Below are 57,449 nucleotides of genomic sequence, written 5' to 3'. Positions count from 1 at the left end.
AGCTCACGCCCGTCCGCATCGGTTACCTTCAGGTCGGCGACCGCCACGGCAGGGCCGCAGCTTTCGGGGCGCTGCAAATAATCCTCACCCGAATGGGTCGTCACCGTCGCGGTCGTTTCGGTCATGCCCCAGCCGTTGCCGGGCGCCGACTTCAGCTCGCCGGCGATCTTGCGCACCAGCTCGGGCGCGGACGGCGCGCCGCCATAGCCGATCGTCTCCAGGCTGGAGAGGTCGTAGCGGTGCCGCTCGGGATGCTCGAGCAACTGCCAGGCGATGGTCGGGACGCCGCCGGTCGAATTCACCCTCTCGCGCTCGATGATCTCCATCGCGCGGATCGGCTCGAACTTGCGCATGTAGATGATCGTATGGCCGGCGGCCACCGCTCCCATCAGTCCGGATGACAGCGCAGTCGCGTGGAACAGCGGTATAACCGTCAACGCCACCTTGGGGGTCGGTTCTGGCAGCGGATCGCCGCGTCGCAGGACCGTGCGCGCCATCGCATAGCCGGTCGACAGAATGTTGGTCATGAAGTTGCGGTGCGTGCCCAGCGCGCCCTTGGGCTTCCCCGTCGTGCCGCTGGTGTAGAGGATGGTCGCCTCATCCTCGGGTACCAAGCCGGCATCGGGCAGATCACCCGCCGGCAGCGCCGCCCAGTCATGCGGCGTACCGATGATGTCCTCCAGCCGCTCGGCCCCCTCCAGCGGCTGGGCCGCGCGGCTGACCAGGATGCGCGTAACGCCGGGATAATCTGCGCGCAGGTCCGCCACACGTTCCCAGCGCTCGTCGTCGGCGATCAGCACCTTGGCGCCCGAGTCCGTCAGGCCATAGACCAGTTCCTCGCCCGTCCACCACGCGTTGAGCGGCACCGCTATCGCGCCCAGCACCGTGGTTGCGAAAAAGGCCACGATCCATTCGGGCAGGTTGCGCATTGCGATCGCCACCCGGTCGCCCTTGCGCACCCCGCCCGCCGCCAGATCGGCGGCCAGCGCGACGATGGCGCGGTGCTGCGCATCATAGCTGACGCACTCATCCTCGTAGATCGTTGCCAGCCGCTCGCCATGCCCGCGCGATACCGCCACCAGCGCGGCCATGTGGGGCGGCGCATTCTTCCACACCCGCGTCGGAATGCCGTGGATCGTGACGGTTTCCATCTCGAACTTCGCGCCCGGCGCGGTCAGCAACGCCTCTGCCTCTTTGATCGAGACGGCGGGCCAGGATGCGGCCAGAGGTTGCGTTGCCACGACAAATTTCTCCCACGGTAAAATTCGCTTCGGTATTGCGCGACGTTAGGATTGATTCCCGCCCTGCTCAAGCGATAGGGAGAGGAGAATTAGAAACAGGGGTATGGAGGGGCCATGAAGATCGCGTCACCCGAGAAGCATGGCTTCGACAGCCAGCGGCTGGGCATGATCGATACCTTCCTGAAGGAACGGTACCTCGATTCGGGTGAGTTCCCGAACACCCAGCTGCTCGTGTCGCGCGATGGCGAAATCGTGCATTTCTCGTCGCAGGGGGCAGCGCGAGAGGGTGGCGCGAAGCAGATCGACGAAGGCAGCCTGTTCCGTATTGCCTCGATGACGAAACCGATCACCTCGGTCGCGTTCATGATGCTGGTGGAGGAGTGCAAGGTCGCACTCGACACGCCGGTCCATCACGTCCTGCCCGAATTCAAGAAGCTGGGCGTCTATGCCGGTGGTGGCGCCGGTGTCCCCTTTATGACCCGCCCCACCGAAGAACCGATGCGGATGGTCGATCTGCTCCGGCACACCTCCGGTCTCACCTACGGCTTCCAGAACCGCTCCAACATCGATGCCGCGCATCGCGAGCTGAAGCTGGAGAATTGGCACGGCAATTACGATCTCGACGGCTTTGTTGCTGAACTCGGCAAGCTGCCGCTCGAATTCTCGCCCGGCACCAGCTGGAACTATTCCGTCTCCACCGACGTGCTCGGCGCGGTGGTGCAGCGCGTGTCGGGCATGTCGCTGCCGCAATTCTTCGAACAGCGCATCTTCAAGCCGCTGGGCATGAACGACACGGGCTTCACCGTTCCTTCGGAGAAACTCGACCGGCTGGTCGATTGCTACACGCTGGCGCCCGGCAAGGGCCGCGTCATGTTCGACCGTGCCGAGGAAAGCATGTGGTCGAAACCGTTCACGCTGGTGTCCGGCGGTGGCGGTCTGGTCTCGACCGCGCTCGATTACCAACGCTTCTGCCAGATGTGCCTCAACGGCGGCACGCTCGACGGGGTGCGCATCCTGGGTCGCAAGACGATCGACCTGATGACGCAGAACCATCTGCCCAATGGCGCGGACCTGTCGTCCATGTCGCGCTCGCTGTTCAGCGAGACGCAGAACGCCGGCACCGGCTTTGGCCTCGGCTTCGCAGTCACGATCGACACCGCGCGCTCGATGATGCCGGGCAGCGTCGGCGAATATTATTGGGGTGGCATGTTCTCCACCGCCTTCTTCATCGATCCGGTCGAGCGGCTGACCATGGTCTTCATGACCCAGCTGTCGCCCAGCATGATCTATCCCATCCGGCGCGAGCTCAAGACGATGATCTACTCGGCGCTCAAGTAACAAACCCTTCCGGCCGGTCCGCCGGCCGAACGACCATCCTGTTTTTGGAGACCAACGCACAATGACCTCGCCCGTCCGCTTCGAACGCCACGACGACGTTCTCGTCATCATCTCCGATTCGCCGCCCGTGAATGCGCTCGGCGCCGGTGTGCGCGACGGGCTGAAGGAGGGTGTCAGCCAGGGGATCAACGATCCCGCGGTCAAGGCGATGGTGATCCGCTGCGACGGCAAGACCTTCTTCGCCGGCGCCGACATCACCGAATTCGGCAAGCCGCCCAAGGGCGCGTCGCTCCACGAAGTCATCGACATGATGGATTCGAGCGAGAAGCCGATCGTCGCCGCGATCCACGGCACTGCGCTCGGCGGCGGCTGCGAAGTCGCGCTCGCCTGCCACTATCGCGTGGCCGTCCCCTCGGCGGTGATGGGCCTTCCTGAGGTGAAGCTCGGGCTGCTCCCCGGCGCGGGCGGCACGCAGCGCCTGCCGCGCATCGTCGGCGTGAAGGCCGCGCTTGAGATGGTCGCGATCGGCGATCCGATCCCGGCCAAGAATGCTGCCGAGGTCGGCCTGGTCGACCGCGTCGTCGGTGAGGACTCGCTGGAAGCGGACGCGATCGCCTTCGCCCGCGAGATCGCCGACAAGAAACCGATCCCGCGCGTCCGCGACAAGACGGTCGCCCCCGATCCCGAAGCGGTCGAGGAATTCAAGAAGAAGCACGGCCGCCGCATGCGCGGCTTCGATGCGCCGGCCGCCAACATCGCCTGCGTCGTCGCCGCCAGCGAGCTTCCCTTCGATGAGGGCATGAAGTTCGAGCGCGAACAGTTCATGAAGCTGATGACCGGCACCCAGTCCGCCGCCCAGCGCCACCTGTTCTTCGCCGAGCGTCAGGCCGCCAAGATCGACGACGTCGATCCCAAGACCCCGCTTCGCCCGATCAACAAGGTCGGCGTGATCGGCGCCGGCACGATGGGCGGCGGCATTTCGATGAACTTCCTGTCGGCCGGCATCCCGGTCACCATCGTCGAGATGCAGCAGGAAGCGCTCGACCGCGGCACCGGCGTGATGCGCAAGAATTACGAGGCGTCGGCTGCCAAGGGCCGGATCAAGCCCGATGCGCCCGAAAAGGCGATGGGGCTCCTAACCCCGACGCTGAAGCTCGAGGATCTCGCCGACTGCGATCTCATTATCGAGGCGGTGTATGAGAATATGGACGTCAAGAAGGAGCTGTTCACCAAGCTCGACGCCATCGCCAAGCCGGGCGCGATCCTCGCCACCAACACCAGCTACCTCAACGTCGACGAGATCGCCGCGGTGACGAAGCGTCCGGAAGACGTCGTCGGCATGCACTTCTTCTCGCCGGCCAACGTCATGCGCCTGCTCGAAGTGGTGCGCGGCGAAAAGACGGCGAAGGACGTGCTCGCCACCGTCATGGCGCTGGCCAAGAAAATCAAGAAGGTCGCCGTCGTCGCCGGCGTCTGCCACGGCTTCATCGGCAACCGCATGCTCAGCCCGCGTCAGATCGAGGCGAACAAGCTCCTCATGGAAGGCGCGACGCCGCAGCAGATCGACAAGGTCCATGTCGAATTCGGCATGCCGATGGGCCCGTTCCAGATGGCCGATCTCGCCGGCGTCGACATCGGCTGGCATCGCGATCCGAGCCGGATCGAAAGCATCCGCGACGCGCTCGCCGCCGAGGGTCGCTGGGGCCAGAAGAAGGGCGCCGGCTATTACGATTACGACGAGAAGCGTAACGCCACGCCCAGCCCGCGCGCGCTCGAGATCATCGAGGAGTTCCGCGCCAAGTCGAACCTGCCCAAGCGCGAGATCACCGATCAGGAGATCGTCGAGCGCACGCTCTACACGATGGTCAACGAAGGCGCGCTGATCCTCGAAGAGGGCAAGGCGCAGCGCGCGAGCGACGTGGATGTGGTCTGGATCATGGGCTATGGCTGGCCGGTCTATCGCGGCGGCCCGATGTTCTGGGCGCAGAATGAAGTCGGCCTGAAGAAGATCGTCGAAGGCCTTGAAAAGCATGGCTTCAAGGTCGCCGAGAGCCTCAAGACCGCAGCCGAGACGGGCGCTGCGCTGAAGTGACCGAAACGTGCCCCGCCCTGCCCGTCGCGCCGTGGTGCCGCCGCTCCCCTTCCGGGGTCGGCGTTGCCACGCGTGCCGGGCAGGCGGGCACAGGAGCACGGGCCGATGACTGAACGCACCGCTTTGCAAACCGCCGCCGCGGTCCGCTCCGGCGCCACCACGGCGCTGGCCGAAACCGAGGCGGCGATCGCCCGCATCGAGGAACGCGACGGCGCGCTCAACGCCGTCGTGGTGCGTGACTTCGATCGCGCCCGCGCCGCCGCGGCCGAGCTCGACGCGCGCATCGCGCAAGGCTTCGACGGCCCGCTCCTCGGCGTGCCGATGACGATCAAGGAAAGCTATGACGTCGCCGGCCTGCCGACGACCTTCGGCTTTGCCGAGCATCGCGATTTCACCGCCGCCGAAGACGCCGTCACCGTCCGCCGGCTGAAGGCGGCCGGCGCGATCATCCTGGGCAAGACCAACGTGCCCCCCGCCCTGTCGGATCTACAGTCCGACAATCCCGTTTATGGCCGCACCAACAATGCCGTGAACCCGGCTCGGGTCGCGGGTGGCTCCTCCGGCGGGTCGGCCGTCGCGCTCGCGGCGGGCATGGTCCCGCTCGAATTCGGCTCCGACATCGGCGGCTCGATCCGCGTGCCGGCCGCCTTCAACGGCGTGTGGGGCCACAAGACCACCTGGGGCGTCATCCCGACCGAGGGCCATTACATGCCCGGCACGGACGGCGCGCGCACCGTACTGTCGGTGCTCGGCCCGATGGCGCGCGATGCCGACGATCTCGAGACCGCGCTCGGCATCGTCGCCGATCACCCGCTCGCCCCTGCCCGCCGCCACGGTGACACATGGCGCTTCCTGCTCCTCCCCAACCATCCGATGGCAAAGGTGCAGTGGTCGATCGTCGACGCGCTCGAACGAGTGGCGGAGGCGCTGCGGGAAAGCGGCGCCACCGTCGACACCAGCAGCGACCTCCTCCCCGATCTCGAACGCCAGCACGCCGGCTATTGGCAGATGCTCAACATCGCCATGTCGCGCCGCGCCCCGCGTCCCGAGGGGCAGGCCGCGCCCGAGCTCGAACCCTGGCTCCACCTCCATGACGAACAGGCCCGCAACCAGCGCCAGTGGCGCCGCCTGTTCGAAAGCTATGATGCGGTGATCGCGCCCACCGTGGGCATGACGGCCTTCCCGCATGATCCGACGCCGCTCGCTACCCGCCGCCTCACGATCGACGGCGAGGACACGCAATTCTTCCACCAGTTCGTCTTCCCCGGCCTCGCCACATTCCCGATGCTGCCCGCCACCAGCGTGCCGATCGGCGAGGATGCGGACGGGCTGCCGATCGGCGTCCAGGTGATCGCGGACCTCTACGCCGACCGTACCGCCATCGCCGCGGCGCGCGACATCCACGATGCGGCGGGGGCCGCATAATGACCGTCGGCCGCATCCTCTTCACCAAGTTCGTCGTGCAGGATCTGCCGCGCGCGCTCGCCTTCTACGCGCAAGCGTTCGGCTTCACGGAGCGCAATCGCATCGCGCTTCCGGGGATGGAAGAGGTGCTGATCGGCCTCCCGGACGATCCCTTCACCCTCGTCCTCTATCATCACACCGACGGCCGCGCGCTGGTGCGCGGGGACAATCACGGGCCGCTCGGCCTGTCGACCCGCGACATCCAGGCCGCCTGGGATCGCGCGATCGCCGCCGGTGCCACTGCCGTTCGCCCGCCGGAGGATCTCCCCGGCATGCGCATCGCCTTCCTCGATGATCCGGAAGGCCACACCATCGAACTCATCCAATATCTGCGCGAGAAGACCCGCGAAGGAGCAAGCGAATGACCGATCTTGATCAGTTCCGCGCCGAGACGCGCGCGTGGCTCGAGGCGAATTGCCCGCCCGAGATGCGCGAGCCGATCCGCAGCGAGAAAGACAGCGTCTGGGGTGGCCGCGACCAAAGCGCCATGACCCCGGCGCAGAAGCAATGGATGGACGCCATGGGCGCCAAGGGCTGGACCGTGCCCGATTGGCCCAAGGAATATGGCGGCGGCGGCCTCTCGGCGGCCGAAACCAAGATCCTGCGCGAGGAAATGGCCCGCATCCGTGCGCGCAACCCGCTGTCCTCCTTCGGCATTTCGATGCTCGGGCCGGCGCTGCTGAAATACGGCACCGAGGAGCAGAAGAAGGAGCATCTGCCCAAGATCGCGCGCGGCGAGATCCGCTGGTGCCAGGGCTATTCGGAGCCGAACGCCGGGTCCGACCTCGCCAGCCTCGCCACCTCGGCGGAGGACAAGGGCGATCACTTCCTCATCAACGGCCAGAAGATCTGGACCAGCTACGCGAATTACGCGGACTGGATCTTCTGCCTCGTGCGCACCGACAAGACGAACAAGCACAAGGGCATCAGCTTCGTCCTGTTCGACATGCAGACGCCCGGCGTCTCGACCAAGCCGATCCTCTTGATCAGCGGCTATTCGCCCTTCTGCGAAACCTTCTTCGACAATGTGAAGGTGCCGAAGGAGAACCTCGTCGGAGAGCTCAACAAGGGCTGGGACGTCGCGAAATACCTGCTCGGCCATGAGCGTGAGATGATCTCGAACATGGGCCTCGGCGGCGGTGGCAGGAACCCGCTGATCGAGGGCGCGATCGCCACCATCGGCCTCGATCATGACGGTCGCCTCGCTGATCCGCTGCTGCGCGCCAAGATCGCCGAGTTCGAGGTCCGCTCCAAGGCGTTCGCCGCCCAGTCCGAACGCTTCATTGACGAGCTAAAGGCCGGTCGCGCGCACCCCGCCCAGCCGTCGATGATGAAATATTACGGCACGGAGCTGAACAAGGCGCGCCACGAACTGCTGATGGCCTCGGGCGGCTCGGACAATCTGGAATGGGAAAGCGAGCGGTCGCGCGGCGGTGCGCCGGCACGCGACTGGCTGCGCACCAAGGCGAACTCGATCGAGGGCGGCACCAGCGAGGTGCAGCTCAACATCATCTCGAAGCGCATCCTGGAGCTGCCGGGCGCGTGATCGGGTCGCCCTTCCCCTCGCGGGAAGGGCGCGCTCGCCAGACCATCTACGGGAAGCGGGTGGCGCGGCCACGGGCCTGCCGCCGCTTCCCACCTCCTCCGGCGCTCATGCGCGCCGGGGCGTAATAGGGACGAACGATGCCTCTTTTCCTGAACGAAGATCAGACCATGCTGCGCGACACCGCGCGCGATTTCGTGGCCGATTCCGCCCCCGTCAGCCACATGCGCAAGCTGCGCGACGACAATGACCAGACCGGCTTCTCGCGCGACTTGTGGAAGCAGTTCGCCGACATGGGCTTCACCGGCATCCTCATCGACGAGGCACAGGGCGGCCTTGGCCTCGGCCATGTCGAGGCGGGCGTCGTGCTCGAAGAAATCGGTCGCAACCTGTCGCCCTCGCCCTTCCTGCAGACCGCCGTCGCCGCGGTCGAGGCGATGAAGGGCACGCCGCACGCCGATCGCTGGTTCCCCGGCATCCTCGCCGGTGAGACCGTTGCCGCACTCGCGATCGACGAAGGCGCCAAGCACCGCTCCTCGGTTGCCATGAAGGCGGAGCGCGCCGGCAACGGCTTCAAGCTCACCGGCGCCAAGCAGTTCGTCCACCACGGCCATGTTGCTGACGTGGTGATCGTCGCCGCGCGCACCGCCGGCTCGGCCGATGATCAGGACGGCGTCACGCTGTTCGCCGTGCCCAAGGATGCCGCCGGCATGACCGCCAAGGCCGAGCGTCTGACCGACGCCAGCCTCGCCGCGCGGATCGAGTTCGACGGTGTCGAGGTCGATGCCGACGCCGTGATCGGCGAGGTTGACGCCGGCCGCACGCCGCTCGATCGCCTGCTGCGCGCGGGCCGTGCGGCTGCCGCTGCCGAAATGCTCGGTGTCGGCGCTGGCGCGATGGACATGACGGTGAACTACCTCAAGGAGCGCAAGCAGTTCGGCGTGCTGATCGGCAGCTTCCAGGCGCTGCAGCACCGCGCATCGCATCTCTACAGCGAGATGGAAGTGGCCCGCGCCGCCGTGCTGAAGGCACAGCAGCTGCTCGACGCCGGTGATGAGAAGGCGGACGCTGCCGTCTCGGTCGCCAAGGCGATGACCGGCCTCGCCACGATGCTCAGCGTGCAGGAGGGCATTCAGATGCACGGCGGCATCGGCATGACCGATGAATATGACATCGGCTTCTACATGAAGCGCCAGCGCGTCCTGGCCGAACTGTTCGGCGACGCGAACTTCCACGCCGATCGCCTCGCGCGCGCGGCCGGCTATTGACGCTTTTCCCCTCCTTCCAGCAGGAGGGAGGGGAACGACATCCGGGGGGCAAGGCAATCGGCGACGCATGGTGGCACTTCCACGTGGCGCGACCGTCCTTGGCCCTGTCGTTTCAGGCCCAGGGATTGGAATAGATGAGCGACACCTCCGACAGCACGCCTCCCCCTACCGATACCCGGCCCACTCCTACGCCTGAATCGCTCGCCGCCGATCTCGTCGACCTGCTCGACGTCGAGGAGATCGATACCGATCTCTACCGTGGCCGCCGGTCCAAGGGCGGCGTGGGCCGCGTCTTCGGTGGTCAGGTAATAGCGCAGGCGCTCCAGGCCGCGCAGCGCTCGACCGATGCGCCCAAGATCGCCCATTCGCTCCACGCCTATTTCATGCGGCCGGGCGACGAAAATTTCCCTATCGTCTACCGCGTCGTGCGCGACTTCGAAGGTCGCAGCTTCGCCACCCGTCGCGTCATCGCGATGCAGCGTGGCGCCCCGATCCTCAACCTTGCCTGCTCGCTTCAGGTGCCGGAGGAAGGCTTCCATCATCAGGATGCGATGCCCGACGTGCCGCCGCCGGAATCGTTGCCGACCGAGGCGGAGCTTCGCGCCCGCGACGCCGTGCACCTCCCCGAAAAGCAGCGGCGCATGGTCACCCGCCCGCGCCCGATCGAGATGCGGCCGGTGTTTCCGCGCAAATGGTTCAATCCCACCCCCAGCGAACCGATCCAGCACAGTTGGTTCCGGGTCATCGCGCCAATCGGGGATGATCCCGCGATGCACCGAGCGGTGCTGTCCTATGCGTCGGATATGGCGCTGCTCGGCACCTGCATGCTGCCGCACGGCGTCAACTGGACGACCCCCGGGTTCCAGAGCGCCAGTCTCGATCACTCGATCTGGCTGCACGAGGATTTTCGCGCCGACGAATGGCTGCTCTACGCCACCGACAGCCCCTGGGCTGGCCACGCGCGCGGCATGAACCGCGGGCAGGTCTTCACCCAGGATGGCCGCCTCGTCGCAACGGTGGCGCAGGAAGGGCTGATCCGCCAGCGCACGCCCCGCGCCGAATAGCGGCCGATGGCCGCTTCCTGCTTCTGCTCCCGCCCGCATGCTGGTTGAGGGGCACACCCTCCTGTCCTCCAGGATCCATCCATGACCATCGATCGCCGCGATTTTCTCACCGGCACCGCCGCGCTTGCCGCGAGCACCGCCCTCGTCCCCCCGGCGCTCGCGCAGGCCCCGGAGGCGGGCGCTGACGCGGCCGCCCTCGCGCTGCTCGATCAGCAGGCCGACGCACTTCTCACCGCCTATCCCGACGGCGCGGCGTATCTCGGGCTCGACCAGGGCAAGCGGCTGGCGCTGAAGGCCAGGCTCACTGATCGCAGCGCCGATGCGGAAGCCGCGCGCCGCAGCGACGCCGCACAGCGGCTCGCCCGCCTGCAGCGGATCGATCGCAGCGCCCTGACGCCGGCCGTCGCAACCCATGTCGAAACCGTGATCGCGGCGCATGAGATCGCGCTCGACGGCTGGCAGCGGATGCCAGTCGGCGACATGGCCTTTCTGTCGAACAACAACTATCGTTCGACTCCCTATGTGGTGACTCAGGGCAATGGCGCGTTCGTCGACACGCCGGATTTGCTCGAGAACAAGCATCAGGTCGCAAGTCGCACGGATGCCGAGGCATACCTTGCGCGGCTGGAGGCCTATGCCGGTCAGCTCGAGGCCGAAACGCGCCGGATACAGGCCGATGCGGGCCAGAACGTTCTGCTGCCGGCCCCCTTCAACGACATTACGGCCGCGCAATTGCGCGCCGGCGCCGCGCAGCCTGCGGCCGAACAGGGGATGATCCGCACCTTCGCCGACAAGGTCGCCAAGGCGGGCCTGACCGGCGACTGGACCACCCGCGCCACCGCCATCGTCGACCGCCGGATCGCGCCCGCCCTCGTACAGCAGGCCGACACGCTGGCTTCCCTGCGTGCGCGCGCACCGGAGGATGGCGGCATGTGGCGGATGCCCGACGCGGAGGATCGCTACGCATGGCTCGCCGAGGCCGCCACTACGACGAAGCGCACGCCGGACGAGATCCATGAATCCGGCCTAGAGCAGTGCCGCGCCTACGCTGCCGAGCTGGACCCGTTGCTCCGCGCACAGGGGCTAACCCAGGGCACCCCCGGGGAGCGGCTCGCCGCGCTCGGCAACCGCCCGGACCTCCGGTTCGCGAACAACGACGCGGGCCGTGCCGAGCTTCTCGCCTATCTCAACACTGTCGTCGACCGCCTCCGCCCGCGTCTGCCGCAGGCCTTCGGCAAGCTCGTCCGCGGCAATCTGATCATCAAGCGGGTGCCACCGGCGATCGAGAATGGCGCGCCCAACGGCTACGCCGGCCCCGGCGCGCTGGATGGCTCGACGCCCGGCATCTACTACATCAACCTGCGCGATACCGCGAATTGGCCGCGCTTCGAACTTGCCACGCTCACCTTCCACGAAGGCATCCCGGGGCACATCTGGCAGGGCGAATATACCTTCGACCTGCCGCTGATCCGAACGCTGCTCGCCTTCAACGCCTATTCCGAAGGCTGGGGCCTGTATGCGGAGCAGATCGGGGCGGAGCTTGGCTATTATGACGACGATCCCCTCGGTCGGATCGGCTATCTGCAGTCGATGAACTTCCGTGCCGCGCGCCTGGTGGTCGACACCGGCCTGCATCACAAACGCTGGTCAGTCGATCAGGCGGTACGCTGGCTGATGGCGGCGACCGGCTATACCGAGAGCCGGGCGCGGTCAGAGATCAACCGTTATTGCGTGTGGCCGGGTCAGGCGCTGGGCTACAAGACCGGCCACAATGAAATCAACCGCCTGCGCGACGCCGCGAGGCAGAAGCTCGGCTCGCGCTTCGACGTACGTGGCTTCAACGATGCGGTGATTCAGGCCGGCGGGATGCCGCTCGGCGTACTCGGCAAAGTGGTCGACCGCTGGTGTGAGACCATACCGGCCTGATCGATCAGCAGTTTGCCGGTCCGCAGCGTCTCCGGAGACGTAGGTCAACCGCCTCCTGAGACGCTGGGTAGTGACCATTCAGGCGCTGGTGCGCCCATATTCCTGCTTGGTAACCGGATGGCTGGACGACAGCCCACCATCCACCGCCACCGCCTGTCCGTTGACATAGCTTGCATCATCCGAGGCAAGGAACAGCGCCACCTTGGCCAGTTCCTCCGGCTGCGCGCCGCGTCGCAGCGGATTGAGGCGGCCCACGCGATCGATCTTGCCTGCCTCACGCGCATAATCGAACACCGATTGCGTCATGCCGGTCTCGGTCAGGCCGGGGCAGATCGCGTTGACGCGAACGTTGGATCCCGACAGCTGCTGTGCCGAAACCTGCGCGAGGTTGATGACGCCGGCCTTGGACGCGGAATATGCCGGCGACCCCGCGCCCGAGCGAATACCGGCCACGCTCGCCGTCAGGATAATCGCACCGCCTCCCCGCTCGGCAATGCGGGGGGCGCCATGCTTGATCGCCAGGAACGGTCCGATCAGGTTGACGCGCAGCACCTCGCTAAACAGGCTGACGTCGGTATTGAAGATGTTCGCCATCCCGCCTGAGATGCCGGCATTGGCGAACATGATATCGAGCCCGCCGAAGCTGTCGCAGGCGAGCGCGATGGTGCGCAGCACATCCTCTTCGTTACCGGCATCCATCTCGATCGCCTGGGCCGTATGACCGGCCTCCCGGATCGCGGCAGCCGTCGCCTCAGCCCCCACCTTGTCCGCAACGACGACCTGGCCGCCCTCTGCCGCAAACAGCGTCGCCGCCGCGCGGCCGATGCCCGAACCTGCACCCGTGACAATGATCGACTTGCCCGTGAACCTCACTTCAACCTCCGCTCAAACCCTGCGCTACGCTGCTCGCGTGATCCTCAGATCGTCACGCCGCCGTCGATGACCATCGTCTGCCCGGTCATGAAGCCGCTCGCCTTGGACGCGAGGTACACAACCGCACCAGCAATCTCCTCGGGCTCCCCGATGCGGCGCAGCGGCGTGGTCCGGTTCCGTTCGGCGACGGCGGCTTCGTCTTCCCACAGCGCCTTGGCGAAGTCGGTCTTGATCAATCCCGGCGCGATGCAATTCACCCGGATACCGTGCTTGCCATATTCATGGGCAAGGTTGCGGGCGAGCTGCATGTCCGCTGCCTTGGAGATGCAGTATGCGCCAATGACGGTCGACCCGCGCAGGCCCCCGATCGACGAAACGATCACGATCGAACCTTCTCCCCGCTCCTTCATCTCAGGCGCCACCATCGTGATCAGCCAGTGGTTGGAGAGGATGTTGTTGTCGAGGATCTTGCGGAACTGCTCGTCCGCAATCCCTTCCTGCGGCCCGTAATATGGGTTGGAGGCTGCGTTGCAGACCAGGCAATCGATGCGGCCAAATGCGCGGCGACTCTCATCGACGAGGGTCTGCAGCGCCGCCTTTTCCGAGATGTTGGCGGCCACTGCGATCGCTGTGCCTTCACCGAAGCGGGCGTTGATCTCGTCCGCGACGGCTTGCGACGCATCCTGCTTGCGGCTGGAGATCACGACCTTCGCGCCCTGCTCAGCGCAGGCGATCGCGCTGGCCTTGCCGATGCCGCGCGACGACCCGGTAATCACGACGACCTTGCCGGTCAGATCGAACAAACTCATAGCTACTTCTCTTCTTGTAGAAGGCGCGGGTTACGCGCCCGCCTTGACGGCGAAGGACCAGGCCGCATCGGCCAGCATCGGCACACGCGCGCTGGTCGCCTCGGCATTGGCGCTGGACGCCGTGCCGATCAGGAAGCGCTTGCGGATGCCCTGGACGATCGAGGCGAGGCGGAACAGGTTGAACGCCAGCAGCCAGTTGAGATCGGGAACGCCATCGCGCCCGGTCTTTTCGCAATAGCGCGCGACGACTTCCTCGACCGTCGGAATCCCGGTCTCCGGCCCGGTCAGCCCCATCACGCCCGAACGGCCCTCCGGCTCGGTCACCCAGCTGATCAGGAAATAGCTGAGGTCAGCAAGCGGATCGCCCGTCGTGCAGAGCTCCCAGTCGAGCACCGCCGCGACGCGCGGTTCGAGACCCGGCGCGAACTTCATGTTGTCGCAGCGATAATCCCCATGGACGATCGTGGTGCGCGTCTGCTCCGGGATGGTGCGTGGCAGCCACTCGATCAGCCGCTCCATCGCCGGCATATGCTCGGTCTCGGCGCCGCGGTACTGCTTCGTCCAGCGGCTCACCTGGCGCTCGAAGTAATTGCCCGCTCGCCCGAAATCCTCGAGCCCCGTCGCCTTCAGGTCGACGTTGTGGAGCGCCGCCAGCGTATCGATCATCGCGTTGTAATGCGCACGCCGCGTATCGGCATTCATGCCCGGGAAGGAGCCGTCCCAGATCGTCCGGCCGTCCACCATCTCCATGACGTAGAAGGCGGAACCGATGACGTTGTCGTCCTCGCACAGGCCATATTGCCGCGGCACCGGAAAGCCCGTCGGGTGAAGCGCAGCCATCACGCGATATTCGCGATCCACCTGGTGCGCAGACGGCAACAGCTCGCCCATTGGCTTGCGGCGAAGCACGTAATTGCGCCCCGGCGTCATCAGCTTGTACGTCGGGTTCGATTGCCCGCCGGCGAACTTCGCATAGGTCAGCGGACCCGCGAAGTCCGGAACATGCGCTTCCATCCAAGTGGTGAGGCGATCGGTGTCGAGCCGATCGCGCTCGCTGATCTCCGCCTGGAGACCGGTATCTTCCGCCACCGCCGTGCTCATTGATCGAACACGATCACGCTGCGGGTCGCATCGCCCTTGCGGAGCTCATCGAACGCGTCGTTGATCCGGTTGAGCGGCAGGCGCTCTGCGATGATCGTGTCGAGGTCGAGCATGCCGCGCATGTAGAAATCGACGAGGCGCGGGATGTCCACCGGGAAGCGGTTCGACCCCATGATGCCGCCCTGCAGCTTCTTGCCCGACAGCAGCTCCATCGCGGAGAGGCCGACCTTCGAATCCAGCGGCATCATGCCCAGGATCGTCGCGGTGCCGCCGCGGCGAAGGACGTCGACGGTCGTCTGCGCTGATTCTCGCCGGCCGACCGCCTCGATCGCGTGGTGAACGCCGCCCTTGGTTAGTTCCACCACTTCGCCGACGACGCCGTCGGCCAACGGGTCGAACGTGTGGGTCGCGCCCAGCTTCTCGGCCACAGCGCGCTTCTCCGGCACCGGATCAAGCGCGATGATCTTGCCCGCACCGGCAATCTTGGCGGCGTTGACCGCGGCAAGGCCAATGCCGCCGCAGCCCACGACGCACACCGTCTCGCCCGGCGTCACGTCCGTGGTGTTGAACACCGCGCCCGCGCCCGTCGTCACCGCGCAGCCGATCAGCGCGGCGCGATCAAGCGGCATTTCCGGGTCAATCGCGACGCAGGCATGCTCGTGCACCAGCATCTGCTCGGCATAGGCCGACAGGTTCAGCATCTGGTTCACGTTGCCGCCATTCGCCAGCCGCAACCGCGGCTCCGCCGTCGGCGACCGGCGGGTTTCCGCGCTGACGCACAGGAACATGCGCCCGGTGATGCAGAACTCGCAATGGCCGCAGAAGGCGCTGAGGCAAGTGACGACGGCGTCGCCAACCTTCACCGTGCGGACTTCGTCACCCACGGCCTCGACGATGCCGGCGGCTTCGTGCCCCGGGATTGCCGGCAGCGGATGCGGATAGGCGCCGTCGACGAAATGAAGGTCGGAACGGCAGACGCCGCACGCCACAGTGCGGATCAGCACCTCATGCGGGCCGGGCTTGGATACGACGACGTCCTCGATCTGGAGCGGCGCCTTGGTTTCAAAGATGACAGCGGCTTTCACGGTCTCTCTCCATTATTCTGACGAATGCTCGTCACCCGGCCCCCAGCCCCGTTGCTGGTCTTGCCGGCAGCGGGATCTGAGGCAGGTCGGGCGACGAAAGGCTCAGCGCGAAACGCCGATGTCACCACTCGAAATCTCGGCACTGCGCGGCGCGGCGCGGTCATTCGCGATCTCCGCCTTCCAGTCGCCGTATTTGCCGAATTCGTTGCGCGCGATGGCGCGGGCATGGACCTCGTCCGGCCCGTCGGCGAGGCGAAGCGTCCGCTGGGAGGCCCAAGCGTGGGCAAGGCCATAGTCCTCCGCCACGCCGCCGCCGCCATGCGCCTGCACCGCATCGTCGAGGATGCGCAGCGCCATGTTGGGCGCGAACACCTTGATCATCGCGATTTCCTGGCTGGCAGCTTTGTTGCCCGCCGCGTCCATCGTCTGCGCGGCCTTCAGGCACAGCAGTCGCGTCATCTCGATCTCGATCCGGGCCTGCGCCACGCGCTGCTCCCATACCGAGTGATCGGAAATCCGCTTGCCGAAGGCGACACGGCTGAGGAGGCGCTTCGCCATCTTCTCCAGCGCGACTTCGGCGACCCCGATCGTGCGCATGCAGTGATGGATGCGACCCGGCCCAAGCCGGCCCTGCGCGATCTCGAAGCCGCGGCCCTCGCCGAGGATGACGTTCTCGACCGGCACGCGGACGTTGGTGAAGCTCACTTCGCCATGGCCGTGCGGCGCATGGTCATAGCCATAGACCGACAGCATCCGCTCGATCTTGATGCCCGGCGTATCCATCGGCACCAGGATTTGGCTCTGCTGCTGGTGGCGCGAGCCCTCGAAGCTCGTCTTGCCCATCAGGATGCCGATCTTGCAGCGCGGATCGCCCACGCCCGACGACCACCATTTCACGCCGTTGATGACGTACTCGTCGCCGTCACGCTCGATCCGCGTCTCGATGTTCGTCGCGTCGGACGAGGCCACGGCCGGCTCGGTCATCAGGAAGACGGAGCGGATCTCGCCGTTCATCAGCGGGCGCAGCCACTTCTCCTTCTGCTCCAGCGTGCCGTAACGGTGCAGCACTTCCATGTTGCCCGTGTCCGGCGCGGAGCAGTTGAACACTTCGCTCGCCCAGCCGATCCTGCCCATTTCCTCGGCGCACAGCGCATATTCGAGGTTGGTGAGCTGAGTCCCTTCGAACTCGAACGTCTCATCGACATGCGTCTGCCCCGAGTGCGGCGGCATGAAGAAGTTCCACAGCCCGGCCGCCTTGGCCTTCGCTTTCACCTCTTCGATGACGGGGATCACCTTCCAGCGATCGCCAGTGTGCGCCTGCTCGTGGTATTCGGCCTGCCGCGGCGCGATCTCGGCGTCGATGAAGGCCTTCACGCGATCCCGGAAATAGGTCTCGCGCTCGGTCAAGGTGAAGTCCATCGCATCCCTCCGCTTCGCTGTTTGATGCGGCTGTAGAGCGTACCGCATCTTCGGTAAAGCGCCTGATTTAGCGCGCGCCGCCCATGCGGTTCGTGGAAACACGAAGGTGATAAAAGGGACTATTTCTTCGAAAAATCGCTGCTACGATCATCCGATGCAAGCTCAGGTGGAACCGAGCGGCGACGGGGAGGAGATCGGCACGCGGCGCTTTCGGGCGAAGCGCGAAGCCATCCTTGCCGCCGCAGCCGACGCAATCAATGAACAAAGCGCAAAGGGCATGACCTTTGCGGACGTGGCCCGGCGTGTCGGCCTCAACACCACCAGCGTCACCTACTATTTCAAACGCAAGGAAGACCTGGCGGCCGCGGCGTTCGAGCATACGCTCGATTACCTGCTGGTGATGCTGGACGCTGCGATGGAGGCCCCGACGCCACAGGCGCGGGTCGAACGCTATCTCGCGCTGAACATGGCACGCCTGTCGCGGGTGCAGCGCGGCGAGGAACGCCAGATTGCCGGCCTCTCCGACCTTCGCGCCATGGAAGATCCCGTGCGCAGCCGGTTACTCAGCGGATGGCGGGAGGTGTTTCGCCGCGCGCGCAACCTGTGGGGACCGGCGGAAACCCGCGCGCAGACCGACCTGAACGGTGCGCGCGCGCACGTTTTGATGGAAAACACCTTCTGGTTGCCGGTCTGGCTGCCCCGTTATGATATGGATCAGCTCGATCGGGTCGAGGCGCGGGTGATGGACGTGTTCCGTCACGGCCTCGCCGGCGCCGGCGCGCGCTGGGCGCCCCGCCCGGTCACCTTGCCGCACGACCCGGCAGAGGGACGCGAGGCCTTTCTCCTCGCCGCCACGCGCCTGATCAACGAACTGGGCTATCGCGGCGCCTCGGTTCAGCGGATCGCCAGCGAGCTCAACGTCACGAAAGGCAGCTTCTACCACCACCTCGACGCGAAGGACGATCTGGTGATCGCCTGCTACAAGCGCAGCTTCGATACGATCTCCGCGACGCAGCGTCTGGCCGATGAACAGGGCGGCACCCACTGGGACCGGCTGTCGGCGATGTTCGCGACCCTGCTGGGCGTGCAATTCTCGGAGCTCGGCCCGCTGCTTCGCACCACCGCGCTCAGCGGTCTGCCCGGCAGTGTGCGGCAGGCGATGGTCGAACGATCGAACCGCATCGCGCGGCGCTTCGCCGGCACGATCTCGGACGGTATCGCCGAAGGGACGATCCGCGCGGTGGATCCGCTTGTCGCCAGCCAGCTCGTCATGGCCTTCCTCAACGCCGCCTTCGACATGCGCAAATGGGCCTGGTCGATGCCCAGTGAGCGCGCGATCGCCCTCTACGCATCAACGCTCGCCTTCGGCATGTTCGACGACCGCGCGGTGGAGAGTTAAGACACAGGCACCGCGCCGCATTCCATTTGGGCGCCCGAGCGCCTAATCGGCGCCGCATGACATACGATATTCACGTCATCGGCGGCGGCCTCGCCGGATCCGAGGCTGCCTGGCAGCTCGCAGAGGCGGGTTTTTCCGTTCGGCTGTCCGAAATGCGCGGCAGCGGCGACAACACGCCCGCCCATCATACCGATCACCTCGCCGAACTGGTGTGCTCGAACAGCTTCCGGTCGGACGATGCGACCAGCAACGCCGTGGGGCTGATCCATGAGGAGATGCGCACGCTCGGCTCGGTGATCCTGGCTGAGGGCGATCGGCATCGCGTGCCAGCCGGATCCGCACTGGCGGTTGATCGTGACGGATTCTCGGCGGGCGTCACCGAACGGCTGGCGTCACATCCACGGATCGAGATCGTGCGCGCACGCGTCGACACCTTGCCCGACGGCCCGGCAATCATCGCCACCGGCCCGCTCACGGCAGCAAGCCTTTCGGAGTCGATCGCGAGCGAGACAGGCAAGGACGCCCTCGCCTTCTTCGATGCGATCGCCCCGATCGTGCACCGCGACAGCATCAACATGGATGTTGCCTGGTTCCAGTCGCGCTGGAACAAGGGCGATGGCACCGACTACATCAACTGCCCGCTCGACCGCGAGCAATATGACGCCTTCGTCGCCGCCCTGATCGCCGGCGAGAAGACCGAATATCGCGAGTGGGAGAACGTCCCCTATTTCGAAGGCTGCATGCCGATCGAGGTCATGGCGGAGCGCGGCCCCCAGACGCTGCGCTTCGGCCCGATGAAGGGCGTCGGTCTCGACGATCCGCGCACGGGCCGCTGGCCCTATGCCTGCGTCCAGCTCCGGCAGGACAACGCTGCGGGCACGCTGTGGAACATCGTCGGCTTCCAGACGAAGCTGAAGCACGCCGAACAGGTGCGTCTGTTTCGCACCATTCCCGGCCTCGAAAATGCGGAGTTCGCCCGGCTCGGCGGGCTTCACCGCAACACCTTCCTGCGCTCGCCCGAACTCCTCGATTCGGAACTGCGCCTGAAATCGCGTCCCAACATCCGCTTCGCCGGTCAGATCACCGGCTGCGAAGGATATGTCGAAAGCGCGGCGATCGGGCTGCTCGCCGGCCGCTTTGCTGCGGCCGAGCTTGCCGGCAAGAAGATGCTGCAACCCCCGCCTGAAACCGCGCTTGGCGCGCTTCTCGGCCACATCACCGGCGCCGCGGTGGCAGAGACGTATCAGCCGATGAACGTCAACTTCGGCCTATTTCCGCCGATTGAAGGGCGGACCAAGAAGGCCGATCGCAAGCGCATGTACACCGACCGCGCGCGCGCGGCTCTTTCGACCTGGCTCGCGGCTTAATCGTCCTCATCAGCATTTCGGGCGGGAGGGCAGGAACACCGCGGCTTGCCCTTCCGCTTCACCGCCGTCGTGGCAAATTCGGCTGGGTCGAGCACGCCTGATCGATCCTTGTCGGCCGCGGTGAATTTTGCCGCAGTCCTGGTGCTCCATTCCTCGAACGACAGGCGCCCGTCACCGTTCGTATCGAGTTTCGCGAAAGCCTTGCGACGTAACGCCAGATATTCGGCGTTGGTGATGCCGCCGTCACGATCCTTGTCATAGCGGCCGAAGCGCTTCTCCTCCCGCGTTTGGGGAGTGGCTTCCGGGACATCGGCCCCGCCGGCTTCCCCGCCGGCTTCAACGGCAGGTGGTGGCGCTGGCGTATTCTGCGGCATCGCCGGCAGGACCGGCTCGGTCCCGGCACGGCTCGAAAACAGCATCCAGCCTGCCGCCACCATCAGCAGCGCCGCGACGCCCCCTGCAAGATATCGCCACATTTTCCGCCCCCCGTTAACCATGATGCTAGCGGAAGAAGCGACGCCTGCAAGCCTATCGTCCGGTCAGCCGGTGCCAGGCAAGGCGCACCACGCGCGATGGCGAACCTGGCTCTCGTTGTCGATCGAGGTCAGCCGCCGCGACATGCACCAGCGCGCCCAGGAAGCGGCCGGCCGGGCTCCATCTTTGTGTCGCAGCCTGCCTTAGCAACGGCATCGCCAACAGCGCGGCACGATCGGCAAGGTCGCGGTCGGCGGTGGTCTGCGCCAGGTCAGCAAGCGACCAGCCGGAGCCGGCGGCTTCAACGTCATCGGCCGCGCCGGCCAGCCGCGCCGCCTCGGCAAAGATAACGCTCCGCTCCGCCGCGAACGCCAGAAGCTCGTCCTGGTCGAACGGGCCGAGCAACCGCTCCCATCCATCTTCCGCGAGGGCCAGGCGCTCACCGTCCGCCCTCGCCGCCGCCAGCGTCTGCAGGATCGGTTGCGACGGCACTGGCGGGTTCTCCAACGCACACAGCGCCTCGCGCCACCATGTCAGCCGCAGTTGCGCAACCATCGGGTCCCGCGTGCCAAGCGTCAGCCGTGCAAGCGTCTGATCCAGTGCGAAAACGGCCGCCACTCCAGGCGCAGTGACCGCCGGCGCGTAGCCAAGTGCGAGCGCGCGTTCGGGATGTCCGCCGGTGGGATCAATCCCGAGGTATTCTGCGGCGTTAACCATATCGTTTGAGCCGGGCTTAGCGGGTTCTCGGGCAAGGCGATTTTCCGCGACACTACTCTCTGATGGGAAGAGAATCGAGTGAGAAGCAAGGGTCTCAGAACGTTCCTGCGACGACTGGCCGACGACAGGCATGGGGCGGCCCTTCCGATCCTCGCCGCATTCACGATCCCGGCAATCGGCGCCATCGGCACGGGCATCGATACGGCCCGTATATACATGGTGCGCAGCCAAATGCAGGCCGGGGTCGACGCTGCCGCGCTGGCCGGCGCGCGCGCCTTTGCGGTGACCGATAAATCCGCAAAGGATCGGACGAAGCAGGTCGAGGCATATTTCTACGGGAACTTCCCACAGGGATATATGCACTCGCAGAGCCTGGTTCTCACACCGACGTTCTCGACGAAGAACAACATCCACGTCACGACGGTAGAGGCCGAAGCCGACTTGCCAATGACGTTCATGCGGGTGCTTGGATTCGACAAGCAACGGATACGAACGGTCGCGCGCGCCGAGCTGCAGCCTCGTCCGTTGGAGGTCATGGTTGTCCTCGACAACACCGGCTCAATGAAGGCGAACCTGCCCCGCGACGCCAATGGCGTCGTCAAGACCCGCATGACAGCAACAAAGGATGCGGCCAAAAGCTTTGTCGACATTCTCTACCAGGGCGCTGGCACCCGTCAGGAACTGGCACTCGGTTTCGTCATGTACGACATCACCGTGAACGTCGGGCATTTGCTCACGAAGTGGCGGTCCTCGTCTGTCAGACAGCTGGCTGGGTTCAACGACTCCGCCACGCAGGCGGGCGGTTCTTGGCCAGGCAATCGGCTTGCATGGAAGGGCTGCGTCCTGGCCGACGACACCGTGCGCAACATGAATGCAACCTATTCACAGCCCGAGCCCGGCGCTTGGGATGTCGTGCGGTCATTGCCCGGTGAAGGGGGGCACCCACCAATCACGCCCTATTTCATTCCGCCATTCTGGGTTCCCCAGACATCCGGCAACTCCGCTTCGTCCGCTGTCATGGCAAACCCAAATAGTGGATTTTACAAAATCTCGAACGTCGAGCCAGGCTACAATTTGTACCAGCTGGATCAAACCTTGGCGAACGGCGGCCTGAACCAGGCAAGCATGGCGAGCTCGCCGTACCGCGAAGCTTTTTATCGCTACTATATCGGGCTGAACGACAGCGCATCGAGCGTCTCCAACGATGTCATCACTCGGGTCGATGGAGGTTTCTACAACCCTCAAACCGACAGCTGGAACTTTGCGACGTCGCGCGGAACGCCGTTCAGGATCAATTATGATCGCATTCCCAACTTTGCGGCATGGAAGGCTGCGACCACATATTCGGTAAACCCGAAGGGTGGCAGTACGAGCAGCGGCTCGCAGAACATGACGGACCCGCCCAGTCCCAACTGGCAATGCCCGGAGGAAGCTGAGCCGATCGCCTACGGCAAGCCAAAGTCATATTGGATCGACAACGTCATTGAGCGGAAGAATGGCGCGATCTACCCGGCCAACGGGACGCTGCACCATGCCGGACTTCTCTGGGGCTATCGCCTGCTTGTCAGAGATGACGTGTTTCCACGTAGCAACCCGACGTCGGAAGAAGCGAAGCGCGCCCTAGTATTCATGACCGACGGCGAAACTGCGCTCGGGGAGAGCCAAAATGGCTACACTGATCGCACATTCACATTTTACGGGAATTACGCCGACAATCCGCTGACGACCACCCAGAATGGTGGCGCTTTCAGAACCCAGTCCGAGCGGCGCTTCTCAAAGACGTGCGCCTCGCTACAGGCTGAGAAAAACCCGCCAAAAGTATATATCATCGCACTGACGACCACGGACACCAATACCTTGGCAATGTTCGAGCGCTGCGCGCCGGGCCGGGTCTATCGGACGTCTGACACCGCATCGCTGAAATCGGCGTTTGACGACGTCGCCACCGAACTCGTTGACTTGCATCTCACGAAATGAAGTCCTTTTCTCACCTGATCAGAGACGTCACCGGCGTCACCGTGGTTGAGTTCGCCCTGATATCGCCGGTGATGCTGGCGATGATCTGCGGAACGATTGAAATCGGCCATACGATGTTCGCTCGCGCGGCCCTTGAAGGAGCAGTCGTCGAAGCAGCGCGAGCGGCGACCGCGTCGATGGAAAGTAGCCAGGACCTGAGAGAAGCCGCCATTCGGGCAAGCATCTCTAACGCAATGAGCGACTTCCCGACCGCTCCTGGCAAGAACATCACCATCGTGACGACGGTGTACAAGGACTTCTCAACATCTACGCCAGAAAACTTCACCGATCAAAATGGAAACGGGGTCTACGACAAGGGCGAAGACTTCATCGACCGGAACGGTAACGGTAAATGGGACCCGGCAATCCCGATCCCGGGTAAGCTCGGCGGTCCCGGCGACGTTGTTTCCTATACGGCCGCATTTCCGAAGTTGCGACTGTTTGGAACGATGACCTCATGGTTCGGCGTCTCACCCGAAGCCACGCTCGTCGCAACCACCATTGTGCGCAACGAGGCTGTTGTAAGGAAAACGCTGTGAAACGCCGATCCCGTGCATCGCTGCCCCAGGACGTTCGCGGTGTCGCGCTGCTCGAATTTGCGCTTTTCGCCCCATTGCTCCTTGCCATGATCCTCAGCGGCTTCGAGCTTGGCAATTACGCCCTCGCCAATAATCGTGTGCAACGTCTCGCATCGATGACGGCGGACCTGGTGGCCCAGAGCGGAACGGGCGTGGTTGGCGCGACCGAAGCGCAGATCTACGACCTCTTCAGCGCGATTGATCTGACCGCGCAGCCATTCAACCTTCGTCGCCACGGCCGGGTCGTCATCACCGCCGTAAAAGGCACAGACTACGACAACAATGGCATCATCGAAAATCGGATCCTGTGGCAACGATTTGATGGAGATTTCACCAGCGCGTCACCGGTTCTCGGCTGCAACTTGGTCAGCAGCCTCGCAACCTTGCCAAACAGCCGCATGCTTCCGCTCGACGAGATCCTGTTCCATGTTCAAGTTACGTACGAGTATCAGCCGATTTTCAGCATTTACCCGATGAACTTCATGAAGCTCGAACCAAGCTTCACGCGCATGGCCATGTTCCGCGCCCGAAACAAGGACTTCCAGACGCCGACCCCTGATCAGCGCTTTCCCGCAAAGAAAAACTGCAACACCCCCACAGGGTTGTAGCAGCTCCCGTCTCGATCAACGCGAGACGGGAGCTTAGCCGTTACTTGCGATACGTGACCTTCTTCACGCCCTCGACGATCTTGTCGGACGAGATCAGCGCCAGCTTCTCGAGGTTCGCCGCATAAGGCAGCGGCACGTCCTCGTCGCAGACGCGGACGATGGGAGCGTCGAGGTCGTCGAAGCCTTCCTCCATGCAGATCGCGATGATCTCGCTGGCGATCGAGCAGGTCGGCCAGCCCTCCTCGGCCACGACCATGCGGTTGGTCTTGGCGAGGCTCTTGAGTACCGTTTCCTTGTCGAGCGGCCGCAGCGTACGAAGATCGATCACTTCCGCATCGATCCCCTCACCGGCCAGCTTCTCCGCCGCTTCCAGTGCAAGGCCGACGCCGATCGAATAGCTCACGATCGTCACGTCCTTGCCTTCGCGCATGACGCGGGCCTTGCCGATCGGCAGCACCCAATCGTCGAGCTTAGGCACCTCGAACGTGCGGCCATAAAGCAGCTCGTTCTCGAGGAACACGACCGGATCCTGGCTACGGATCGCCGCTTTCAGCAGGCCCTTCGCATCCGCCGCATCATATGGCGCAATCACGATCAGGCCGGGCACGCTGGCATACCATGGCCCATAGTTCTGCGAGTGCTGGGCGCCCACGCGGCTCGCCGCGCCGTTCGGACCGCGGAACACGATCGGGCAGCGCATCTGGCCGCCGGACATGTAGTTCGTCTTCGCGGCAGAGTTCACAATATGGTCGATTGCCTGCATCGCGAAGTTGAACGTCATAAACTCGACGATCGGGCGCAGGCCGCCCATCGCCGCGCCCGTGCCGACGCCGGCAAAGCCATATTCGGTGATCGGCGTGTCAATCACCCGGCGGTCGCCGAACTCGTCGAGCAGCCCCTGCGTCACCTTGTAGGCGCCCTGATATTGCGCGACTTCCTCGCCCATCACGAACACACGCTCGTCGGCGCGCATTTCCTCGGCCATCGCATCGCGCAGCGCCTCGCGAACGGTCACCTTCACCATTTCGGTGCCTTCGGGGATCGCCGGATCGATAACGTCGGCCTTGTGCTTCGCCGCCTCGAACATCTGGCGCGTGCCGGTGTCGACCTTCTCCTGTGCCGGATGCGCCGAATCCTCGACCTTGTCGGCCTTCGTCTCGTCCGCCTTCGCTTCGGGCGCGGCCGTGTCTTCCTTGGTCGCAGCGGGGTCGCTGGTGCCCGCGGGGGCTGCCTCGGCGCCCTCGCCTTCCAGCTGCATGATCACCGTGCCGACCTTCACATTGTCGGTGCCCTCGGCGACCAGGATCTTGGCCACGACGCCTTCATCGACCGCCTCGAACTCCATCGTCGCCTTGTCGGTCTCGATCTCGGCCATGATGTCGCCGGATTTCACCGTGTCGCCTTCCTTGACGAGCCACCTGGCGAGCGTGCCCTCCTCCATGGTGGGGGAGAGTGCCGGCATCTTGATGTCGATCGCCATCTCAATACTTCTCCACCAGCACGTCGGTATACAATTCCTTGGGATCGGGTTCGGGGGTGCTCTCGGCAAAATCGGCGGATTCGTTCACCGTCTTGCGGATCTCGCTCTCGATCGCCTTCAGCTCGTCTTCCTTGACGCCCTGCGCCTCGAGCAGCTTCTTCACATGCTCGATCGGATCGGACTTGTCGCGCACCGCCTGCACTTCCTCGCGGCTGCGGTACTTGGCCGGGTCCGACATCGAGTGGCCGCGATAGCGATAGGTCTTCATCTCGAGGATGATCGGCCCCTTGCCGGCGCGTACCCAGGCGAGCGCCTCCTCGGCCGCACCGCGCGCCGCCAGCACGTCCATGCCGTCGACCTGGATCCCCGGGATGCGGAAGCTCTCGCCGCGGCGATACAGCTGGTCCTCGGCCGACGCGCGGTTGACGCTCGTGCCCATGGCATATTGATTGTTCTCGATGACGAAGATGACGGGCAGCTTCCACAGCTCCGCCATGTTGAAGCTTTCGTACACCTGCCCCTGGTTCGCCGCGCCGTCGCCGAAATAGGCGAGGCACACGCCCCCGTCATTGTTGTACTTGTGCGCAAAGCCAAGGCCGGTGCCCAGCGACACCTGCGCGCCCACGATGCCGTGCCCGCCGTAGAACTTATGGTCGACGCTGAACATGTGCATCGACCCGCCCTTCCCCTTGGAGATGCCGGCATGACGCCCGGTCAGCTCAGCCATCACGTCCTTGGGGGGGATACCGCACAGCAGCATGTGGCCGTGGTCGCGGTAGCCAGTGATGACGCTGTCCTTCTCCGACAGCGCGGATTGCAGGCCGACCGCAACGGCTTCCTGGCCGATGTACAGGTGGCAGAAACCGCCGATCAGGCCCAGGCCATAGAGCTGGCCGGCCTTTTCTTCAAAGCGACGGATGAGCAGCATGTCCTTGTAGAATTGCAGCAGCTCGTCCTTGGACGCCTCATAGGGCTGCGGCTCGTCGGGACGCTCGCGGTTGGATACGGGGGGTTCGGCGCTCTTCGCGCGGGCTGTTTTTGCCACGGGGCTGGACCTCGAGGTTCCTAGGGGAAAGGGAGAACGGGGCCTATAAGCCTCAACGGGGCGCAGGCGCAACGTCGTGAAATCCCGTTGTGCCGATCGGAGGGCCGACTTAAGTCCATCGCCACATGTCAGCTGCCGCTCACCCGCTCCGCATTCCGAACTATCGCAGCTACTGGCTGGCTCGTTTGGCCAGTACCATCGCACAATCGGCGCTCGCGATCGTTCTCGGCTGGCAGGTATACAGTATTGCCCGCGAAACGATGGATATCCGGGAGGCCGCATTTCTTCTCGGGATGATCGGCCTAGCGCAGTTTGTTCCCCTGTTCCTGCTGACCCCTGTGGTGGGGCTGATCGCGGACAGCATCGATCGGCGCTGGATCGTGCGCGGGACGACAACGTTGCTGGCGGGCAACGTTCTGCTTCTTGGTTTTGCCACATGGGAAGGCTGGATCAGCCTCCCCGTTCTCTTCGGCGCCGCCGTGTTGGTCGGGGTTGCGCGTGCCTTTGCCGGCCCCGCCTATGGCGCGCTGGCGCCCAACCTCGTTCCGCGCGAATCCCTGCCGAGCGCGATCGCGCTGGGATCGATCGCGATGCAGGTCGGCTTCATCGCCGGGCCCAGCGTCGGCGGCTTCCTGTTCGCGATCGGGCCGTTGACCGCTTATGCCGGCATGGCGGCGATGTTCCTCCTGGCGCTCGTCATGCTGCTGACGATCCGCCCCGTGCCGCAGCCGCCGGCGCAGAAGGATCGCCGGCCGTTCGCTAGGATCGTCGACGGCTTCGCCTATGTGAAGCGCAACCGGCTGGTGCAGGCGGCGATCACGCTTGATCTGTTCGCCGTGCTGCTCGCCGGCGCAACTGCGCTGCTGCCCATCTATGCCCACGATATCCTTCATGTCGGGCCGACCGGCCTTGGGCTGCTCGCGGCTGGCATGGGGATCGGCGCGTCGGCGACCGGCATCTTCCTGTCGTTCCGACCGATGAAGAACGATGTCGGACGCAAGATGCTGATCGCGGTTATGATCTTCGGTGTCGCGATTGTCACCTTCGGCATCTCGACCAACTTCCTGCTCAGCCTCAGCGCCCTGATCGTCGCCGGCAGCGCGGACATGGTGTCGATGTACGTGCGCGGATCGCTGATCCAGTTGCACACGCCTGACGAGATGCGCGGCCGGGTCAGCGCGGTCAGCCAGCTGACCATTTCGGCCTCCAATGAACTGGGGGAGGCAGAAAGCGGCCTCATGGCGGCGCTGCTCGGCCCCGTTGGGGCAGTGGTCGTCGGCGGGGTTGGCGCGATGGCCGTCACGCTGCTGTGGTCGCGATTGTTTCCGGAACTGAAGCAAGCCAAGACCTTTGATCCGCCCGAGACACCACTTTCGGTAATACCGCCCGAAACACAGCACGGAGTAGCTCAGCCATGAAGGCGAACACGATCCTCGAGACGATCGGCAACACGCCGCACATCCGCGTGCAGCGCCTGTTCCCCGGATCAGAAGTCTGGATCAAGTCGGAACGGTCGAACCCGGGCGGCTCGATCAAGGACCGCATCGCGCTGGCCATGATCGAAGCGGCGGAGGCCAGCGGCGATCTGCAGCCCGGCGGCACGATCATCGAGCCGACCAGCGGCAACACCGGCATTGGCCTTGCAATGGTGGCCGCGGTGAAGGGCTACAAGCTGGTGCTGGTCATGCCGGAGAGCATGTCGCTCGAACGCCGCCGCCTGATGCTGGCCTATGGCGCGACCTTTGACCTGACCCCACGTGAAAAGGGCATGAAGGGCGCCATCGAGCGCGCACTGGAACTGGTGGAAACGACGCCCGGCGCCTGGATGCCGCAGCAGTTCGAAAATCCGGCCAATATCGACATCCACGTTCGCACCACGGCGCAGGAGATCATCAACGATTTTCGTGACACGCCGCTCGATGCGGTCATCACCGGTGTCGGCACCGGTGGCCATATCACCGGCGTCGCCGAAACGCTGAAGAAGGAATGGCCCAACCTGAAGGTGTTCGCGGTCGAGCCGGCCGCCTCCCCGGTCATCGGCGGCGGCCAGCCCGGCCCGCATCCGATCCAGGGTATCGGCGCCGGCTTCATCCCGGCGAACCTGCATACCCAGGCCCTCGACGGCGTGATCGAGGTGGACGCCAATGTCGCCAAGGACATGGCCCGCCGCGCGGCCCGCGAAGAAGGGATGCTGGTCGGTATCTCGTCCGGCGCGACGCTGGCCGCGATCCTGCAGAAGCTGCCCGACCTGCCCGACAATGCGCGGGTCTTGGGCTTCAACTATGACACGGGTGAGCGCTATCTCTCCGTGCCCGACTTCCTGCCGGAAGCCTGATGAGGGGGGCCGTGCCGGGCGTTTCGTCTTGGCACGGCCACCATCGTCCTGATCGCGCGACTGTCCTCGCCCCAATCCGTCGTGACGGCTAGCGATCGACCTGTGTCAGCATTGCGCCCCCTGCACCTCATTCTCGCGGTCATCGCGATCGCCGCAATCGCTTTGCCGATCATCGTCGTGCGCCTGGCGCCCCCGATACCCGAACGAGCGTTCGAGGCTCCGCCGACGGCGCGACGGATCGTGACCACGCCCAAGGTGCCGCCACCGCCGGTCGAGCCGGTCGAATATGCCTCGATCGATCCCGATGACGCGCGCGCGGTGAATGCCGCCATCCCCTTTGTGAAGAGCCCGGTCCCGGCCGCCCGCCCGTTCCGCTTCGTCGGCGGCACGGAGGATTTCGCCCGCGCGACCGACTGTCTTGCGGCGGCGGCCTATTACGAGGCCGGCGATGACCCGCCCGGGCAGAAGGCGGTGGCGCAGGTCGTGCTCAACCGGCTGCGCCACCCGGCTTTCCCCAAGACGGTGTGCGGCGTCGTCTTTCAGGGCGCCGAGCGCGCGACCGGCTGCCAGTTCACCTTTACCTGCGACGGCGCCCTCGGCCGGGCACCCTCACCCGCCGCGTGGCAGCGCGCGCGCGACGTCGCCACCCGCGCGCTGCGCGGCAGCGTGTACAAGCCGGTTGGCTGGGCAACGCATTACCATACCGACTGGGTGGTACCCTATTGGAGCTCCAGCCTGGACAAGATCGCCGAGCTTCACACGCATCTGTTCTTCCGCTGGACGGGCTGGTGGGGCACCGGCCCCGCCTTCAACCGCGGGCAGCAGCCCGGCGAGGCGCCGATCGCGAAGCTCGCCGCGGTATCGGACATCCACCGCATCGGTGCCGACGGGCCGGCAAGCGCCGCCGCACTCGCCGCGGCTCCCTACAAGGGCACGACACCCGCGCCGCTCGGCAGCGATAACGAGGTGTTCCTGACACGGCTCAATCCCGCGCAGGCAGCCAGCTATCCCGCGATGGCGATGGCGGCGTGCGGCGCGCGCGCGCGGTGCCGCTTCATGGGCTGGACCACCGCCGCCGCCGCCGCGACGAGCCTGCCGCTGACCAACGATCAGATGCATGCCATGTCGTTCAGCTACATCCGCGATCGCGACAGCAATCTCGAACGCTTTCTGTGGAATTGCGACGAATTCAGGAACCGCGGATCCTGCATGAAGCGCATGATGCTCCGCGCCGTGCCGGTTCCGAAAATCGATGTCCCCGCAAAGGGGCCGGAGCCGCTCGAGGGCGTCCGCCGGAAATCAAGCGCGGAGCCGGCAGCGCCGACGCTCGGCAACGCGGCCGGCGTGGAATAAGAAACGGCCCCGCCGCGACCTGCGCGACGGGGCCGATCGTCACTTACGCCGCGCGGAACATCTCGGGCGGCAGCGCCATCAGCGCCTCGGCGCCGCCCTCGATCTGGCGACGGTAGGAGCCCGCCTCCGGCAGCACGCGCTCGGCGAAGAAGCGTGCCGTCACCAGCTTCGCGTCGAGGAAGGCGGCGTCGCCCTGGCCGGCTTCCTTCAGCGCCGCAGCAGCCACCGCCATGCGCAGCCACATCAGGCCGACCGACACGACACCCAGCAGGTGCATGTAGGGCACCGCGCCCGCGCCGATGTTGTTCGGGTTGGAGATGTTCCCCATGAACCACATGGTCGCGGCCTGAAGCTCACCAAGCGCCTTTTCGAGCCGGGTGGCGAAATCGGCCGCCGGCCCACCCTTCGCCGCGGCACATTCCTCGGCCACGATCTTGAAGAACAACTGGATCGCACGGCCACCGTTCATCGCCAGCTTGCGACCGACGAGGTCCATCGCCTGAACGCCGTTGGTGCCTTCGTAGATCATCGCGATCCGCGCATCACGGACGTACTGCTCCATCCCCCATTCCTGGATGTAGCCGTGGCCGCCATAGACTTGCTGCGCGTCAGTCGCGATGGCATAGCCCTTGTCGGTGCCGACGCCCTTGATCACCGGGGTCAGCAGCCCGATGAGGTCAGCCGCCTCCTGCCGCGCGGCCTCATCCTCGGCGCTGTGCTCCAGATCGACCTGAAGCGCGCCCCACAGGCACAATGCCCGCAGGCCTTCGAGCCACGCCTTGCCGTTCATCAGCATCCGGCGAACGTCCGGGTGGACGAACAACGTGTCCGCCTTCTCATCAGGCTCGGCCGCGCCGGTCAGCGCGCGACCCTGGCGACGATCCTCGGCATATTGCACCGCATTCTGGTAGGCCGTCTCGCCGACCGCCAGGCCCTGAAGGCCAACGCCCAGCCGCGCTGCGTTCATCATGATGAACATCGCGGCAAGGCCCTTCATCTCCTCGCCGACCAGCCAGCCGGTCGCACCGTCATAGTTCAGCACGCAGGTCGCGTTGCCGTGGATGCCCATCTTGTGCTCGATCGAGCCGCAGGAGACCGCATTGCGCTCACCCAGCGAGCCGTCGTCGTTCACCAGCACCTTGGGCACCACGAACAGGCTGATGCCCTTCGAGCTGTCGGGCGCACCCGGCGTCTTGGCGAGAACGAGGTGGATGATGTTCTCGGTCAGGTCATGCTCGCCGGCCGAGATGAAGATCTTGGTGCCGGTGATCTTGTACGAACCGTCAGCCTGCGGCTCGGCGCGGGTGCGGATGAGGCCGAGATCAGTGCCGCACTGCGGCTCCGTCAGGTTCATGGTGCCTCCCCATTCGCCGGACACCATCTTGGGCAGGTACTTCTCCTGCTGCTCGGGCGAGCCTTTCGCTACCAGCGCCGCGATCGCGCCATGCGCCAGGCCCGGGTACATGGCGAACGCCATGTTGGAGGAGATCATATATTCCTGAAACGCGGTCGAGATGACGTGCGGCATCCCCTGCCCGCCGAACGCCTCTGGCGCGGACAGCGTGCCCCAGCCGGATTCGACGAACTGCTTGTACGCTTCCTTGAAGCCGGCGGGCGTCGTGACCGAACCGTCCTCATGCCGGGTGCAGCCTTCCTGATCGCCCGACTGGTTCAGCGGGAACAGCACTTCCGCGACGAAGCGGCCGCCCTCCTCCAGCACGGCATCCACCGTGTCGGGCGTGGCATTGGCAAAGCCCGGCACATTGGCATGGCGCGACAGACCCACGACATGTTCGAGAACGAAGCGGGTGTCGCGCACCGGCGGAGTATATTGCGGCATGAGGATCAGTCCTTCTGATCGGGTGTTTCAAGGAGGGAGACGAACTCGTCGAGCTCGGCAATGGCATCGTCGATGTCGCGCTTCTGCGCCGTCAGCGCCTCGATCCTGGCACGACAACGCTCGATGGTGACGTTGCGCTGCGTGTTGCGGCCGTCGCCGATGTCGTAAAGGTCGATCATCTCGCGGATCTCGGCCAGGCTGAATCCCACCCGCTTGCCGCGCAGGATCCAGGCGAGCCGCGCCCGGTCGCGATGCGAATAGATCCGCGCCGTGCCCCGGCGTTCGGGCGCGATCAGCCCCTCATCCTCGTAGAAGCGCAACGCTCGCGGCGTCACGCCGAACTCGGAGGCGAGGTCCGTGATGCTGAAATGCGTCCGATCCCCGCGGGGCGGGAGCGAACCGAAAAGGCCAGCGACCGACATGCCGCCGATCTATCTTCCGCTTACGTGAACGTCAATCGCATAGAGGGTTTCCGTCCGCGCCACGCATCGCGCGCGCTTCTGCCTCTGCAACGCTCAGCCGCGCAGTGTTGACCGCTGACAGGCTCGCCCGCCCGGTACATGATTGATTGCAGGCCGCCGGCGCCTCTGCTGGAAAGACGATCCGCTCCCCGTCGAACCGCGCATCGAGGCGGCAGCCGCCCCCGAAGTCGACCCGCAGCACCCCGTTCTCGCGGGCCACGCCGCGTGCGACGCAATGCTGCCGATCGCCATAATCGACGCTGACGCCAATGCTATATTCACCGTCCCTGGGCACGACGCAGACGCGATCCGTGGCCGAGGCGAATGCCCCGACGGGGTTGAGCGCGGCAGGATCGGACACGATCCCGCGTGCGATCGCCGTCGCCTCCAGCGCGGTTCCGGCGTCGTCAGACCGTTCGCGCGTTCCCGCTTGCTGCCCGCAGCCGGCGACCAGCGCCGCGCCTGCCAGTGCCGCCGCCGCGCGTCGGATCACTCGACCCGTTCCAGCCCGTCCGGCCCGATCCGGCGATAGAAGCACGACCGCGCGCCGGTGTGGCACGCCGGGCCAACCGGCTCGGCGATTATCCAGATCGCATCCTGGTCGCAGTCGATGCGCATCTCGCGAACGTTGAGGAAATTCCCCGACGTCTCGCCCTTCACCCACAAGGCCTGGCGGCTGCGCGACCAGAAGGTGGCCCTGCCGGTCGCGCGCGTGGCGGCGAGCGCATCGGCGTTCATGTGCGCGACCATCAACACCTCTCCCCTGCCCGCGGCAGTCACCACTGCCGTCACCAGCCCGGCGGCGTCATATCGGGGATCAAGCGTCAGGCCATTTTCGCGCGGATCAGTCATGACCGCGGCTGTAGCGCAGCCCGGCCGCCTTCTTCCAGCCCGCCCTTATTCGCCGCGATCCGGGCTATTTGTGGTTCCGCACCGCGTTGACCAGCTCGCGCTTGTTCATCTTGGATCGCCCCTCGATCCCGATCTTCTGCGCTTCGGCGTACAAATCCTCCTTGGAACGATCCTCCAGCCGGTCGCTGCGATGATCGAGCGAGCCGTTGGCGCGCGCATTGGCGATCCGCGCCGCCTTTTCCTTCGATTCGCCTTGCCGACGCAGATCCTCGTACAATTTGTCGTCCTTGATCTGCGATCCGTGGTTCTTGGCCATGGTGATTTCTCCTTGCGTCCGCTCACCGGCAGAAACCGGCGGACGCAATGATCGCTCCACCCCCATGACAAATCCGAGACACTCGCTATATGGACGGCGCACGACGCGAGCCCCCACGCCATGCTGACGACTAATCCTTTCGACGACGACCATCTGCACGAGGAGTGCGGCATCTTCGGAGTGTCCGGCTCCGATGGCGCCGCGGCGCTTGTCGCCCTCGGCCTTCACGCGCTCCAGCACCGTGGACAGGAGGCCGCCGGCATCACGTCCTTCGATGGCGCGCATTTCCACACCAAGAAGGCGATGGGTCACGTCGCCGGCAATTTCGACAGCGAGGCCGTGATCGGCTCGCTGCCCGGCAGCGTCGCGTGCGGCCACGTACGCTACTCGACCACGGGCGAGACCGCGCTACGCAATGTTCAGCCCCTGTATGCCGAGCTGGCGAGCGGTGGCTTCGCCGTCGCGCACAACGGCAACATTTCCAACGCGATGAAGCTGCGCCGCGAGCTGATTCGCCGCGGATCGATCTTCCAGTCGACCAGCGATACCGAAACGATCATTCACCTGGTCGCTACGTCCAACTACCGCACGCTGATGGATCGCTTCATCGACGCGCTGAAGCAGGTCGAGGGTGCCTATGCCCTGATCGTGATGACGCCGGAGGGCATGATCGCCTGCCGCGATCCGCTGGGCATCCGCCCGCTGGTGATGGGCAAGCTCAACGATTCGATCATCTTCGCCAGCGAAACCGTCGCGCTCGACGTGGTCGGCGCCGAATTCGTCCGCTCGGTGGAGCCGGGCGAGCTGGTGATCGTACAGGGTTCGGAAATGCGGTCGATCCGGCCGTTCGGCCCCGTCGCGCCGCGCCCCTGCATCTTCGAATGGGTCTATTTCTCGCGACCGGATTCGATCGTCGACGACCATTCGGTCTACTCGGTGCGCAAGGGCATCGGCCAACAGCTCGCGCTCGAAGCACCGGTCGAGGCTGATCTGGTGATTCCAGTGCCGGATTCGGGCGTGCCCGCGGCGATCGGCTATGCGCAGGAAAGCGGCATCCCGTTCGAACTCGGGATCATCCGTTCGCACTATGTCGGCCGCACCTTCATCCAGCCGGGTGACAAGGTCCGCCACCTTGGCGTGAAGCTGAAGCACAATGCCAACCGCGCCTTGATCCAGGGCAAGCGCGTCGTGCTGATCGACGATTCGATCGTGCGCGGCACGACCAGCCTGAAGATCGTGCAGATGATGCGCGAGGCTGGCGCGGCGGAGGTGCACATGCGCATTGCCAGCCCGCCGACGAAGCACAGCTGCTTCTACGGCGTCGACACGCCTGAGCGCGCCAAGCTGCTCGCAGCGACGCATGACCTGAAGGCGATGACCGACTTCATCCACGCCGACAGTCTGGCGTTCGTGTCGATCGACGGCCTGTACAAGGCACTCGGTCGCAGCGAGCGCGCGCAATTCCGGCCGGGCTATTGCGACGCGTGCTTCACGGGCGACTATCCGACCACGCTGACCGATCACGACGATACGGGCGCGGTGGATCAGTTCGCCATGCTGGAAGAGCGGGTGGCGTAAGGCGCCACTCCGCCGACCTTCGGCTTCACCTGCCAACACGGCACCTATGGAGTTGCGGGAGCGCTAATCCCGGGACTAATCCGGGATGATGAACGTGACCAAGCCTCTCGAGAACAAGCTCGCCCTCGTCACCGGCGCCAGCCGGGGTATCGGAGCCGCCACTGCCATCGCGCTTGCCGAAAAGGGCGCGCATGTCATCCTGACCGCACGGTCCGCCCCGGCGCTGGAAGAGGTCGAGCAGAAGATCTTCGACGCTGGCGGCTCGGCAACGATCGCGCCGCTCGATCTGGCGGCGAACGACGCCATTGCGCGGCTGGCGGTCGCGATCGGCGAACGCTGGTCGGCGCTCGATATCATGGTGCTGAACGCTGGCACGCTGGGAACGCTGGCGGCCGTGCCGTCGATCGATCCCAAGGAATTCGCCAACGTCCTGACGCTCAACGTCTCGGCGCAGGTCGCACTGATCCAGGCGTTCGATCCGATGCTGCGCCGCTCGTCGGGCGCACGCGTGATCGGCATCACCTCCTCAGTGGGTCGCAAGCCGCGCGCTTATTGGGGCGCTTATGGTGCGTCCAAGGCTGCGTTCGAGACACTGTTGGCCGCTTATGGCGACGAACTGGCCGAGATCAGCCGCGTGCGCACCGCCATCATCGATCCCGGCGCCACCCGCACGAAGATGCGCGCCCGCGCGTATCCCGGTGAGGATCCCGCATCGGTGAAGTCGCCCGAAGTGGTGGCCGCGCGTATAGCCGAATTGGCCGTGGATGGCTTTGAGACCGGCCACTGGGAACGCGTCGAAGGCTGATCCCGTCCCGTTCCGGCCCCGCACTTCGGGGCCGGATCCCCTCGCCTCAGAACGCCATCGCCAGCCGTTGGAACATCTGCCGCGCGGGGCTTTCCTCCGGCACCGTCATCCCCTGCGCCGCATCCAGCCGCGCCACCCGTCGATAAAGATCGATGCTGGTGTCGACCAACCGCTGCGCCTTCCGAGGCAGCGACGTGGCCACCATGGCGGATTCCTCTGCCGGTCCGATCAAGCGGCGTGCCGGATCGAGCGCCGCGCTGGGGCTCAGCTCGCCCGATAGCACCGCACGCTGCGTCAACAGCCAGGCGATGACATGCATCAGCCGCGTCGTGACCTTCAGCGATTCACAGCTGAAGGTCACGCGCGTGATCGGGTCCAGCGCCTCTCGATCGCCGCGCCCGCCATCATCGAAATAGCTGCGTGCATCGTCGGCCAGCACCATGGCTTCTACATACAAGGCGTCGATCAGGCGTCGGTAAACCGCGGAATCATGGTGGGCTGCGTGCATGGCCGAAACGTTACATCGGAGACGGGAACCGCGCGACAGCGTGATCATACGCGGCGCTGCGACCAGCGTCCCATTGCGACACTCAGGCGATGATGTCCGGGATCAGCTGGTCCTCGATCAACGCGATCTCGTCGCGCAGTCGCAGCTTCCGCTTCTTCAACCGCGCAAGCTGCAACTGGTCGGCCGCGCCGTCCCTGCCCAGGGCGCCAATCGCCGCGTCCAGATCGCGATGTTCGGTGCGCAGCGCGCCGAGTCGCGCAATCAGCTGGCCATCATCCGTCACGTCGCCCTCCCTCCGGCGATGCCGCTGTAGCAGAGCCCGTGCGGGGGTTGGTGGGAAAACTCGTTGCAAAAGCGTGACATCGCACAGGGGGTTCGATCGACCGCAGATCGGGCAATTTCCGATGAGACAATCGCCCGTTCGCGTGTTTTACTTTCTGCCCCCGCAACTAAAGCAAGGAGATTCCTGTATGCAGACCGCGCATCGTTCGGCTCTGGAGGCCAAGCATGCCACGCTGGATCAGCGCATCAGTGAAGAAACCCATCGGCCCATGCCCGATGCAATGCTCATCGCGGATTTGAAGAAAAAGAAGCTGCGCCTGAAGGAGGAAATCGTGCAGGCGCATTGACGCAAATCCATGGTGTGGCGCGCGGGGATGGCCCCGCACGCCGCGCCCTCACCCGCCCATCTGCCGCGCCACCGCCTTGCGCGTGGCATCACCATAAGGCGGCTTCAGACCGGCAATCTTCGCCACATCCAGCTTGGACTGCTGATACACCGCCTTCGCATGGCTGAAGGTGCGGAACCCATCCAGGCCGTGATACGACCCCATCCCTGACGGACCGACCCCGCCGAACGGCAGGTCCTCCATCGACACATGGAAGATGACATCGTCGATCGTCACCCCGCCGGAGATGGTGCGATCCAGCACGCGGCGGCGCTCCGCCTCGTCTTTGCCGAAATAATAGAGGCCCAGTGGTCGGTCGCGCCGGTTCACCTCCCCAATCGCCGCGTCAATCCCGTCATAGCGGCGCACGGGCAGGATCGGGCCGAAGATCTCCTCCTGCATCAACGTCATGTCGTCGGTCACGTCGCGCACGATATGGAGCGGCATCTTGCGGCTGTTAGTGCTGCCGAAATCCTCGCCGGCGGGATTCACCACGTCGACCGTCGCGCCCTTCGCCCGTGCGTCCTCAACCCATTGGTTGAGCCGCTCGTAATGGCGATCGTTCACCACGCTGGTGTAATCCGGATTGGACAGGAGCGTCGGGTACATGGCGCTGGCCGCGGTGCGGATCCCGTCGACCACCGCGCTTTCCTGCGCCGACGGCACCAGCAGATAATCCGGCGCGAGGCAGATCTGCCCGGCGTTCAGCATCTTGCCCAGGGCGACACGCTCGCTGACCTGCTTCAGATCGGCGTCCTTGCCGACGATCACCGGGGACTTGCCGCCAAGCTCCAGCGTGACCGGCGTCAGATTGTCCGCGGCCGCGTGCAGGATGTGCCGCCCGATGCCCGTCGCGCCGGTGAAGATCAGGTGATCGAACGGAAGCTCGGCAAAGGCCTGGCCCACGTCCGGCCCGCCGGAGACGAAGGCCAGTTCGGTCGGGTCGAAATACCGGCCGACGATCTCCTCGAACAGGGCAGCGGTGACGGGCGTATATTCGCTCGTCTTGACCATCGCGCGATTGCCCGCGGCGAACACCCCGGCCAACGGCGACATCACCAGGTTCACCGGGAAATTCCACGGCGCGATCACGCCGACCACGCCCTTGGGCTGATATTCCACCCAGGCCTTGGCCCCCAGCAGGCCGAGCGGGAACTGGACCGGCCGCTTCTCGGGTCGCGCCCATTTCTCGAGGTTCTTCAGCGCGTGATGGATAGGGCTGATCGACCCGCCAATGTCGGTGATCATCGATTGTTCGCGGCTGCGGTGGCCGAAATCCTCGCTCAGCGCGTCGCAGAAGCGGTCCGCATGGTCGCGGATCATCGCCGCGGCGCGCTTCAACCGGTCCTTCCGGACGGAGATCGGCTCCGGCAGCGCGGCCATGAAGCTGTCGCGTTGGGCGCTGAGTATGTCCTTCATCTATCCTCTCCCCGTTTCTTTTGTCTTCGTCGGTCAGGTGGCCGCGCATCCTATCAGGCCCGCCACCGGCAGGATCACGGTATCGTGACCGGTCCGGTCGATACGCAAGGTACCGCCGTCCACCACTGCTCCTTGTGACAGGTCGCGGCGTGTCTGCACGGCAAGGTCGAGCGTCGCGGTCACGTCCGCGCTCTGATACGTCGTCGTCGTCGCAAAACCGAAGCCGGCGCTCCCGGTCTGGTTCTGCCGCGCATAATCGGCAACGCGGCCGTCCAGCGCCAGCCGCAAGGTGCCAGGCGCCGCACTGGCCATGCCGACCAACGCACGGCCCTGCCCGGCCGTGAAGAGATAGGCAGCACACCCCTGCGTCGGCAGCGACTGGGGCGGCAGCGCCGCCAGCGGCAGCCCGGCGATCGGCACCGGCGTCCTGGGCGGATCGGCCGCGGCGAGGGCAAGAAGCAACGCGATCATGGCCCGAGGTGTACCATGAGCAACAGCGCCGGGTAAGCCGCGAGCGCAAGATACGCGCCGAACGGCAGCGCGTCGTCGCGCGCCACCGCCCGTCCGGTCGTCATCCGCCAGGCGACAATTCCAAGCCCGATCAGTGCGGCGAGCAGCAGCACGGGCGGAAGCATCCGCCAGCCGAGCCACAGCCCGATGGCACCGAACAATTTGGGGTCAGCGCCGCCCAGCCCCTCCACCCCGCGAACCCGATGATACAGGAATCCGATCAGCCACAGCGACGTAAAGCCGGCGACCCCGCCGATGATCCGCTCCACCAGGGGCGGCGGCAGGAAAAACGACGCGATCAGCCCCAAAGCGGCGATGACCATCGGCAGCGGATCGGGAATCCAGAATTCGGTCGCATCCAGCGCGACGACGAGCACCAGCAGCCACCCGAACCCCGCGATCAGCAGCGCCGGCGCACCGCTTGCGACCAGTCCGGCGAGGAAGCCTGCCACGGCACATCCCGCCTCCACCTGCCAATGCAGCGCCGGGATCGTCGCGCCACAGCAACGCGCCCGCCCCCGCAAGCCGACGAAGCTGAGGAGCGGCACCAGATCCACGGCGGAGAGCGGCCGGCCGCAGCCATCGCACATCGATCGCCCGGACAAGGCGGATTGCCCCGCGGGCCAGCGCAGGGCGACGGTCGCCAGAAAGCTACCGAGGATCGCGCCAAGCGTGGCGAGCGCTACCGGCCAGAGAAGATCAGACACCCTTCTTGCGTATCAGATATCGATAGACCCCGAACAGATTGATGCCGAACAGCACGATGTTCTGCGTCCCCAGTGCCCAGTCCTCGGTCAGCAGCGCGCCAGTGACCCAGCAGACCGACGATCCGACGAACAGGACAAAGCCCCAGCCCGTCACGCGGCGCCCCAGATCCAGCGAAACCATGAAGGCGGCAACCATTCCGCTGATTGCGGCGGCCCATTTCAATACGTCGATCCAGCTCTCCATCGCCGCCCAACGCGCTGGCTTGCCCTTTGTATTCGCCTGCAACTGACACTAGATCGAACCCAATACGATTTTGTCCCGGAGCTTCATTTCCATGACCACCGATCCCGTCGTCATCCTCTCCTACGCCCGCACGCCAATGGGCGGCATGCAGGGGGCATTGGCCGACGTCTCCGCCACCGATCTGGGCGCGACGGCCGTGAAGGCGGCGGTGGAACGTGCCGGTGTCGATGGCGCGGCGGTGGACCGCATCTACATGGGCTGCGTCCTCCCGGCCGGTCTCGGTCAGGCACCGGCGCGTCAGGCGGCGATCAAGGCGGGCCTGCCCAAATCGGTGCAGGCGACCACCGTCAACAAGGTGTGCGGTTCGGGCATGCAGACGGTGATCATGGGCGCGGAGGCGATCGCAGCCGGATCGGCGGACGTGATCGTCGCCGGCGGCATGGAGAGCATGACCAACGCCCCCTACATCCTTCAGAAGCACCGCTCGGGCTCCCGGATCGGTCACGACACGGCCTACGACCATATGTTCCTGGATGGTCTGGAGGACGCCTATGAGGCCGGCCGCGCGATGGGCACCTTCGCGCAGGATACCGCCAACGAATATCAGCTCACCCGTCAGGCACAGGACGATTATTCGATCGAATCGCTGCGCCGCGCACAGGCCGCCATCCAGTCGGGGGCGTTTGCTGACGAAATCGTGCCGGTGACGGTCTCTACCCGCAAGGGCGACGTCGTGGTGGACACCGACGAGCAGCCCGGCCGCGGCATGCCCGACAAGATCCCGACGCTGCGCCCCGCGTTTGCCAAGGATGGGACGATCACGGCAGCTACCAGCTCCTCGATCTCCGATGGCGCCGCCGCTCTGGTCCTCACTCGCGAAAGCGTCGCCAAGGCCAATGGCCAGACGCCGATCGCGCGCATCGTCGCCCATGCCGCCCACGCGCAGGAGCCTGCAGCCTTCACCACCGCTCCCGTCGGCGCCATCGAGAAGCTGCTGAAGAAGGCTGGCTGGACGATCGATGAGGTCGATCTGTTCGAAATCAACGAGGCTTTCGCCTGCGTCGCGATGTTCGCGATGAAGGACCTCGGCATCCCGCATGACAAGATCAACGTGAACGGCGGCGCCACCGCGCTCGGCCACCCGATCGGCGCGTCCGGCGCGCGGATCATCACCACCTTGGTCGCGGCGCTGAAGAACCAGGGCAAGAAGCGCGGCGTGGCCAGCCTGTGCATCGGCGGCGGTGAAGCCACCGCCCTCGCCGTCGAGCTGGTCTGAGGCGATGGGAGCGGACCACGATCAGGAGGATCACGACCTCCAGGTGGCGCTGGTCCGCTACCAGCAATGGACGGCACAATCCGGCGAGCGCGCGCTCGTCATCCTGGAGGGGCGCGACACCGCCGGAAAGGACGGGGCGATCCGCCGGATCACCCGCCATCTGGCGGTGCGCCACACCCGCGTCGTCGCCTTGCCAAAGCCGACGGCGCAGGAACGCTCGCAATGGTATTTCCAGCGCTATGTCGAACATCTGCCCGCCGCCGGCGAGCTCGTGATCTTCAATCGCAGCTGGTACAATCGCGCGGGCGTCGAGGTGGTCAACCATTTCTCCACGCCGGAGGAGCAGGCGCGCTTCTTGGAGGATGTCCCCGCCTTTGAGGCCATGCTGATCGGGTCGGGCATCCGGATGGTGAAGCTCTGGCTCGACATCTCGCGTGATGAGCAGGCCAAGCGCCTGAATTCACGCCGCAGCGATCCGCTGAAGGCGCTCAAGATCTCCGATCTCGACAAAATCGCGGTCAAGGAATGGGACGGCTACACCACCGCCCGCGATACGATGCTGACGCGTACCAGCACCCCGCTCGCCCCCTGGGTGTGCGTGCGCGCCGATCACAAGAAGCCCGCCCGCCGCGCGATCATCCAGCATCTGCTGCACGAACTGGCGCCGCCCTCGATCACCAAGGATGTGAACAAGCCCGATCCCGACACGCTCTTCCCGTTTGAAGCCAGCGCGATCGGCGACGGGCGGCTCGAACGCTGATCGGCTCACAGTCGCAACTTTAGTTTGCTTGCACTCTACACCTCTGCCTCGCACTAAGTCATAATGCGTTCCAAGAAAATGGGACGAGGAGAGGCAGATGACACTCGAGTCGCAGGCGATCCACGCCGCGCCCGATGCCGGGTTTGATTTCGATCCGGCGGCGCTGAAGGCGAAGTATCTGGCCGAGCGCGACAAGCGCCTGCGCGCCGACGCGAACGAACAATATGTCGAGATGACCGGCGCCTTCGCCCGCTACCTCGAGGATCCCTATATCGATCAGCCGATCGCGCGGTCACCGCTTGCTGATGAAAAGGACGTGGTGGTCATCGGCGGCGGCTTTGGCGGCCTGCTGGCCGGCGCGAAGCTGCGCGAGGCGGGGATCGAAGATGTGCGCATCATCGAAAAGGGCGGTGAGTTCGGCGGCACCTGGTACTGGAACCGCTATCCCGGCGCGGCGTGCGACATCGAAAGCTATGTCTACCTTCCGCTGCTCGAGGAAACCGGCTTCATCCCTGAGCGCAAATACAGCCAGGGACCGGAAATCCGCGCGTACTCGCGTCGCATCGCAGAGCGGTTCGACCTGTATCGCGACGTCCTGTTCCAGACCGAGGTAACCGACCTCAGCTGGAATGAGGAAACCCGCCGCTGGATCATTTCCACCAATCGCGGCGACGCGATCCGCGCCCGCTTCGTCATCATGGCGAACGGCCCGCTGCACCGCCCCAAGCTGCCCGGCATCCCGGGCATCGAGGAATTTGAAGGGCACACCTTCCACACCAGCCGTTGGGATTATGATTATACCGGCGGCGACCAGAATGGCGGGCTCGACAAGCTGGGCGACAAGGTCGTCGGGATCATCGGCACTGGCGCCACCGCGGTGCAATGCGTCCCGCATCTCGGCGCGACCGCCAAGCAATTGTTCGTGTTCCAGCGCACGCCCTCCTCGATCGACGTCCGCGGCGACCGGCCGACCGACCCACAATGGGCGCAGTCACTGACGCCCGGCTGGCACCAGCAGCGCATGGAGAATTTCAACACGCTCGTCTCGGGCGGCTGGGCGGAGGAGGATCTGGTCAACGACGGCTGGACCGACATCATCCGCAATCTAGGCGTCATCGCGCGGATGAAGGCGGCCAGGTCGGGCGCGCAAAACCCGGATGAGCTGGTGCAGCTTGCCGATTTCCAGAAGATGGAATCCATCCGCGCGCGCGTGGACGAGGTCGTGCAGGACGAGGCGACGGCCGAGGCGCTGAAGCCCTGGTACAATCAGTTCTGCAAGCGCCCTTGCTTCCACGACGATTATCTGGCGACCTTCAACCGGCCCAACGTCTCCTTGATCGACACCCAGGGCAAGGGGGTGGAGCGGATTACAAAGAACGGCGTCGTCGTCGCCGGGACGGAATATAAGCTCGACTGCCTGATCTTCGGCACCGGCTTTGAAGTCGGCACCAGCTATGCACGCCGCGCCGGCTATGACGTGCACGGCACCGGCGGGCAGTCGCTCGAACAGAAATGGGCCGACGGCGGCCGCACGCTGCACGGCATGACCGTCAACGGCTTTCCCAACATGTTCATCTTCTCGGTGATCCAGTCGGGCTTCACCGCCAATTACCCGCACGCCCTGCTGGAACAGGCGGGCCACGCAGCGCACATCATCGGCGAGGCGATGCGCGCGCAGACGTCGCGGGTCGAGGCGACCGCGGAGGCAGAGGAGGCGTGGACTAATGAAATCCTCGCCTCCGTGCTCGACCGGCGCAAGTTCCTCGAGGAATGCACGCCAGGCTATTACAACGGCGAGGGTCAGCTCAGCCCCAAGGCCGCCAGCTTCTCCAGCTATGGCAAGGGGCCGGTCGCCTTCTTCAACACGATTAAGGCGTGGCGGGACGCGGGTAACATGAAGGGCCTGACGCTGGCCTGACGGGCAACCCAGCCGCACGGCACTACCTAACAACTTGCCGGGGAGCGCCGCCGCGCTCTCCCCGGCCAGCCCTTCCTTTTCCCAACAACCCTCGACACGCACGGCTTAGTTGCGCACAGCTGTTCGGCAAACGAGAGGAAGTTGGATGACTGATCTGCCTGAAACGTATCGCCGGCTGGTTTCGACCGTCACGCCCGAGGGCCAGGTTCGCCTGTCGCTGCAAAGCATCCCGATGCCGACGCCTGGTGACGATGAAGTGGTCATCCGCGTTGAAGCATCTCCGATCAACCCGTCCGATCTCGGCGTGTTGCTCGCCCTGACCGAGGGCGATGCGTTCAGCCGGGATGGCGACGCGGCGGTCGCCCCGCTCTCCCCGCCGGTGCAGCGTGCGTTGTCGGCCCGCAAGGGCATTGACCTGCCCGTCGGTAACGAGGGCGCCGGCGTCGTTGTCGCGGCCGGCAGCTCGGCCGACGCGCAGGCATTGATCGGCAAGACCGTCGCGCTCGCCGGCGGCGGCTTCTATGCCGAGTACCGCAAGGTGCGCGCTGCCGACTGCATGACCGTGCCGGAAGGGACCACCGCCGAGGAGGCCGCCTCCTCCTACGTCAACCCGCTCACCGCGGTCGGCATGGTCGGCACGATGAAGCGCGAAGGCTATCAGGGCCTCGTCCACACCGCCGCCGCGTCGAACCTCGGCCAGATGCTGGTCAAATTGTGCGAGGCGGATGGCGTGCCGCTGGTCAACATCGTGCGCAGCGAGACGCAGGCCAAGCTGCTGCGCGATCTTGGCGCGGAGCATGTCGTCGACATGACGGCCGACGATTTCATGCCCAAGCTGATCGACGCCATCGCCGCGACCAACGCGTTCCTCGCGTTCGACGCCGTTGGCGGCGGGAAGCTCGCCGGCCAGATCCTCGCCGCGATGGAGCAGGCTGCGCTCCGCACCCAGCGCGCCGACGGCCCTTATGGCTCGCGCCAGATGAAGCAGGTGTACCTCTATGGCGGCCTGTCGTCGGCGCCGACCGAGTTCAACCGCGGCTTCGGCATGCGCTGGCGCATGGGCGGCTGGTTGCTGACCTATTTCCTCGAGGATGTGGGCGCGACCGAGGCAAAGGCACTTCGCGAACGCGTCTCACGCGAGCTGAAGACCACCTTCGCCAGCAAATATACGCAGCGTATCCCGCTTGCCGGTGTGCTCGACCCGGCGAACATCGCTGCCTACGGCAAGCGCGCGACGGGCGAGAAGTATCTCGTCACGCCGCAGGCCTGATCAGGCCCGCCGGCGCTCAGCCGGTGAAACGAACGGCGCGGGCATCACGGTCGATCCGGATGCCCGCCCCTTCCGGCAGCGTCATCACGAAACCTGCCGCCTCGTGCCAGTCCGCCGGCGCCATCGCCCCGCCATCCAGTCGCTGCCAGCGCAGGTCATGCCGGATTGCGGGATCGGCCAGTTCGGGGTGCGCCGCACGCCATTCGGCTAGCTGCGCGACATAGTCCTCCAGCTCGCCGTCCCGCGCCGACCAGTCGAGCCAGACGATGTGATTATCCTGCGCATAGGCGTTGTTGTTGCCGCCCTGCGTCCGCCCGAATTCGTCGCCCGCAGTCAGCATGATCGTCCCGCGCGCGGCAAACAGCGTGGCGAGCAGCGCCTTCGCATCCCGCCGCCGGGCCTCGACACTTCCCGCATCCCAGCTCACCTCGTCGCGGTGACCATCCTGATTATCCTCGCCATTGGCATGGTTGCGCCGCTCGACGAAACTCACGACGTCTCGCAGCGTGAAGCCGTCATGCGCGGCGACGAAATTGACGCTGCGCGTGGCATGGTGGCCAAAGATATCGGTTGATCCCGCAAGCCGCGTGGCGAGCACACCGGCACCATCATCGCCGCGCCAGAACCGCCGCACATCGTCGCGAAAGCGGTCGTTCCACTCCAGCCACCGCTCGGGAAACTGGCCCAGCTGGTATCCGCCAGGCCCGACATCCCAGGGCTCGGCGATCATAATATGATCGGCCAGCAGCGGATCGTCGGCGATCGCGGCAAAGATCGGCGCGTGGGGGTCAAACCCCGGCGACCTGGCCATCACGGGCGCCAGGTCGAAGCGAAATCCGTCGACCCCGGCGCCGGCCACGAAATGGCGCAGCGTGTCGAGCGTCAGGTCGCGCACCGGCGGGTATCCAAAATCGAGCGTGTTGCCGGTACCGGCATCGTTGATCAGCGTGCCGTCGGGCGCACGGGCGTAACAACGATCGTCCAGCCCGCGCAGCGACAGGGTCGCTCCCTCAACGTCGCTCTCCCCGGTGTGATTGAACACAAGGTCCAGGATCGTCCCGATCCCATTGGCGCGCAGAACCGCGACCGTGCGGCGCAGCTCCGCCATCCCGCCGGGGCATAGCCGCGGGTCAAGCGCCATCGGCACGACCGGATTATACCCCCAGGCGTTGCTCAGCGCGAGCGGCGGCAGATGCCGTTCGTCAATCCACGCGACGATCGGCATCAGCTCGACTGCCCCGACGCGCAGCTTGCGCAGATGCGCCAGCACCGCCGGATGCGTCAGCGCCCCCACCGTGCCGCGCTGCCCCGCCGGCACGTCCGGATGACGCATGGTGAAGGCGCGGACGTTGATCTCGTAGATCAGCTGCCCGGGACGGAAGACCGGCGGCGCGGGCGCCAGCGGCGGCAGCACCGCCGCGATGATCGCCTTGGGCACGAGCGCCGCCGTATCGACGCCCCGCTCGCCAAGCCGGGGATCATGGACGAACGGTCGGTCAAGCTCGGTCGCGCGCGGGTCGACCAGCAGCTTGGCCGCATCGAACGGCGGCGCCCCGCCGGCACGATAGCCGTAGCGGGTGCCAACCGGCACGGGCAGGTCGAGCACCCATGTCTCCCCGTCCCGCTCCATCGGGTAGCGGGTTTCCGCACCCGCCGCGTCGAACAGGCACAGCCACACGGCCCCGGCGGCCGGCGATCGCACGCGGAAACAGTGCGGCGTCTTCTCCGGCATGGCTTGGCTCACCCGCGCCGCCGGGTCAGGTAATCACATCGGGCCGCGCGCGGCCGGTGTGCCGGGTAATGCCGGCAATCTCATCCGCCGCACGCGCGATATCGGCCAGCATCTCGCCGGTATCCTGATCCAGCCGCCCGCCGACCGGCTCATAGCGTTCCAGATACACGCGGAGCGTGGCGCCGCTGGTTCCGGTCCCCGACAGGCGGAAGACAACGCGGCTGCCGCCCTCGAACAGGACGCGCAGCCCCTGCTGGCGGCTGATCGATCCATCGGTCGGGTCCTCATAGGCGAACTCGTCCGCCGCTTCGATCCGCAGGCCGGCGATCTCCTGCCCCGGCAGGTCCGAGAGGCGGGCACGCAGTCCGTCCACCAGTGCCTCGGCTGCCGCGCTGTCGACGCCTTCATAATCATGCCGCGCGTAATAAGTCCGGCCGAACCGCGCCCAATGCTCCTCGGCGATCTGCTTCACCGACTTGCCGGTGGCCGCCAGGATATTCAGCCACAGCAAAACCGCCCACAGCCCATCCTTCTCGCGCACGTGATCGGACCCGGTGCCGGCGCTTTCCTCACCGCAGATCGTCACCATGCCGGCATCCAGCAAGTTGCCGAAGAACTTCCACCCCGTTGGAGTTTCAAAGAGCGGGATGTTCAGCGCGGCGGCAACGCGATCGGCGGCCGCACTGGTCGGCATGGATCGCGCGATCCCCCTCAGCCCCTCCGCATAGGCCGGGGCAAGGTGCGCATTGGCCGCCAGCATGGCGAGGCTGTCCGACGGCGTGATGAAGATGTCGCGGCCAATGATGAGATTGCGATCACCATCACCATCGGAAGCGGCGCCGAAATCGGGCGCATCTGCACTCATCATCAGATCATATAATGTGCGCGCATGGACCAGATTGGGGTCCGGATGATGGCCGCCGAAATCCTCGAGCGGCGTGCCGTTGCGCACGGTGCCCTGTTCGAACCCCAGTCGGCGCTCCAGGATCTCGGTCGCATAAGGCCCAGTCACCGCGCTCATTGCGTCGAAGGCCATGGTCAGGCCAGCACCGCGGATTGCGGTGAAATCGAACAATGACTGCATCAGGTCGGCATAAGCCGCGACGGGATCGACCACCTCGACCGTCATGCCGGCAATCTCGGTCTCTCCGATCGCGTCGATGTCGACCGCCTCCGCGTCGGCAATGCGGTAGCTGTCGATCGCCCGGGTGCGTTCCAGGATCGCGTCGGTCACCTTCTCGGGCGCAGGACCGCCATTGGCGACATTGTACTTGATCCCGAAATCCTCGTTCGGCCCGCCCGGATTGTGGCTCGCCGACAGGATCAGCCCTCCGATCGCCTCACGGCTGCGGATCAGGTGAGACGCGGCCGGCGTCGACAGGATACCGCCCCGCCCCACGATGACGCGGCCAAAACCGTTCGCCGCCGCCATGCGGATCGCCTTGTCGATCACCTCGCGGTTCAGGTAACGGCCGTCGCCCCCGATGATCAGCGTCGCGCCCTCGCGCCCCTCGACCACCTCGAACACCGACTGGATGAAATTCTCGGCATAATGCGGCTGCTGGAATACCTTCACCTTCTTGCGCAGTCCGGATGTGCCGGGCTTCTGGTCGCCATAAGGGGTGGTGGAAACCGTCTCGATCATGCGCTCACTAGGCTCCGGTAAAGCGCCGCATAGGCCGCGCCGCTGGTCTTCCACGAAAAATCGGCGGCCATGCCGCGCTGCTGCATCCGCCGCCACCGCGCCGGCTGGCCGTAGAGGCTGACCGCCTTGCGCAAGGCGTAGGTCAGCCCTTCATGCGTGACGTCGTCGAACTGTATGCCGGTCGCCACCCCGGCGCCGAGCGCGGCCGGATTGGCATCGATCACCGTATCGGCCAGCCCGCCGACCCGCGCCACGATCGGAACGCAGCCATAGGCGAGGCCATATAATTGCGTCAGCCCGCAAGGCTCGAAGCGCGACGGGATGATGATCGCGTCGGCGCCGCCCTGCAGCAGGTGCGACAGAGCTTCGTCATAGCCAATCCGCACGCCGATCCGCCCCGGGTGGCGTGCCGCGGCGCGAAGGAACGCCTGCTCCAGCCCCTCGTCCCCCGACCCAAGCAAGGCCAGCCGCCCGCCCATATCGACCAGCGAGTCGAGCGCACCGGCCAGCACGTCCATGCCCTTCTGCCACGTCAGCCGGGTGACGACTGTGAACAGCGGCCCCTCCGCCTCGTCCAGGCCGAACTGCTGCTCGATCGCCCGCTTGTTCTGCACGCGCCGCGCGAGATCAGCCTCGTCGTAACGCGCGCACAGCGCCGCATCGCTGCGCGGGTTCCACACCGCGGGATCGATACCGTTGACGATCCCGGTCAGCTCGGCGGACCGGCCGGCGATCAGCCCCTCCAGCCCCATGCCGAATTCGGGCCGCAGGATCTCGCGGGCATAAGTCGGGCTGACGGTCGTGATCGCCGTCGCCGCCGCCAGTCCGCCCTTCAGGAAGCCGACCCCGCCATAATATTCGACCCCGTCGATCGACCACGCCTCGGGCGGCAGCCCCAGGCGCGGGAACACCTCCGCCCCGAACTGCCCCTGAAACGCGATGTTGTGGACGGTCAGCACCGATTTCACCGCCGCCTGGGCATATCGCAGATACACTGGGGCCATCCCGCCCTGCCAGTCATGCGCATGCAGCAGATCGAAGCGCAGCCCCCGAACCCCGCCGGTGGCGACCTGCGCCGCCGCCTGCCCGAACGCGGCAAAGCGCTGCCAATTGTCCGGCCAGTCCCCGCCAGCGGCAGCGGCATACAGCCCGCCCTTCCGCGCAAACAGGCCGGGCGCCTCCAGGACCAGCAGGGGATGGCCCGCAATCTCCCCGCGCAGCAACCGCGCCTCGCCCCCGCCCATCAGGTCGCGCCAGCGATACACCGCTCGTCCCCCCGCCGCCTTCATCACGGCGGGATAGCCCGGCAGCAACGTGGTGACCTGCACGCCATGTTCGCTCAGCGCCGCCGGCAGCGCACCGACGACGTCGGCGAGCCCCCCGGTCTTGACCAGCGGATACGCCTCCGAAGCAACCGACAATATCTTCACGCAGCGTCGCTCACAGTCGGTCGATCATCGGCTTCGTGATCAGGCAAACGCCATTGTCGGTTCGGCGAAACCGCTTGGCGTCCAGCACCGGATCATCGCCGACCACCAGCCCGTCGGGGATTTCCACGCCGCGATCGATCACCACCTTCCGCAGCCGCGCGCCCCGGCCGATCTTCACGAACGGCAGCACCACCGCCTCATCAAGCATCGCAAAACTGTGCGTCCGCGTTCCCGTCGACAGGAGCGAACGGTAGATCGAGGAACCCGAAACGATGCAATCTCCCGACACGAGGCTCGCGACCGCCGAACCGCGCCGGCCGTCGACGTCATGCACGAACTTGGCCGGCGGCGTCAGTTCCGAATAGGTCGAAATCGGCCAGGTCCGGTCATAAAGGTCGAGCGCGGGCACCACATCGGTAAGGTCGATGTTCGCTTCCCAGTACGCGTCCACCGTCCCCACATCGCGCCAATAGGCTGATGCCTCGTTCGATGACCGGACGCAGGAGTCGGTGAACTGATGCGCCACCGCCTTGCCGTTCTTGACCAGCCAGGGGACGATGTCGCGCCCGAAATCGCGCTTGGAATCGGGCGTCGCGGCATCACGTCGCAGCTGGTCGATCAGCAGCGCGGTCCGAAAGACATAAATGCCCATCGACGCCAGCGCGACGTCCGGCTTGCCCGGCATCGCCGGCGGATCGGCGGGCTTCTCGATGAAATCGAGGATCCGGCCGCTCTCGTCGACATGCATCACGCCAAAGCCGACCGCCTCCATCCGCGGCACTTCGAGACAGGCGACCGTCACGTCCGCGCCGCTGTCGCAATGCTGCTGCAGCATCAGCTCGTAATCCATCTTGTAGATGTGATCACCCGCCAGGATCACCATATATTCGGGATCGTAGCTCTCGATGATGTCGATGTTCTGGAACACGGCATCGGCCGTGCCTTCATACCATTGGAACTCGCTGATGCGCTGCGAGGCGGGCAGGATGTCGAAGCTCTCGTTGCGCTCGGGCCGCAGGAAGTTCCAGCCCCGCTGCAGGTGACGGATCAGCGAATGCGCCTTGTACTGGGTCGCGACGCCGATCCGGCGGATGCCCGAATTGATCGCGTTCGACAGCGCGAAATCGATGATCCGGCTCTTGCCCCCGAAATAGACCGCCGGCTTGGCCCGCGTATCGGTCATTTCGTGAAGGCGGCTGCCGCGCCCGCCGGCAAGCACATAGGCCATCGCGTCTCGGGCCAGCGGCTGTCCTCTTCTGTGGTCCATCGTGCCTTCCTTGCCCCACGCGGCGGGGTACGTTTCGGGAGGGCCTGTCTCCCTCAGTCATGATGCCAGGGGAACAGGCCCTCCCCTGGTCTCTCGAAGGCCGGGGATAGACGCCCCCGCACTGCCTCCACCCGAGAGCAAAACGCTATCCTTCAAACTCGAGCATGATCGTCGCCAGCGGCGGCAGCGTGACCATTGCCGCGCCGTCGCGCACCTCTACTCCGCCCATGTTGCCGAGGCCCGATCCCCAGTAGAAACTGGAATCGGAGTTCAGGATCTCGCGCCAGCGGCCATCATGCGGCAATGGAATACGATAGGGCGCGCGCGCGACCGGCGTCATGTTGCAGATCACCGCAATTGGCGCCGCGCCCGGTGCCTTGCGCAGCCAGACGAATACCGAATTGGCCGCGTCATCGGCAACCAGCCACTCGAACCCTTCCGGCTCGCAGTCCCGCGCATGAAGCGCCGGCTTTTCGCGATAGACCCGGTTCAGATCGCGGATCAGCTTGCGCACGCCCTCATGCGCAGTCGAGTGCAGCAGGTCCCAGTCCAGCGCCCGCGCCTCGCTCCACTCGCGCCGCTGGGCGAACTCCTGCCCCATGAACAGCAGCTTCTTGCCCGGATATCCCCACATCAGCGCATACATGGCGCGCAGGTTGGCAAATTGCTGCCAATCATCGCCGCTCATCTTCGCCAGCAGCGAACCCTTGCCGTGCACCACCTCGTCATGGCTGAGCGCCAGGACGTAATTCTCGCTGAACGCGTAAACCAGGCCAAAGGTGATGTCGTGATGATGGTGCTGCCGGTGGATCGGCTCGCGCGCCATGTACTTCAGCGTGTCGTGCATGAAGCCCATGTTCCACTTGAATCCGAACCCCAGCCCGCCGTCATGCGCGGGGTGAGTCACGCCCGGCCAGGCGGTCGATTCCTCCGCCACCGTGAAGATGCCCGGATGCGCGCCATAGACCGCGCGGTTCATCGACTGGAGGAAGGACGCCGCCTCCCAATTCTCCCGGCCCCCTTCGGCATTGGGGATCCACTCGCCCGGCTGCCGGCTGTAATCGCGGTACAGCATGGACGCGACGGCATCGACGCGCAGCCCGTCGACGTGAAACCGCTCGGCCCAGAACAGCGCATTGTTGACGAGGAAGGCCGACACCTCGCGCCGGCCGAAATTGTAGATCGCCGTGTTCCAGTCGGGATGGAAGCCCAGCCGCGGATCCTCATGCTCGTACAGCGCGGTGCCGTCGAAATGGATCAGGCCGAATGCGTCCATCGGAAAATGCGCCGGCACCCAGTCCAGCAACACGCCCAGCCCCGCGCGATGGGCGCCATCCACGAACCGGGCAAAACCCTCGACGTCGCCGAACCGCGCCGACGGCGCATACAGGCCCGTCGTCTGATATCCCCATGACGGATCATAAGGATGTTCGGAAATCGGCATGAACTCGATGTGGGTGAACCCCATGTCGACGACATAGGGGATCAGCCGGTCTGCCAGCGCGTCCCAGGTCAGGAACCAGCCATTCTCGTCCCGGTCCCACGACCCGGCATGCACCTCGTAGATGCTGATCGGCACGCGGCGCGGATCGACCTGCGCCCAATGCGCGACATGGTCCGCGTCGCCCCATTCATGGGTCAGCGGGGTCGCGGTGATCGATGCGGTGCCGGGGCGCAATTCCGTGCGAAAGGCGTAGGGGTCGGCCTTCAGCGGCTGCAACTGCCCATCCGGGCCGACGATCTCGAACTTGTAATGCCGCCCCTCGGCGATGTCGGGGATGAATATCTCCCACACGCCGACGTCCGCGCGCCGCCGCATGACATGGCGCTTGCCGTCCCAGTCGTTGAAGTCGCCGACCACGGAGACACGCTGCGCATTGGGCGCCCAGACGGCGAAATGCACGCCCGATGCACCTTCATGCTCAATCAGATGCGCGCCCATCTTGTCGTGCAGGCGGAAATGCGTCCCCTGCGCGATCAGCAAATCGTCGACGGGACCCAGCACGGGGCCAAAGGTATAAGGGTCGGTCACCCACCATTCGGCGCCCCCGCCCTGCGCATGATAGCGCAGTGGCTGCGGCTCGCCGGCGATCACGCCCTCGAACAGCCCGCGCTCATCGACACGAACCAGCGCGCCGAGCGCCGTCCCCGACAGCGTCTGCGCCTCGACCCGCTCGGCCCCTGGGATCAGCGCGCGGGCAAAGGTCCCGGTCGGGCCGGCATAGACGCCCAGCAGCGAGAAAGGGTCATCGTGGCGCCCAGCGAGCAAGGCGGCGATCGCGCTGGGCGGCGGCTTCACATCACGTTCCAGATGTCGCGCGCATATTCGCCGATCGTCCGATCGGACGAAAACCAGCCGACATTCGCCACGTTGCGGATTGCCGACGCCTGCCATCCGCCGCGGTCGATCCAGCGGGCATCCACCGCGCGCTGCGCCGCCGCATAGGCATCGAAATCGGCCGTCACCATGAACCAGTCATGGTCGTAGAGGCCGCTCATCAGGTCGCGGTATCGGCCAGGATCGTCGGGCGAGAACACGCCGGAGGCGATCGCGTTGATCGCCTGCGACAGCTCCCGGCTGCTCTCGATGATAGACCGCGGCGAATAGCCCGCGCGTCGCGTTTCGGCGACCTCGTCGGCCGTCAGGCCGAAGATGACGATATTGTCGTCGCCCACCCGGTCCTTGATCTCGATATTGGCGCCGTCCAGCGTGCCGATCGTGATTGCGCCGTTGAGCGCGAATTTCATGTTCCCCGTCCCCGACGCTTCCATCCCGGCGGTGGAGATCTGTTCGGACAGGTCGGCGGCGGGAATGATCCGCTCCGCCAGGCTGACATTGTAATTGGGGATGAAGCCGACCTTCAGCAGCCCGCCCACGGCGGGATCGCTGTTGATCCGCTTGGCGACGTCATTGGCCAGTTTGATGATCAGCTTGGCGTTGTGATAGCTCGACGCCGCCTTGCCGCCGAACAACTTCACCCGCGGCACCCAGTCGCGCTCCGGATGGCTGCGGATCTGGTCGTACAGCGCCACCGTCTCGATGATGTTCAGCAACTGCCGCTTATATTCGTGGATCCGTTTGACCTGGACGTCGAACAGCGCATCGGGGTCAACCCGCAGCCCCTGATCTTCCCTGAGATAATTCGACAGATCCACCTTGTTGGAACGCTTCACTTCACCAAAACGCTCCCGAAACGAGGCGTCGTTCGCAAAAGATTCTAATAACTTGAGTTGCTCGGCATCGTCGCAGAACGCCGGTCCGATCGCATCGCGGATCAGGGACGTCAGGCGCGGGTTGCACTCCATCAGCCAGCGGCGCGGCGTGATGCCGTTGGTCTTGTTGTTGATCCGGTCCGGGTACAGGCGGTGCAGGTCGGCGAACACCGTCTGCTTCATCAGCTCGGTGTGCAGCGCGGCGACGCCATTGACGCTGTGGCTGCCGACAAAGGCGATGTTGGCCATCCGGATGCGCCGCTCGCCATTCTCGTCGATAAGGCTGATCGCGGCGATCGCCCCGCCGTCAGCCGTCCCGCTTCGCGCCGCCTCGCGCAGCACCTGCGCATTGATCGCATAGACGATCTGCATGTGCCGCGGCAGCAGCCGCTCGAACAGCGGCAGGGGCCAGCTTTCCAGCGCCTCGGGCAGCAGGGTGTGGTTGGTGTAGCCGAACGTCCGCCGGGCGATATCCCACGCCTCGTCAAAATCGAGTTCGTGATGGTCGAGCAACAAGCGCATCAGTTCGGCGACCGAGATCGCCGGGTGCGTGTCGTTGAGCTGGATCGCCGCCTTCTCCGGCAGCAGGCGAATGTCCCCGAAATATTGCATGTGCCGGCGGACGACGTCCTGGATCGAGGCGGAGGAGAAGAAATACTCCTGCCGCAGCCGCAATTCCTGGCCGGCGGCACTGGCGTCCGACGGGTAGAGGACCCGCACCAGCGCCTCTGCCCGCACCTGCCCTGCAAGCGCCCCGGCATGATCGCCGGCGTTGAACGCGTCCAGCCGGATGGGATCGAAGGCGCGCGCGCTCCACAGCCGCAGCGTGTTCACCCTCTTGCCGCGCCAGCCGACCACCGGCGTATCGAAGGCGACCGCCTCCACTGCTTCCGCCGGGTTCCAGTCGACCCGCCCGGCGGCATTGCTGGTAACCTCGCCGCCGAAGCCGATGAAATAGGCGCTCTCGCGCCGCTCGAACTCCCACGGATTGCCATGGGTCAGCCAGGTTTCGGGAAGCTCGACCTGCCAGCCATCGTCGATGCGCTGGCGGAACATGCCGTTCACATATCGGATGCCATAGCCATAAGCGGACAGCTCCAGCGTCGCCATGCTCTCCATGAAGCACGCCGCCAGCCGCCCCAGACCGCCATTGCCCAGCGCAGCGTCCGGCTCGATCTCCTCGATCTCGTCCAAGTCCACGCCCAGCGACGCGAGCGCCGCCTTCACCTCGGCATTGCGGCCAAGGTTGGACAGCGCGTCGCGCAGCAGCCGCCCGATCAGGAACTCAAGGCTAAGGTAATAGACGCGCTTGGCGCCGCTCGCGTGCGCCGCGCGGGTCGATTCCATCCATTTGTCGATGATCTCGTCGCGCAGCGTCAGGATGGTGGCGTCCAGCCAGTCGTGCTTGCGCGCGGCGCGCTCATCCTTGCCGATGCGATGGATCAGCGTGTCGACGATCCGGTTCGCCAGCGGCGAACGGTCAACGGCGGGCGAAGCTGCGGCGTCGGTCATCAACCACGAAGCTTAGCGCCGGCGCGCGTAGAGTCACGCGCCATGCTGCAGTGCAGCTTGTCTCACATCAGACGGTGAAGCTCTCGCCGCACCCGCAGGCGCCCTTCGCATTGGGGTTGTTGAACACGAAGCCCGCGGTGAAATCGTCCTCGACCCAGTCCATCGTCGATCCGATGAGATACAGGATCGATCCGCCATCGACATACAGCGTGCCGCCGGGCGTCTCGATCTTCTCGTCGAACGGCTTGGCTTCGGTCACATAATCAACCGAATAGGCAAGGCCGGAACAGCCGCGCCGCGGTGTCGACAGCTTCACGCCGATCGCTCCCTCCGGCGCCTTGGCCATCAGCGAGGCGACCCGCGCCTTCGCCGTGTCGGTCAGGATCAGCGCCGCGGGGCGCTCACGAACAGCCGTCGCCATCACAACATCCCCAGTTCGAGCCGCGCCTCGTCGGACATCTTGGCCGGGTCCCACGGCGGATCCCAGACGAGGTTCACGTCGACGATCGACACGCCCGGCACCGATCCGACGCGCAGCTCGACCTCGGCGGGCATCGACTCGGCCACCGGGCAATGCGGGGTCGTCAGCGTCATGGTGACCACGGCATGGCCGCCGTCCGTCACCTCGACATTGTAGATGAGGCCCAGCTCATAGATGTTCACCGGGATCTCGGGATCGTAGATCTCCTTCAGCGCATCGATGATCGCTTCGTACAGTGCGCCGCCCGGTTCATGTCCCGCGTCACGCTGCGGCTTTTGCGCAAGGAACCCGTCGAGATAGTCGCGCTGGCGACCACCCGTCTCCACCGGCGTTTCCACCGCATCCTCGACGCGCGCGCGGGGCGGCTTCGTCTCGGCTTCCACTTCCTCGATCCGGATCGGCTCGCTCATCCGAAAATCCTCGTTACTCTTTCTATGCCCCT

Annotated in this window: 53 protein-coding genes (2 of these 53 cut by a window edge); 23 read left to right on the top strand and 30 right to left on the bottom strand. The window is 65.5% G+C overall.

What is annotated here, in order from left to right:
- Positions 1–1,241 carry the 5' portion of a class I adenylate-forming enzyme family protein gene (locus XM50_RS13870; protein WP_231621984.1) on the bottom strand. 490 nt of this gene lie to the left of the window's left edge, so the window shows 1,241 of its 1,731 coding nt (coding positions 1–1,241); it begins with the start codon at positions 1,239–1,241; the stop codon falls past the left edge of the window.
- 114 nt (positions 1,242–1,355) lie between these two features.
- Between XM50_RS13870 and XM50_RS13865 the strand changes: the two genes are divergently transcribed.
- The 8 genes from XM50_RS13865 (at position 1,356) to XM50_RS13830 (ending at position 11,936) form a co-directional block, all read left to right on the top strand.
- Positions 1,356–2,579 (top strand): serine hydrolase domain-containing protein, encoded by a 1,224-nt coding sequence (locus tag XM50_RS13865; RefSeq protein WP_046410326.1) that lies wholly within the window; start codon positions 1,356–1,358, stop codon positions 2,577–2,579.
- A gap of 61 nt (positions 2,580–2,640) precedes the next feature.
- Positions 2,641–4,671, top strand: a complete 2,031-nt coding sequence (locus XM50_RS13860; RefSeq protein ID WP_046410325.1) for a 3-hydroxyacyl-CoA dehydrogenase NAD-binding domain-containing protein — start codon at positions 2,641–2,643, stop codon at positions 4,669–4,671.
- Positions 4,672–4,776: 105 nt separating this feature from the next.
- Positions 4,777–6,096 carry an amidase family protein gene (locus tag XM50_RS13855; RefSeq protein ID WP_046411682.1) on the top strand — a complete coding sequence of 440 codons (1,320 nt, stop codon included), beginning with the start codon at positions 4,777–4,779 and terminating at the stop codon, positions 6,094–6,096.
- Positions 6,096–6,500 carry a VOC family protein gene (locus tag XM50_RS19230; protein WP_052742579.1) on the top strand — a complete coding sequence of 135 codons (405 nt, stop codon included), beginning with the start codon at positions 6,096–6,098 and terminating at the stop codon, positions 6,498–6,500. Before XM50_RS13855 ends, XM50_RS19230 begins: the two co-directional genes overlap by 1 nt.
- Positions 6,497–7,681: an acyl-CoA dehydrogenase family protein gene (locus XM50_RS13845; RefSeq protein WP_046410324.1), complete on the top strand. Its 1,185-nt coding sequence runs from the start codon at positions 6,497–6,499 to the stop codon at positions 7,679–7,681. The genes XM50_RS19230 and XM50_RS13845 overlap by 4 nt, the downstream gene beginning before the upstream one ends.
- A gap of 137 nt (positions 7,682–7,818) precedes the next feature.
- Positions 7,819–8,946, top strand: a complete 1,128-nt coding sequence (locus tag XM50_RS13840; protein WP_046410323.1) for an acyl-CoA dehydrogenase family protein — start codon at positions 7,819–7,821, stop codon at positions 8,944–8,946.
- A 134-nt stretch (positions 8,947–9,080) separates the two neighbouring features.
- Positions 9,081–10,010, top strand: a complete 930-nt coding sequence (locus XM50_RS13835) for an acyl-CoA thioesterase (protein WP_046410322.1) — start codon at positions 9,081–9,083, stop codon at positions 10,008–10,010.
- A gap of 81 nt (positions 10,011–10,091) precedes the next feature.
- On the top strand, positions 10,092–11,936 hold the full coding sequence (locus tag XM50_RS13830; protein WP_046410321.1) for a DUF885 domain-containing protein: 1,845 nt from the start codon (positions 10,092–10,094) through the stop codon (positions 11,934–11,936).
- A 78-nt stretch (positions 11,937–12,014) separates the two neighbouring features.
- Here the strand turns inward: XM50_RS13830 and XM50_RS13825 are convergent, their stop codons facing one another.
- From XM50_RS13825 to XM50_RS13805, 5 genes are all read right to left on the bottom strand, one after another.
- Positions 12,015–12,809, bottom strand: coding sequence for an SDR family NAD(P)-dependent oxidoreductase (locus XM50_RS13825; protein WP_046410319.1), 795 nt, complete (start codon positions 12,807–12,809; stop codon positions 12,015–12,017).
- Between the two features lie 44 nt (positions 12,810–12,853).
- Positions 12,854–13,618 carry an SDR family NAD(P)-dependent oxidoreductase gene (locus XM50_RS13820; protein ID WP_046410318.1) on the bottom strand — a complete coding sequence of 255 codons (765 nt, stop codon included), beginning with the start codon at positions 13,616–13,618 and terminating at the stop codon, positions 12,854–12,856.
- A gap of 30 nt (positions 13,619–13,648) precedes the next feature.
- Positions 13,649–14,719: a phosphotransferase family protein gene (locus tag XM50_RS13815; protein ID WP_046410316.1), complete on the bottom strand. Its 1,071-nt coding sequence runs from the start codon at positions 14,717–14,719 to the stop codon at positions 13,649–13,651.
- On the bottom strand, positions 14,716–15,804 hold the full coding sequence (locus XM50_RS13810; protein WP_046410315.1) for a Zn-dependent alcohol dehydrogenase: 1,089 nt from the start codon (positions 15,802–15,804) through the stop codon (positions 14,716–14,718). The genes XM50_RS13815 and XM50_RS13810 overlap by 4 nt, the downstream gene beginning before the upstream one ends.
- Positions 15,805–15,906: 102 nt before the next feature.
- Positions 15,907–17,223, bottom strand: coding sequence for an acyl-CoA dehydrogenase family protein (locus XM50_RS13805; protein WP_046410313.1), 1,317 nt, complete (start codon positions 17,221–17,223; stop codon positions 15,907–15,909).
- 154 nt (positions 17,224–17,377) lie between these two features.
- On the opposite strand from XM50_RS13805, the gene XM50_RS13800 reads away from it, so the two are divergent.
- Both XM50_RS13800 and trmFO read left to right on the top strand, forming a co-directional pair.
- The gene (locus XM50_RS13800) at positions 17,378–18,622 is read left to right on the top strand and encodes a TetR/AcrR family transcriptional regulator (RefSeq protein WP_046410312.1); all 1,245 of its coding nucleotides are present in this window, start codon (positions 17,378–17,380) and stop codon (positions 18,620–18,622) included.
- Positions 18,623–18,678: 56 nt separating this feature from the next.
- Complete coding sequence (gene trmFO, locus XM50_RS13795; RefSeq protein WP_046410310.1) at positions 18,679–19,989, top strand: methylenetetrahydrofolate--tRNA-(uracil(54)-C(5))-methyltransferase (FADH(2)-oxidizing) TrmFO; 1,311 nt, start codon at positions 18,679–18,681, stop codon at positions 19,987–19,989.
- Here the strand turns inward: trmFO and XM50_RS13790 are convergent.
- Positions 19,986–20,426 (bottom strand): EF-hand domain-containing protein, encoded by a 441-nt coding sequence (locus XM50_RS13790; protein ID WP_331386570.1) that lies wholly within the window; start codon positions 20,424–20,426, stop codon positions 19,986–19,988. The two genes, trmFO and XM50_RS13790, sit on opposite strands and share 4 nt — an antisense overlap.
- Positions 20,427–20,517: 91 nt before the next feature.
- The gene (locus tag XM50_RS13785; RefSeq protein ID WP_046410307.1) at positions 20,518–21,180 is read right to left on the bottom strand and encodes a hypothetical protein; all 663 of its coding nucleotides are present in this window, start codon (positions 21,178–21,180) and stop codon (positions 20,518–20,520) included.
- Positions 21,181–21,258: 78 nt separating this feature from the next.
- On the opposite strand from XM50_RS13785, the gene XM50_RS13780 reads away from it, so the two are divergent.
- From XM50_RS13780 to XM50_RS13770, 3 genes are read left to right on the top strand one after another with little or no spacing between them, the layout of a single operon-like run.
- On the top strand, positions 21,259–23,157 hold the full coding sequence (locus XM50_RS13780) for a TadE/TadG family type IV pilus assembly protein (protein ID WP_046410305.1): 1,899 nt from the start codon (positions 21,259–21,261) through the stop codon (positions 23,155–23,157).
- The gene (locus XM50_RS13775; RefSeq protein WP_046410303.1) at positions 23,154–23,735 is read left to right on the top strand and encodes a TadE/TadG family type IV pilus assembly protein; all 582 of its coding nucleotides are present in this window, start codon (positions 23,154–23,156) and stop codon (positions 23,733–23,735) included. The genes XM50_RS13780 and XM50_RS13775 overlap by 4 nt, the downstream gene beginning before the upstream one ends.
- Positions 23,732–24,382, top strand: a complete 651-nt coding sequence (locus XM50_RS13770) for a TadE/TadG family type IV pilus assembly protein (RefSeq protein ID WP_046410301.1) — start codon at positions 23,732–23,734, stop codon at positions 24,380–24,382. Before XM50_RS13775 ends, XM50_RS13770 begins: the two co-directional genes overlap by 4 nt.
- 40 nt (positions 24,383–24,422) lie before the next feature.
- Here XM50_RS13770 and XM50_RS13765 read toward each other — a convergent pair whose 3' ends face one another.
- Together XM50_RS13765 and pdhA are read right to left on the bottom strand one after the other, a co-directional pair.
- The gene (locus tag XM50_RS13765) at positions 24,423–25,862 is read right to left on the bottom strand and encodes a pyruvate dehydrogenase complex E1 component subunit beta (RefSeq protein ID WP_046410300.1); all 1,440 of its coding nucleotides are present in this window, start codon (positions 25,860–25,862) and stop codon (positions 24,423–24,425) included.
- A gap of 1 nt (position 25,863) precedes the next feature.
- On the bottom strand, positions 25,864–26,907 hold the full coding sequence (gene pdhA / locus XM50_RS13760; protein ID WP_046410299.1) for a pyruvate dehydrogenase (acetyl-transferring) E1 component subunit alpha: 1,044 nt from the start codon (positions 26,905–26,907) through the stop codon (positions 25,864–25,866).
- Positions 26,908–27,032: 125 nt separating this feature from the next.
- On the opposite strand from pdhA, the gene XM50_RS13755 reads away from it, so the two are divergent.
- From XM50_RS13755 to XM50_RS13745, 3 genes are all read left to right on the top strand, one after another.
- Complete coding sequence (locus XM50_RS13755; RefSeq protein ID WP_046410297.1) at positions 27,033–28,325, top strand: MFS transporter; 1,293 nt, start codon at positions 27,033–27,035, stop codon at positions 28,323–28,325.
- The gene (gene cysK / locus XM50_RS13750) at positions 28,322–29,242 is read left to right on the top strand and encodes a cysteine synthase A (protein WP_046410294.1); all 921 of its coding nucleotides are present in this window, start codon (positions 28,322–28,324) and stop codon (positions 29,240–29,242) included. Before XM50_RS13755 ends, cysK begins: the two co-directional genes overlap by 4 nt.
- 102 nt (positions 29,243–29,344) lie before the next feature.
- Positions 29,345–30,595, top strand: a complete 1,251-nt coding sequence (locus XM50_RS13745; protein ID WP_197075558.1) for a cell wall hydrolase — start codon at positions 29,345–29,347, stop codon at positions 30,593–30,595.
- A 43-nt stretch (positions 30,596–30,638) separates the two neighbouring features.
- On the opposite strand, the gene XM50_RS13740 is transcribed toward XM50_RS13745, so the two are convergent.
- The 5 genes from XM50_RS13740 to XM50_RS13720 form a co-directional block, all read right to left on the bottom strand.
- On the bottom strand, positions 30,639–32,435 hold the full coding sequence (locus XM50_RS13740; RefSeq protein WP_046410292.1) for an acyl-CoA dehydrogenase C-terminal domain-containing protein: 1,797 nt from the start codon (positions 32,433–32,435) through the stop codon (positions 30,639–30,641).
- A gap of 5 nt (positions 32,436–32,440) precedes the next feature.
- Positions 32,441–32,857, bottom strand: coding sequence for a MerR family transcriptional regulator (locus XM50_RS13735; protein WP_046410291.1), 417 nt, complete (start codon positions 32,855–32,857; stop codon positions 32,441–32,443).
- Positions 32,858–32,888: 31 nt separating this feature from the next.
- Complete coding sequence (locus tag XM50_RS13730; RefSeq protein WP_052742577.1) at positions 32,889–33,389, bottom strand: hypothetical protein; 501 nt, start codon at positions 33,387–33,389, stop codon at positions 32,889–32,891.
- Positions 33,386–33,748, bottom strand: coding sequence for a phosphoribosyl-AMP cyclohydrolase (hisI, locus tag XM50_RS13725; RefSeq protein WP_046410289.1), 363 nt, complete (start codon positions 33,746–33,748; stop codon positions 33,386–33,388). The genes XM50_RS13730 and hisI overlap by 4 nt, the downstream gene beginning before the upstream one ends.
- A 64-nt stretch (positions 33,749–33,812) precedes the next feature.
- Positions 33,813–34,064 (bottom strand): DUF7218 family protein, encoded by a 252-nt coding sequence (locus XM50_RS13720; RefSeq protein ID WP_046410287.1) that lies wholly within the window; start codon positions 34,062–34,064, stop codon positions 33,813–33,815.
- 120 nt (positions 34,065–34,184) lie between these two features.
- Between XM50_RS13720 and purF the strand changes: the two genes are divergently transcribed.
- Together purF and XM50_RS13710 are read left to right on the top strand one after the other, a co-directional pair.
- A complete protein-coding gene (gene purF / locus XM50_RS13715) occupies positions 34,185–35,642 on the top strand; it encodes an amidophosphoribosyltransferase (protein WP_046410285.1) in 1,458 nt (485 codons plus the stop codon).
- Positions 35,643–35,736: 94 nt separating this feature from the next.
- Positions 35,737–36,447, top strand: coding sequence for an SDR family NAD(P)-dependent oxidoreductase (locus tag XM50_RS13710; RefSeq protein WP_046411677.1), 711 nt, complete (start codon positions 35,737–35,739; stop codon positions 36,445–36,447).
- A 46-nt stretch (positions 36,448–36,493) separates the two neighbouring features.
- On the opposite strand, the gene XM50_RS13705 is transcribed toward XM50_RS13710, so the two are convergent.
- Both XM50_RS13705 and XM50_RS13700 read right to left on the bottom strand, forming a co-directional pair.
- Positions 36,494–37,003 carry a DUF1465 family protein gene (locus tag XM50_RS13705; RefSeq protein ID WP_443024668.1) on the bottom strand — a complete coding sequence of 170 codons (510 nt, stop codon included), beginning with the start codon at positions 37,001–37,003 and terminating at the stop codon, positions 36,494–36,496.
- A 34-nt stretch (positions 37,004–37,037) separates the two neighbouring features.
- Complete coding sequence (locus XM50_RS13700; protein ID WP_046410281.1) at positions 37,038–37,238, bottom strand: YdcH family protein; 201 nt, start codon at positions 37,236–37,238, stop codon at positions 37,038–37,040.
- 187 nt (positions 37,239–37,425) lie between these two features.
- Here XM50_RS13700 and XM50_RS19765 point away from each other — a divergent pair, with 187 nt between their 5' ends.
- On the top strand, positions 37,426–37,584 hold the full coding sequence (locus tag XM50_RS19765) for a DUF465 domain-containing protein (RefSeq protein WP_082103074.1): 159 nt from the start codon (positions 37,426–37,428) through the stop codon (positions 37,582–37,584).
- A gap of 48 nt (positions 37,585–37,632) precedes the next feature.
- On the opposite strand, the gene XM50_RS13695 is transcribed toward XM50_RS19765, so the two are convergent.
- From XM50_RS13695 to XM50_RS13680, 4 genes are read right to left on the bottom strand one after another with little or no spacing between them, the layout of a single operon-like run.
- On the bottom strand, positions 37,633–39,042 hold the full coding sequence (locus XM50_RS13695; protein ID WP_046410279.1) for a coniferyl aldehyde dehydrogenase: 1,410 nt from the start codon (positions 39,040–39,042) through the stop codon (positions 37,633–37,635).
- A gap of 33 nt (positions 39,043–39,075) precedes the next feature.
- Entirely contained in the window at positions 39,076–39,513 is a 438-nt protein-coding gene (locus XM50_RS13690) for a hypothetical protein (protein WP_046410277.1), read from the bottom strand.
- Complete coding sequence (locus XM50_RS13685; protein WP_046410275.1) at positions 39,510–40,259, bottom strand: prepilin peptidase; 750 nt, start codon at positions 40,257–40,259, stop codon at positions 39,510–39,512. The genes XM50_RS13690 and XM50_RS13685 overlap by 4 nt, the downstream gene beginning before the upstream one ends.
- Positions 40,252–40,503 (bottom strand): hypothetical protein, encoded by a 252-nt coding sequence (locus XM50_RS13680; RefSeq protein WP_231621983.1) that lies wholly within the window; start codon positions 40,501–40,503, stop codon positions 40,252–40,254. Before XM50_RS13680 ends, XM50_RS13685 begins: the two co-directional genes overlap by 8 nt.
- A 91-nt stretch (positions 40,504–40,594) precedes the next feature.
- Between XM50_RS13680 and XM50_RS13675 the strand changes: the two genes are divergently transcribed.
- From XM50_RS13675 to XM50_RS13660, 4 genes are all read left to right on the top strand, one after another.
- The gene (locus XM50_RS13675) at positions 40,595–41,779 is read left to right on the top strand and encodes a thiolase family protein (protein ID WP_046410274.1); all 1,185 of its coding nucleotides are present in this window, start codon (positions 40,595–40,597) and stop codon (positions 41,777–41,779) included.
- A complete protein-coding gene (locus XM50_RS13670; protein ID WP_231621982.1) occupies positions 41,745–42,539 on the top strand; it encodes a polyphosphate kinase 2 in 795 nt (264 codons plus the stop codon). Before XM50_RS13675 ends, XM50_RS13670 begins: the two co-directional genes overlap by 35 nt.
- A gap of 97 nt (positions 42,540–42,636) precedes the next feature.
- Complete coding sequence (locus tag XM50_RS13665) at positions 42,637–44,457, top strand: flavin-containing monooxygenase (protein ID WP_046410270.1); 1,821 nt, start codon at positions 42,637–42,639, stop codon at positions 44,455–44,457.
- 145 nt (positions 44,458–44,602) lie between these two features.
- Positions 44,603–45,727, top strand: a complete 1,125-nt coding sequence (locus XM50_RS13660) for a zinc-binding dehydrogenase (RefSeq protein ID WP_046410268.1) — start codon at positions 44,603–44,605, stop codon at positions 45,725–45,727.
- Between the two features lie 16 nt (positions 45,728–45,743).
- Here XM50_RS13660 and XM50_RS13655 read toward each other — a convergent pair whose 3' ends face one another.
- The 9 genes from XM50_RS13655 to XM50_RS13615 all read right to left on the bottom strand — a co-directional run.
- Positions 45,744–47,459: a glycogen debranching protein gene (locus XM50_RS13655; protein ID WP_046410266.1), complete on the bottom strand. Its 1,716-nt coding sequence runs from the start codon at positions 47,457–47,459 to the stop codon at positions 45,744–45,746.
- 25 nt (positions 47,460–47,484) lie between these two features.
- Positions 47,485–49,104 (bottom strand): alpha-D-glucose phosphate-specific phosphoglucomutase, encoded by a 1,620-nt coding sequence (locus XM50_RS13650; protein ID WP_046410264.1) that lies wholly within the window; start codon positions 49,102–49,104, stop codon positions 47,485–47,487.
- Positions 49,101–50,534, bottom strand: coding sequence for a glycogen synthase GlgA (gene glgA, locus XM50_RS13645; RefSeq protein WP_046410262.1), 1,434 nt, complete (start codon positions 50,532–50,534; stop codon positions 49,101–49,103). Before glgA ends, XM50_RS13650 begins: the two co-directional genes overlap by 4 nt.
- Before the next feature lie 10 nt (positions 50,535–50,544).
- Positions 50,545–51,801, bottom strand: coding sequence for a glucose-1-phosphate adenylyltransferase (gene glgC, locus XM50_RS13640; RefSeq protein WP_082103072.1), 1,257 nt, complete (start codon positions 51,799–51,801; stop codon positions 50,545–50,547).
- A gap of 145 nt (positions 51,802–51,946) precedes the next feature.
- Entirely contained in the window at positions 51,947–54,100 is a 2,154-nt protein-coding gene (glgB, locus tag XM50_RS13635; RefSeq protein ID WP_046410259.1) for a 1,4-alpha-glucan branching protein GlgB, read from the bottom strand.
- A complete protein-coding gene (locus XM50_RS13630) occupies positions 54,097–56,526 on the bottom strand; it encodes a glycogen/starch/alpha-glucan phosphorylase (RefSeq protein ID WP_046410257.1) in 2,430 nt (809 codons plus the stop codon). The genes glgB and XM50_RS13630 overlap by 4 nt, the downstream gene beginning before the upstream one ends.
- 67 nt (positions 56,527–56,593) lie before the next feature.
- Positions 56,594–56,947, bottom strand: a complete 354-nt coding sequence (locus tag XM50_RS13625; RefSeq protein WP_046410255.1) for a HesB/IscA family protein — start codon at positions 56,945–56,947, stop codon at positions 56,594–56,596.
- On the bottom strand, positions 56,947–57,417 hold the full coding sequence (locus XM50_RS13620) for an SUF system Fe-S cluster assembly protein (protein ID WP_046410253.1): 471 nt from the start codon (positions 57,415–57,417) through the stop codon (positions 56,947–56,949). The genes XM50_RS13625 and XM50_RS13620 overlap by 1 nt, the downstream gene beginning before the upstream one ends.
- Positions 57,414–57,449, bottom strand: the final stretch of a protein-coding gene (locus XM50_RS13615; RefSeq protein ID WP_046410252.1) for a cysteine desulfurase. It continues 1,176 nt past the right edge of the window; 36 of the gene's 1,212 nt are visible here — the last part of the coding sequence; its start codon lies off the right edge, out of view; it ends in the stop codon at positions 57,414–57,416. The genes XM50_RS13620 and XM50_RS13615 overlap by 4 nt, the downstream gene beginning before the upstream one ends.

The organism is Sphingomonas sp. Ag1 (genome assembly GCF_000980895.1).
Lineage (GTDB): Bacteria > Pseudomonadota > Alphaproteobacteria > Sphingomonadales > Sphingomonadaceae > Sphingomonas > Sphingomonas panaciterrae.
Note: the sequence above shows the minus strand (reverse complement) of the source record. Positions and strands in the feature narration are given on the sequence as shown.

Coding starts and splice junctions, on each gene's coding strand:
- hisI (WP_046410289.1), bottom strand. CDS start 33,748: ATGACTGATCCGCGCGAAAATGGCCTGACGCTTGATCCCCGATATGAC.
- XM50_RS13765 (WP_046410300.1), bottom strand. CDS start 25,862: ATGGCGATCGACATCAAGATGCCGGCACTCTCCCCCACCATGGAGGAG.
- XM50_RS13855 (WP_046411682.1), top strand. CDS start 4,777: ATGACTGAACGCACCGCTTTGCAAACCGCCGCCGCGGTCCGCTCCGGC.
- XM50_RS13835 (WP_046410322.1), top strand. CDS start 9,081: ATGAGCGACACCTCCGACAGCACGCCTCCCCCTACCGATACCCGGCCC.
- XM50_RS13720 (WP_046410287.1), bottom strand. CDS start 34,064: ATGGCCAAGAACCACGGATCGCAGATCAAGGACGACAAATTGTACGAG.
- XM50_RS13680 (WP_231621983.1), bottom strand. CDS start 40,503: ATGGAGAGCTGGATCGACGTATTGAAATGGGCCGCCGCAATCAGCGGA.
- XM50_RS13845 (WP_046410324.1), top strand. CDS start 6,497: ATGACCGATCTTGATCAGTTCCGCGCCGAGACGCGCGCGTGGCTCGAG.
- XM50_RS13690 (WP_046410277.1), bottom strand. CDS start 39,513: ATGATCGCGTTGCTTCTTGCCCTCGCCGCGGCCGATCCGCCCAGGACG.
- trmFO (WP_046410310.1), top strand. CDS start 18,679: ATGACATACGATATTCACGTCATCGGCGGCGGCCTCGCCGGATCCGAG.
- XM50_RS13665 (WP_046410270.1), top strand. CDS start 42,637: ATGACACTCGAGTCGCAGGCGATCCACGCCGCGCCCGATGCCGGGTTT.
- XM50_RS13625 (WP_046410255.1), bottom strand. CDS start 56,947: ATGGCGACGGCTGTTCGTGAGCGCCCCGCGGCGCTGATCCTGACCGAC.
- XM50_RS13805 (WP_046410313.1), bottom strand. CDS start 17,223: ATGGACTTCACCTTGACCGAGCGCGAGACCTATTTCCGGGATCGCGTG.
- XM50_RS13840 (WP_046410323.1), top strand. CDS start 7,819: ATGCCTCTTTTCCTGAACGAAGATCAGACCATGCTGCGCGACACCGCG.
- XM50_RS13785 (WP_046410307.1), bottom strand. CDS start 21,180: ATGGTTAACGCCGCAGAATACCTCGGGATTGATCCCACCGGCGGACAT.
- XM50_RS13655 (WP_046410266.1), bottom strand. CDS start 47,459: ATGCCGGAGAAGACGCCGCACTGTTTCCGCGTGCGATCGCCGGCCGCC.
- XM50_RS13695 (WP_046410279.1), bottom strand. CDS start 39,042: ATGAAGGACATACTCAGCGCCCAACGCGACAGCTTCATGGCCGCGCTG.
- XM50_RS13815 (WP_046410316.1), bottom strand. CDS start 14,719: ATGAGCACGGCGGTGGCGGAAGATACCGGTCTCCAGGCGGAGATCAGC.
- XM50_RS13790 (WP_331386570.1), bottom strand. CDS start 20,426: ATGGTGGCGGCAGGCTGGATGCTGTTTTCGAGCCGTGCCGGGACCGAG.
- XM50_RS13755 (WP_046410297.1), top strand. CDS start 27,033: ATGTCAGCTGCCGCTCACCCGCTCCGCATTCCGAACTATCGCAGCTAC.
- XM50_RS13820 (WP_046410318.1), bottom strand. CDS start 13,618: ATGAGTTTGTTCGATCTGACCGGCAAGGTCGTCGTGATTACCGGGTCG.
- glgC (WP_082103072.1), bottom strand. CDS start 51,801: ATGGACCACAGAAGAGGACAGCCGCTGGCCCGAGACGCGATGGCCTAT.
- XM50_RS13675 (WP_046410274.1), top strand. CDS start 40,595: ATGACCACCGATCCCGTCGTCATCCTCTCCTACGCCCGCACGCCAATG.
- XM50_RS13800 (WP_046410312.1), top strand. CDS start 17,378: ATGCAAGCTCAGGTGGAACCGAGCGGCGACGGGGAGGAGATCGGCACG.
- XM50_RS13620 (WP_046410253.1), bottom strand. CDS start 57,417: ATGAGCGAGCCGATCCGGATCGAGGAAGTGGAAGCCGAGACGAAGCCG.
- XM50_RS19230 (WP_052742579.1), top strand. CDS start 6,096: ATGACCGTCGGCCGCATCCTCTTCACCAAGTTCGTCGTGCAGGATCTG.
- purF (WP_046410285.1), top strand. CDS start 34,185: ATGCTGACGACTAATCCTTTCGACGACGACCATCTGCACGAGGAGTGC.
- XM50_RS13865 (WP_046410326.1), top strand. CDS start 1,356: ATGAAGATCGCGTCACCCGAGAAGCATGGCTTCGACAGCCAGCGGCTG.
- XM50_RS13705 (WP_443024668.1), bottom strand. CDS start 37,003: ATGATCACGCTGTCGCGCGGTTCCCGTCTCCGATGTAACGTTTCGGCC.
- XM50_RS19765 (WP_082103074.1), top strand. CDS start 37,426: ATGCAGACCGCGCATCGTTCGGCTCTGGAGGCCAAGCATGCCACGCTG.
- XM50_RS13630 (WP_046410257.1), bottom strand. CDS start 56,526: ATGACCGACGCCGCAGCTTCGCCCGCCGTTGACCGTTCGCCGCTGGCG.
- XM50_RS13650 (WP_046410264.1), bottom strand. CDS start 49,104: ATGATCGAGACGGTTTCCACCACCCCTTATGGCGACCAGAAGCCCGGC.
- XM50_RS13735 (WP_046410291.1), bottom strand. CDS start 32,857: ATGTCGGTCGCTGGCCTTTTCGGTTCGCTCCCGCCCCGCGGGGATCGG.
- XM50_RS13830 (WP_046410321.1), top strand. CDS start 10,092: ATGACCATCGATCGCCGCGATTTTCTCACCGGCACCGCCGCGCTTGCC.
- cysK (WP_046410294.1), top strand. CDS start 28,322: ATGAAGGCGAACACGATCCTCGAGACGATCGGCAACACGCCGCACATC.
- XM50_RS13740 (WP_046410292.1), bottom strand. CDS start 32,435: ATGCCGCAATATACTCCGCCGGTGCGCGACACCCGCTTCGTTCTCGAA.
- XM50_RS13775 (WP_046410303.1), top strand. CDS start 23,154: ATGAAGTCCTTTTCTCACCTGATCAGAGACGTCACCGGCGTCACCGTG.
- XM50_RS13860 (WP_046410325.1), top strand. CDS start 2,641: ATGACCTCGCCCGTCCGCTTCGAACGCCACGACGACGTTCTCGTCATC.
- XM50_RS13660 (WP_046410268.1), top strand. CDS start 44,603: ATGACTGATCTGCCTGAAACGTATCGCCGGCTGGTTTCGACCGTCACG.